At 36.6% G+C, this 47,927-nt stretch carries 40 protein-coding genes; 15 read left to right on the top strand and 25 right to left on the bottom strand.

The window, feature by feature from the left end; genetic code table 11:
* The 6 genes from B3139_RS00005 to B3139_RS00030 all read left to right on the top strand — a co-directional run.
* Positions 1–756: IS4 family transposase (locus B3139_RS00005; RefSeq protein WP_293878981.1), on the top strand; the 756-nt coding region annotated here is incomplete at its 5' end.
* 262 nt (positions 757–1,018) lie between these two features.
* A complete protein-coding gene (locus B3139_RS00010; RefSeq protein ID WP_293878983.1) occupies positions 1,019–2,257 on the top strand; it encodes an exonuclease SbcCD subunit D in 1,239 nt (412 codons plus the stop codon).
* 1 nt (position 2,258) lies between these two features.
* Positions 2,259–5,993: an AAA family ATPase gene (locus B3139_RS00015; protein ID WP_293878985.1), complete on the top strand. Its 3,735-nt coding sequence runs from the start codon at positions 2,259–2,261 to the stop codon at positions 5,991–5,993.
* A gap of 22 nt (positions 5,994–6,015) precedes the next feature.
* A complete protein-coding gene (locus B3139_RS00020) occupies positions 6,016–8,178 on the top strand; it encodes an AAA family ATPase (protein WP_293878987.1) in 2,163 nt (720 codons plus the stop codon).
* Positions 8,179–8,226: 48 nt separating this feature from the next.
* Entirely contained in the window at positions 8,227–10,455 is a 2,229-nt protein-coding gene (locus B3139_RS00025) for an AAA family ATPase (RefSeq protein WP_293878989.1), read from the top strand.
* A gap of 18 nt (positions 10,456–10,473) precedes the next feature.
* Positions 10,474–11,556: a hypothetical protein gene (locus B3139_RS00030; protein ID WP_293878991.1), complete on the top strand. Its 1,083-nt coding sequence runs from the start codon at positions 10,474–10,476 to the stop codon at positions 11,554–11,556.
* A 108-nt stretch (positions 11,557–11,664) separates the two neighbouring features.
* Here the strand turns inward: B3139_RS00030 and B3139_RS00035 are convergent, their stop codons facing one another.
* The 14 genes from B3139_RS00035 to dinB form a co-directional block, all read right to left on the bottom strand.
* Positions 11,665–14,934: an SNF2-related protein gene (locus B3139_RS00035; protein WP_293878993.1), complete on the bottom strand. Its 3,270-nt coding sequence runs from the start codon at positions 14,932–14,934 to the stop codon at positions 11,665–11,667.
* Positions 14,931–16,502, bottom strand: coding sequence for an EH signature domain-containing protein (locus B3139_RS00040; protein WP_293878995.1), 1,572 nt, complete (start codon positions 16,500–16,502; stop codon positions 14,931–14,933). Before B3139_RS00040 ends, B3139_RS00035 begins: the two co-directional genes overlap by 4 nt.
* A 1-nt stretch (position 16,503) precedes the next feature.
* Complete coding sequence (locus B3139_RS00045) at positions 16,504–18,039, bottom strand: methyl-accepting chemotaxis protein (protein ID WP_293878997.1); 1,536 nt, start codon at positions 18,037–18,039, stop codon at positions 16,504–16,506.
* A 3-nt stretch (positions 18,040–18,042) separates the two neighbouring features.
* A complete protein-coding gene (locus tag B3139_RS00050; protein ID WP_293878999.1) occupies positions 18,043–18,759 on the bottom strand; it encodes an OmpA/MotB family protein in 717 nt (238 codons plus the stop codon).
* A 182-nt stretch (positions 18,760–18,941) separates the two neighbouring features.
* Complete coding sequence (locus tag B3139_RS00055; RefSeq protein ID WP_293879001.1) at positions 18,942–20,618, bottom strand: DUF6035 family protein; 1,677 nt, start codon at positions 20,616–20,618, stop codon at positions 18,942–18,944.
* A gap of 50 nt (positions 20,619–20,668) precedes the next feature.
* A complete protein-coding gene (locus B3139_RS00060) occupies positions 20,669–21,721 on the bottom strand; it encodes a YbjQ family protein (RefSeq protein WP_293879003.1) in 1,053 nt (350 codons plus the stop codon).
* Positions 21,722–21,960: 239 nt separating this feature from the next.
* Positions 21,961–23,118: a hypothetical protein gene (locus B3139_RS00065; protein ID WP_293879005.1), complete on the bottom strand. Its 1,158-nt coding sequence runs from the start codon at positions 23,116–23,118 to the stop codon at positions 21,961–21,963.
* A gap of 101 nt (positions 23,119–23,219) precedes the next feature.
* On the bottom strand, positions 23,220–24,371 hold the full coding sequence (locus B3139_RS00070) for a 5-methylcytosine restriction system specificity protein McrC (RefSeq protein WP_293879007.1): 1,152 nt from the start codon (positions 24,369–24,371) through the stop codon (positions 23,220–23,222).
* 211 nt (positions 24,372–24,582) lie between these two features.
* The gene (locus B3139_RS00075; protein ID WP_293879008.1) at positions 24,583–26,208 is read right to left on the bottom strand and encodes an AAA family ATPase; all 1,626 of its coding nucleotides are present in this window, start codon (positions 26,206–26,208) and stop codon (positions 24,583–24,585) included.
* A 240-nt stretch (positions 26,209–26,448) separates the two neighbouring features.
* Entirely contained in the window at positions 26,449–26,571 is a 123-nt protein-coding gene (locus tag B3139_RS00080) for a heavy metal-binding domain-containing protein (RefSeq protein WP_293879010.1), read from the bottom strand.
* A gap of 450 nt (positions 26,572–27,021) precedes the next feature.
* Complete coding sequence (locus B3139_RS00085; RefSeq protein ID WP_293879012.1) at positions 27,022–27,879, bottom strand: SOS response-associated peptidase; 858 nt, start codon at positions 27,877–27,879, stop codon at positions 27,022–27,024.
* 51 nt (positions 27,880–27,930) lie between these two features.
* A complete protein-coding gene (locus B3139_RS00090; RefSeq protein ID WP_293879014.1) occupies positions 27,931–28,404 on the bottom strand; it encodes a hypothetical protein in 474 nt (157 codons plus the stop codon).
* Between the two features lie 121 nt (positions 28,405–28,525).
* Positions 28,526–31,462: a DNA polymerase III subunit alpha gene (locus B3139_RS00095; RefSeq protein WP_293879016.1), complete on the bottom strand. Its 2,937-nt coding sequence runs from the start codon at positions 31,460–31,462 to the stop codon at positions 28,526–28,528.
* A complete protein-coding gene (gene dinB, locus B3139_RS00100; protein ID WP_293879018.1) occupies positions 31,443–32,624 on the bottom strand; it encodes a DNA polymerase IV in 1,182 nt (393 codons plus the stop codon). Before dinB ends, B3139_RS00095 begins: the two co-directional genes overlap by 20 nt.
* A gap of 203 nt (positions 32,625–32,827) precedes the next feature.
* Between dinB and B3139_RS00105 the strand changes: the two genes are divergently transcribed.
* The gene (locus B3139_RS00105) at positions 32,828–33,067 is read left to right on the top strand and encodes a hypothetical protein (RefSeq protein ID WP_293879020.1); all 240 of its coding nucleotides are present in this window, start codon (positions 32,828–32,830) and stop codon (positions 33,065–33,067) included.
* Positions 33,068–33,191: 124 nt separating this feature from the next.
* On the opposite strand, the gene B3139_RS00110 is transcribed toward B3139_RS00105, so the two are convergent.
* The 6 genes from B3139_RS00110 to B3139_RS00135 form a co-directional block, all read right to left on the bottom strand.
* A complete protein-coding gene (locus tag B3139_RS00110; protein ID WP_293879022.1) occupies positions 33,192–33,608 on the bottom strand; it encodes a hypothetical protein in 417 nt (138 codons plus the stop codon).
* Positions 33,609–33,924: 316 nt separating this feature from the next.
* A complete protein-coding gene (locus B3139_RS00115; RefSeq protein ID WP_293879024.1) occupies positions 33,925–34,362 on the bottom strand; it encodes a hypothetical protein in 438 nt (145 codons plus the stop codon).
* A 339-nt stretch (positions 34,363–34,701) separates the two neighbouring features.
* Positions 34,702–35,064, bottom strand: a complete 363-nt coding sequence (locus B3139_RS00120; RefSeq protein WP_209581916.1) for a DUF1493 family protein — start codon at positions 35,062–35,064, stop codon at positions 34,702–34,704.
* Positions 35,065–35,117: 53 nt separating this feature from the next.
* Positions 35,118–35,690, bottom strand: coding sequence for a YbjQ family protein (locus B3139_RS00125; protein ID WP_293879028.1), 573 nt, complete (start codon positions 35,688–35,690; stop codon positions 35,118–35,120).
* Between the two features lie 395 nt (positions 35,691–36,085).
* Entirely contained in the window at positions 36,086–36,949 is an 864-nt protein-coding gene (locus B3139_RS00130) for a restriction endonuclease (protein WP_293879029.1), read from the bottom strand.
* 589 nt (positions 36,950–37,538) lie between these two features.
* Complete coding sequence (locus tag B3139_RS00135) at positions 37,539–38,168, bottom strand: hypothetical protein (protein WP_293879031.1); 630 nt, start codon at positions 38,166–38,168, stop codon at positions 37,539–37,541.
* 161 nt (positions 38,169–38,329) lie between these two features.
* Between B3139_RS00135 and B3139_RS00140 the strand changes: the two genes are divergently transcribed.
* A complete protein-coding gene (locus B3139_RS00140) occupies positions 38,330–38,692 on the top strand; it encodes a hypothetical protein (protein WP_293879033.1) in 363 nt (120 codons plus the stop codon).
* Between the two features lie 708 nt (positions 38,693–39,400).
* Here the strand turns inward: B3139_RS00140 and B3139_RS00145 are convergent.
* From B3139_RS00145 to B3139_RS00165, 5 genes are all read right to left on the bottom strand, one after another.
* Positions 39,401–39,868 carry a hypothetical protein gene (locus B3139_RS00145; protein WP_293879035.1) on the bottom strand — a complete coding sequence of 156 codons (468 nt, stop codon included), beginning with the start codon at positions 39,866–39,868 and terminating at the stop codon, positions 39,401–39,403.
* A 337-nt stretch (positions 39,869–40,205) separates the two neighbouring features.
* Positions 40,206–40,736: a DUF6705 family protein gene (locus B3139_RS00150; protein WP_293879037.1), complete on the bottom strand. Its 531-nt coding sequence runs from the start codon at positions 40,734–40,736 to the stop codon at positions 40,206–40,208.
* Positions 40,737–40,883: 147 nt separating this feature from the next.
* Positions 40,884–41,948 carry an RES family NAD+ phosphorylase gene (locus B3139_RS00155; protein WP_293879039.1) on the bottom strand — a complete coding sequence of 355 codons (1,065 nt, stop codon included), beginning with the start codon at positions 41,946–41,948 and terminating at the stop codon, positions 40,884–40,886.
* Positions 41,949–41,958: 10 nt separating this feature from the next.
* On the bottom strand, positions 41,959–42,897 hold the full coding sequence (locus B3139_RS00160; protein WP_293879041.1) for a sce7725 family protein: 939 nt from the start codon (positions 42,895–42,897) through the stop codon (positions 41,959–41,961).
* Between the two features lie 7 nt (positions 42,898–42,904).
* Complete coding sequence (locus B3139_RS00165; protein WP_293879043.1) at positions 42,905–43,795, bottom strand: sce7726 family protein; 891 nt, start codon at positions 43,793–43,795, stop codon at positions 42,905–42,907.
* Between the two features lie 117 nt (positions 43,796–43,912).
* Between B3139_RS00165 and B3139_RS00170 the strand changes: the two genes are divergently transcribed.
* The 7 genes from B3139_RS00170 to B3139_RS00200 all read left to right on the top strand — a co-directional run bounded on the left by B3139_RS00170 (position 43,913) and on the right by B3139_RS00200 (position 47,789).
* Positions 43,913–45,115 (top strand): hypothetical protein, encoded by a 1,203-nt coding sequence (locus B3139_RS00170; protein WP_293879045.1) that lies wholly within the window; start codon positions 43,913–43,915, stop codon positions 45,113–45,115.
* Between the two features lie 108 nt (positions 45,116–45,223).
* Positions 45,224–45,541, top strand: a complete 318-nt coding sequence (locus B3139_RS00175) for a hypothetical protein (protein WP_293879047.1) — start codon at positions 45,224–45,226, stop codon at positions 45,539–45,541.
* 19 nt (positions 45,542–45,560) lie between these two features.
* Complete coding sequence (locus tag B3139_RS00180) at positions 45,561–45,818, top strand: hypothetical protein (protein WP_293879049.1); 258 nt, start codon at positions 45,561–45,563, stop codon at positions 45,816–45,818.
* 104 nt (positions 45,819–45,922) lie between these two features.
* On the top strand, positions 45,923–46,120 hold the full coding sequence (locus B3139_RS00185) for a hypothetical protein (protein WP_293879051.1): 198 nt from the start codon (positions 45,923–45,925) through the stop codon (positions 46,118–46,120).
* Positions 46,120–46,503 carry a zeta toxin family protein gene (locus B3139_RS00190; RefSeq protein ID WP_293879053.1) on the top strand — a complete coding sequence of 128 codons (384 nt, stop codon included), beginning with the start codon at positions 46,120–46,122 and terminating at the stop codon, positions 46,501–46,503. Before B3139_RS00185 ends, B3139_RS00190 begins: the two co-directional genes overlap by 1 nt.
* Positions 46,493–46,675: a hypothetical protein gene (locus tag B3139_RS00195; RefSeq protein ID WP_028069684.1), complete on the top strand. Its 183-nt coding sequence runs from the start codon at positions 46,493–46,495 to the stop codon at positions 46,673–46,675. The genes B3139_RS00190 and B3139_RS00195 overlap by 11 nt, the downstream gene beginning before the upstream one ends.
* Positions 46,676–47,366: 691 nt before the next feature.
* The gene (locus B3139_RS00200) at positions 47,367–47,789 is read left to right on the top strand and encodes a DUF4372 domain-containing protein (RefSeq protein ID WP_293879060.1); all 423 of its coding nucleotides are present in this window, start codon (positions 47,367–47,369) and stop codon (positions 47,787–47,789) included.
* Positions 47,790–47,927: the final 138 nt, after the last annotated feature.

Here is a 47,927-nt window from a genome sequence, read left to right on the forward strand (position 1 = left end):
TTTGACTGGGCTAAATTCCGGAGCAATAAGCGTGCGGCGAAACTGCATACCGTACTTGACTATGATGGCTGCCTACCGGTTTTCATGGAGATTACCGATGGTAAGGTACATGAGAGTAAAAAAGCGAACAGCTTTTCTTTCCCCAAGGGCAGCGTTGTGGTTATGGACCGGGGTTATGTTGATTTCAAATGGATGAATATGTTGGACAGCACCGGGAGTTTCTTTGTCACACGGAGCAAAGTAAACATGAAATACAGCATGGTAAAGAACTATCAGAGTGATTCGATGCTTGAAAGCGGTATCCTTAAGGATCAGGTCATTACACTCTCCGGGGAGAGCGCAAAACGATATGGGGGGAAGAAACTCAGGCTTGTGCACGTTTTGGACAGCACAACGGGCGATGAATATGAATTTCTGACCAACAACATGCAGTGGAAGCCAGCGATGGTAGCGATGATCTATAAACAACGCTGGCAGATCGAGATCTTTTTCAAACACCTCAAACAGCGTCTTAAGGTCACCAGTTTTGTGGGAACATCGCAAAATGCTGTTCAAATACAGATATGGACTGCCCTTATCGGAATACTTTTACTGAAATATATACAGAAAAAGGTTAGCTACAAGTGGAATCTATCCAATCTTGTAAGCTTTATACGCATGAACATATTTGTGAAGATTGATTTTTGGCAATGGGCGAACGACCCATTTATCAAGAAAAAAGCGCCTGATAAAAACGGGCAGTTTGGCCTCTTTTAAAATAAGGGGGGATAGCTAATGGAGGAAGCTAAAATAATACGCTTCTTGATAAGAAGAATCACCTTTTTTCGTAACCTAATTTTTATTTTGGACGGTAGTGTAATTCTTTTATTAAACGCTGTAAAAATTATGCTTAAAAAATTTATGTTTTAAATTACAATTATTATATTGTACTCACATATTATTAGACCGTCACACCTTTTTTCCGTCGTGATAAAAACGAGTTCAAAAGGACGATTTATGAACTAGCCATTTATTAAAAATGAAAATTCTTCATACAGCAGACTGGCATATTGGCCAATTATTTCACGAATATGATCGTACCTATGAACATCAGCAATTCTTAGATTGGCTGGTCGAAATATTGCATCATGAAGAAATTGACGTACTGCTTATTAGCGGAGACGTGTTTGATATATCAAATCCGTCGGCTCAGTCGATCAGAATGTTTTATTCCTTCTTGAATCAAGCTACTTCTAGAAATCCAGATCTACAAATTATCATCACTGCCGGAAATCATGACTCTGCATCACGCCTGGAGGCGCCAAAGCCTTTACTGCTGTCTTCAAAAATTCATATTGTTGGATTGGTTGAGAAAGATGCGGAAGGAAAAATAGATTATGAAAAGTTGATTGTACCGATATATGATCAGGCTGGAAGAATCAAGATATACTGCCTTGCTGTACCATTCCTGCGTATGGGAGATTACCCAACTATACCTGACTGCTCTAACCCCTATACAGAGGGTGTAACCGCACTTTATAAAGAGTTATTTGACTATGCGCAAGAAAAAATTAAGGACGATCAAATCATTATATCGATGGGGCATCTACATACGCACCATGCTGAAATAACTGAGCTAGATACAACAGAAAGACCAATTATGGGTGGTGTAGAATGTATTCCGGCTACGACATTTCATGATGATATAAAATATGTTGCTCTTGGACATATTCATAAGGCGCAAAAAATAGGCGGCAAAGATCATGTGCGTTATGCTGGCAGTCCCCTGCCTATGTCCTTCTCAGAAATTAACTACAAGCACCAAGTCATCGCATTTGATCTCGACGACGAGATGCGTAACCTACGATCGATCGAGATACCATTGTTTGTACCTCTGCTGAGAGTTCCGCTAAAACATCAACCTTTACATGATGTCATCGCTTTGCTTGAACAACTACCTCCTTCTGATGAAGCTAACAAAGCTACAATACCTTATCTTGAAGTTCGTGTATTTTTAGAAGGTCCTGAGCCGGCATTGCGCCATAAGGTGGAGGTGGCATTGCGGCAGAAGAAAGTGAGACTTGCGAAAATTGATGTGAAGTATCCTGACTCCAAAACGGTGCAACATCAACTCATCGCTCCAGAGCAGTTGCAGGAATTAAAGCCGATTGATGTATTTGGAAGAATATACCATACGAGATATAACAGTGCCATACCCGAAGAGATCCTACATCTTTTTCAACAAGTAGTGGAAGAAGTCAATCAAACAGCCGAGTAGAATGAAGATATTAGCTATAAGAATTAAAAACCTAGCTTCCCTAGAGGGAGTAACAGAAATTGACTTTACTTCAGAGCCATTATCATCCGCTGGCATATTTGCGATTACGGGAGCTACTGGCGCTGGAAAATCTACGATACTAGATGCCTTGTGCCTTGCTCTTTACGGAAAGACACCTCGGTATCTGCAGGCGAAAGAATCTGGTATAGAAATCAGAGATGTCGAAGGTAGTACGCTCAATCAGGGTGATGTGCGGAGCATCTTGCGCGATGGTACCGCGGATGGCTTTGCTGAGGTTGATTTTGTTGGTATTGATGAACAATATCATCGTGCTACTTGGAGTGTTAGGCGTGCAAGAAATAAAGCGGATGGTAGCATGCAATCTGATGCTGTGACGTTGAAAAATATAACTACGAATATCGATTTTCCAGCGAAAAAAGCTGAAACGTTAAGTGAAATTGCGAGGTTGGTAGGTCTAAATTTCGATCAGTTTACCCGGTCTGTGTTACTCGCTCAAGGCGATTTTACAGCTTTTATGAAAGCCGATAAGGGTGAAAAAGCTTCTCTGCTTGAAAAGTTGACGGGCACTCATATTTATTCGGAAATATCGAAAAAGATCTATGAAAAATACAGAGCTGAAGAAGTGCTGTTGCGAGAGCTTAATATTCGGAAAAACGAAATCGTTACGCTCACCGACGATGAACTGAAGGCGCTGTCGGATGAACAGGAAACATTGGAAATCGAGATCAAAAGTCTAGAAAAAGAAATCGAAAAACTTACTACTGAAATCTCTTGGTACGAACAGCTCGCTAATTTGCAATCTAATTTTAATCTAGCGTACACAGCATTAAATGTTGCAACGGAGATCCAAAGCTCTGCCCTGCCACGCAAACAAAAACTGAAAACTGTTGAGCAAGCACAGCAAACAAAAAGTTGGGCGGATGCATTGAAAAATGCTCAACAGCAGCATGCTGAAAAAACAGCTGCCCTCGCACAGATCAAAGCAAACATCGTTGTCCTACAGGAGGAAAAAGAAAAGCTTGAAAATAAGCTGGAGGTAGCCGAAACCAATCTTTCAGAAAAAGACAAAGCGCTAACCGATGCCCTTCCCCTACTGGAGCAAGCTAGAAGACTTGATACGCTGCTGGCGGAGAAAAAACAACAGGTAGAAAAACTTAAAGAAGAAGCTGAAAATTCTGTTGAAGCCAATAATCAACATCAAACCTTACAGAAGGCTAAACAAGAGGAGTTTGCAAACCTTGCTAATCAAATAAAAGATATCACCGACTGGAAAGCAGACAACAAATACCGCAGCCCGATTGCGGAAAATAAAGACCTCATCTTGTCGAAACTAAAGGATGCGCAGCAGTTTTTAGAAATAGCGCAGCAATCGTCCGCTATGTTGACACAAATACAAGATAAATATGATAGAGACGAAGCCAAGAGTTCGATAATAGACTCTGATTGGAAGCAAAAGGTAGATCACCTTGAAATTTTAAAGAAAAGCAATGATTTGCTATCCAAAGAGTTGCAATTAACACCTATCGAAACTTTAGGCTTAGAAAAATCCGAAACAGACAGACAGGTTGAATACACTATAAAAGCACAGGCGCATTGGCAACTGTTTTATGGTGCACTTACTGAATTGGAAGCACTAAACCAGAAACAGGCGAATGATAAGTCTGACCTTCAAACAAAACAGGAATCTTTACAAAACTTAGCCCAGCAGCTGCCGTTGGAAAAGGCACAACGCGATACGGCGCAGCAGCTTTTACAGCAAGCTCGTCTGGCATCGACCGAAAACGTAGAAACATTGCGGGCGGCTTTAGTGGATGACGAGCCTTGCCCTGTTTGTGGAAGCATAAGTCATCCCTATGTGCTTCATAATCCGCAATTGGAAAATGTATTGGTGAAACTGGAAAAATCCTTCGAGGAACAAGAACAGAGCTATCAGGCGAGCAATAACCTCTATATAGCCCTGGAACAGGAAAGTAAGATGCTACAGCAAAACATTGAGCGCCAAGGTGAAGAAATTACAGCAAGGCAAGAAGCATTAGTCTCTAAAAAGCAAATTTGGGAACAATTTGATATTGCCGACGAAAGTAAGGCCATAGCCAGTGCTGAAAAAGCAGCCTGGATTGAAACAAAATTACAGGATCTTAAAATCAAACAGGGTGATCTGCAAGCGCAAATACAAGCTTACACGGAGAAAAAGCAACAAATAGAAGTTGGCAAAACACAAATAGACCAACTGAAAGAAAAGACCGATAGCCTTGCCAATCAACTCAAAGACATCCAAAACCAACTGGCTGTTTACAAAGAACAGCAAAGCAGCCATACGAGAGATCGTGATAAGGCATCACGTGATTTAGACAGTGTTGAACGGCTGCTCTCTCCCTATTTCACCGCTCCAGAATGGATGAAAAATTGGAAAGCTTCACCTCTAGCATTCGTTGAGCGTATTGAAACCTTTGTCCGCGATTGGAAAGAAAAAAGCGAAAGGATGGATCAATATACCCGTCAACATACAGCACTCGAAGCCACGATAAGCCAACTGGAACACCAAGCTAAAAGTCTCGCTTCAGATGTCAGCAAAAAAACGGAAAATCATGTTGCGGAAAATAAACTGTATCTAGCTTTATATCAGGAGCGCAATTCGATATTTGTAGGTCAATCTGCAAGCGAAACGGAGACCAAGCTAAAGCAAGCAATAAAGGATGCTCAGCAGCAACTCGAGCAGCTTAAAATAACCAGGGAAAAACTCAATATCAACAGCACCAAAGCCCAAACCCAATGCGATGAATTGGCCGCTTCAATAACAGCTTTACAAGCCGATGCTCAAAAATCATTGGAAAAAATGCAGGGTTGGCTTGACGATTTCAACTCAAAGAACAGTCAATCGTTAACCTTGGAGGAACTCCATGATTTATTGTCATTGAGCAACGATTGGATGTCTACAGAACGTGAGGAATTGCAAACGATAGACGAGGAAGTAACCAAAGCTACCAGTGTTCTTTCAGAACGAAAACATGCTTTAGACACCCACAAAGAAAAAAGTATATCCGACCGACCGATTGAGGAACTCATAGATCTCAATGCCGTAGCAAAATTGGCTCTAGAAACTAATAAACATAAAAAAGGGGAAAACAGCTTCCGCCTACAACAAGATGCTGTGCATAAACAGAATATTGGTGACTTGCTGGAACGTATTGCGGCGCAGGAAGCTATCAAGGATAACTGGAGCAAACTAAATGAAATCATCGGTTCGGCCGACGGTAAAAAATTCCGTCAGATTGCCCAAGAATACACGCTTGATGTCTTGCTGGGCTATGCTAACATTCATTTGCAAGCACTGACCAACCGGTACAAAATCGAGCGGATACCTCTTTCACTGGCTCTACAGGTGGTAGATCAGGACATGGGCGACGAAGTGCGCACGGTCTATTCGCTTTCCGGCGGCGAATCGTTTTTGGTTTCACTTGCGTTGGCTTTAGGCCTTGCTTCTTTGTCATCTAGCCGTATGAAAGTGGAATCTTTATTTATTGACGAAGGATTTGGTTCATTAGACCCCAATACATTGAATATCGCTATGGATGCTCTTGAACGGCTGCACAATCAGGGACGTAAAGTGGGTGTCATCTCTCACGTGCAAGAAATGACGGAAAGGATCCCTGTACAGATCAAAGTGAGCAAGCAGCAGAGTGGGAAGAGTATGGTGGAGGTGATTAGCTTATAACTTATTTATATAAAACCAGTATATGCATATTTCGAATATAAAAATAAAAAACTATAGAGGTATAAAGTCTGATGAATTGGAAACATCAATTTTTACGTGTGTTATTGGGGAAAATAATGCAGGAAAGTCAACAATTTTATTAGCAACAAGCTTGTTTTTTTCAGGCAGTAGTTTAAGTAAATCTGATTTTTATGATGAAGAAGAACCTATTGAAATTGAACTAACTTTTTCAGAGATACATGACGGAGACATAAATCGACTATCTCCTGATCACAGGCATAGAATTAAGGAAATAATCATTGAAGATAAATTAACATTAACTCGTTTTTATAATACAGAAGGAAAATCTGATCTTCTGTGTAGTCGCCTAGCTCCTAAAGAAGGAAAATACAGTAAAGATGTAATTGGCGCAATAATGAAAGGTAAAAAAGGAAAGGAAATCTCACAATCCGTTATTGAAATACTTCCTCAACACATCGAGAAATTTGAAGGCTTAACGACACAAAAAGATATTTTTGCAAAGCTAGATGAGGTAATAGCTGAATTACCTGCTGAGCAAAAGGAAATGAAACTTGCTCCTTTGCCTACTGGGATTGAAAATAGCGTTAAAATTCTTTTACCCGAGCCAATATACATAGCTGCGGTCAAGGACCTAAAAGACGATATAAAATCAAAGGAATCAGCAACTTTCGGAAAGCTCTTAAGTATATTAATGAGATTTTTAGAAAGTTCTGAACATTTCGAAAAAATAACTGATTCATTTGATGATTTGCACAAGTTACTTAACGTAGTTAGAGAAGCCGAACAGATTACGGACAATAGAATTGAAAAATTACAAGATATAGAAAAACAGATTGGTTCATTCCTCTCAGAAAATTTCCCAAAATCAAAAATAGAAATAGAAATACCCAAACCAGAGTTAAAACAAGTATTTACAAATGCTAGATTACTAATTGATGATGGAGTGAGAGATATTATTGAAACAAAGGGAGATGGTATTAAACGAGCTGTAACTTTCGCATTGCTGAGAACATTTGTTGAACAATATAAAGAACAGCGAAAGGAGACGTTAGCTACGAAAAACGTTGATGTAGAAGAAAATCAAGAAGGTGCAGAAGCTGAAATCGAAATAGGTGAGCAACCTTATCTTTTTCTATTTGAAGAGCCTGAATTATATCTCCATCCAAGTGCACAAAAAATATTATTTGCGGCATTAGAGAAACTAACCGAAGTAAACAATCAGGTTTTCGTTACTACCCATTCCCCTATGTTCTTCTCTCCAAATTCTACGGGTACGTTTGTTAAGGTAATAAAAGAATATCCAGCAGAAGGAAAACCTTATGGAAGGTTCTTAACAATTAATCTTTTGAAAGAGATAGCAGCAAAAGATGCTTTTCAGATTATATGTTATGAAAACAACACTGCTGCTTTTTTTTCTAGTAAAGTACTCCTTGTTGAAGGCGATTCAGATATAATTTATTTAAAAGAAACAGCAAAACTGTTAAATCCAGAATGGGATTTTGATGCCCATAACATTCCAATCATATCAATAAATGGAAAATCGAATGTCAAAAGGTTTACAGACTTCTATGGTTTTTTCCAAATAAAATGCTTCTGTATTGTTGATTCGGATGCTTTGATTGATGGCTTTGAAAAATTTACGGTCCCAGAAGAAATAAAAGAACAGAGAGAACAGCTGTTGAGTTTACTTGATAAAATAGCGGACGAACAAGGAGCACAGGCAGCTTTGCCTGCAAATAAAATAAAAGAATTAGTAAGAAGATATTCATGGAAAGACCGATATAATAAACTAAAAGAACTAGGGCTAAAAATAAAAGCTGGTGAAGCTTTAACTGAAGAAGAAACGTTGGAAATTGATTTTCTCTTCATAGAAGAGGAAAATAATCTCAGACGAAGGGTATTTACAGATAAGGCTATAGAAATTCCAGAAAAATATTCTTTGTTAGCAGCATTAAGATCCATTGATATCTTTATCCTTTCTCATGGAGCTATAGAAAGTTACTATCCCGAAGGAGTTAAAGGTGATGATAAACCAACCAAGGCACTCAATGCTTCCGCTATACTCAAAGGCCATGAAGATTGTAGATTGCATTTGCCAACAATCAAAATTGATGAAGAAGAAGTATGTGAACTAGAAATAATATTTGAGAAAGTATTTTCCTAAACTGAATTAATAAACCTTACAAAAAACAAAACTTTAAAAATCTAAACTATGCTCGACTCAATAACTATTAAGAATATTGCAACGTATGATTCCGCGGGAATAAAAATGGAAAATCTTAAAAAGATTAACTTCATATATGGAGCAAATGGATGTGGAAAAACAACACTATCTAAATTCATACACGACAGTTCAAATCCTATATATGCTACATGCAATCTTGGGTGGAAAGGAGGATTGCCTGTAAACGTACTTGTTTATAATAAAGATTTTCGTGATAGAAATTTTGGAAAAGGAAAAATAGACGGAGTTTTCACTCTTGGGGAAGCTACGAAAGAAGAAATCGAAAAAATTGAGACAATGCAAAAAGATTTGGCAGAACTCAAGACAAAAGGAATTGAAAAGAAAGCTAGCCTAGATAAACAAGAGCTAACAAAGCTACAAGAAGAGAATGAATTCAAAGAAGTGGTATGGTTAGATGTTTACAAAGAAAATGAGATTGATTTCAAAGAGGCATTCAGGGGCTTCCTAAGGAAAGATACTTTTAAAGATAAAATATTATATGAATATGAGAACAATAAAGAATCGTTACTAACATTTGAGCAACTAAAAGAAAAAGCGCAAACAATATTTAATTCGACCCCAACAACTATATCCCCTATAACTTCGATTGTATTTAATAATCTCCTAGAAATAGAAAATGATAAAATATGGAAAAGAAAAATTGTTGGTAAATCAGATGTCGCAATCGCAGGATTGATACAAAAATTAAATCTTAATGACTGGGTTAATGAAGGTAGAGATTACATAACAGAAGATGAAATATGCCCTTTTTGCCAGCAAAAAACGATTAACGAAAATTTTAAAAAACAACTTGAAAACTATTTTGATGAAACATTTACACAAGACATCGAAAGAGTTAAGGATGTATCAATAGAGTACAATAGCAATTCGCAAAATCTTCAAAATCTTTTAGAACAAATAGAAACCCAAGAAAAAGAAAATCCTGACTCCAAGCTTAACATTGAGTCGTTCTCTGCCTCATTAAAAACACTAATAAATCAATTTGCGATTAACAAAGAGCTATTAAGTAATAAAGCCAAAGAACCCAGCAGGAGCATAGAATTAACATCAACAAAAGAGCAATTAGATACCATTCAAAAAGTTATTGATGATGCTAACATTGAGATAAAAACACATAATGCTATTGTTAACGACTACACAAACCAAAGAAACAACTTAGTTAATTCAATTTGGAAATATCTCGTTGAAGGACATCATGGAACGATTGATGCATTTTTAAAAAAGCAACAGGGATTATCGAAGGGAATTGAAGCACTACAAAAGCAGCATAAAGAACTTAGGGGAAAATATTCCGAATTAAATAAAAAAATAAAAGAGGCTAATAAAAATGTTACCAGTGTACAACCTTCTGTTGATGAAATTAATCGAATATTAAAATCTTACGGTTTTCTAAATTTCGAAATAGTGCCATCTCCAACCGAACCTAATCAATATCAAATTCTAAGGCAAGATGGCACTACAGCTGAATCTACACTTAGCGAGGGTGAAGCAACTTTTATCACATTCCTTTACTATTTACAGTTAGCAAAAGGAAGCACTCAAGAAGACAATATTACAGAAGAACGAATTCTAATTGTAGACGATCCTATCTCTAGCCTTGATAGTAATGTACTTTTTGTTGTTAGTTCATTGATAAAAGAAATTATAAAATCAATTAAAAACAGTGTCGGAACCATAAAACAAATGATTTTACTTACTCACAACGTGTATTTTCATAAAGAAGTATCATTTATAGATGGAAGAACATCCAAAAATGGAGATACAAATTTTTGGATTATCCGAAAAAACAATAATATTTCCAGCCTTCAATCTTACGGAATGGATAGTCCTATCCAAAGTTCTTATGAGCTACTGTGGAAGGAATTGAAGAATACCCAACAAAACTCAGGCATCACAATTCAAAATACAATGAGAAGAATTATAGAAAATTACTTCAAAATCTTAGGAAAATATGCCGATGACGACCTCATTAAAAGTTTTGACAATCATCAGGAACAAGAAATATGTCGCTCTTTAGTTTGTTGGATAAATGATGGTTCTCACGGATTACCTGATGATTTGTATATAGAACAACAAGAAGCCATACTCGATAAATATCTTGAGGTATTTAAACAAATTTTTGTCAAAATGGGACATGAAGAACACTATAAAATGATGTATAGAGAATCTGATGATGATTTAGCAATCGTGGCATAATATATACCCTTATTCAATATGAAAGCAGGAAATTTAAAAGGAGCACTTCTCGAATATATCGTTCGTCAGCTATTAAAGAGTTGTGGCTTCACAAATATAAAAGCTGATAACCTTTTCTCATTTGAACGCGGTGGCTTATTTTTTATCAATGGCAGAGGTGCGGCTCATGATGCAGACATCATTATGAACCCACCAATACAGATGCCCTTTGCCTATCCGTCGCAATTATTATTTGAGTGCAAAGCATACGGTACCGTTACGAGCCTTTCAATAGTTCGAAATGCTGCGGGACTGCGAAATGATATAAATGAATTTGAAGTAGTCACAAGAGACTCACTTCTAGAGCGTCAAAATAACAGGCGAGCTGCTTATGCTGTAGATGCCAGAACTCGCTTTTTATATCAGGTAGGTGTAGCATCCGTTAATGATTTTACCAAACCATGTGTTGAATATGCAACCAATAATAAAATTCCCCTACTATCGTTAAGTTGGTTTCTTAGTCAGAGGATAATTAGCGATTTTAACAGTATCGATCAAACATTAGTTAACAGCTTTGATCGATCGGATATTCAAAACCTTTATGATTTTCTTAAAGATCGAGAGGGTGATATGCATTCCGTACAATATAACAGAGTTAATAATTTTCTAAGATCGGGTAATATTTTTGGTAATATAATAACTTTTGCAAACACTACTATCAACTATTCCTACGTAGGGCTTCTAGAAACGGGCGATATGGTATTTTTATTTGGTCGGTCACGATCAGAAGATAATATACTCAATCAACGGGACGGGGTTGTTGCTTTGAAAGCTGAGATCCATTGGATAAGTAATAGAAAAAATGTATGGACACTTACAGTATTTAATGATCACAATAGAAATCAACAAACAGATTTTGATTTCTATGTTCCGAAACGAATTTTCAATCATTGGAAAACATTTAATCTTGATAAAAATTCCGCTCTTGACATTAAACAAAAGTTTTTCTCAAGAATATTTGTATTCAATCAAAAAAACAATCCAGAAGTTCCATTCTCCATAATCAATATAGATAGGGAGTGGTTGGCTCAAATTAGAAATATCGAAAATAGTCTAATCTAATTCAATTAAAGAATTCTATTTCGATTTCGAGGCAAAACTATGCTATTAATCAGCTTATCTCTTAACGAGAGTATCGACAGTGCATATTAAAATGGGGAGGGTGAGAAATTATACTTTTATCATCCGCTGTGATTCAATCTTATTAATATCTTGTATAGTTATACTGTTTTGATTTACTAAGCACTCAAGATGTCTTCGGTTTAATAGCTTAATACCATTAGATTTTGCTAAAATTGAAGCTGATGAACTGTAATCATTGTTAGTTATTGTTAGTAATTTAAATTGCTCCTTAAATTTGTCCTCGTAGTATCGTTTTGCGGTGCAAATTTCTTGTATCGCATCGTTTCCGACTAATGACTTTGTTTGTTTAGCTTGGATAAGATAATTCTCTCCATTTTTTAAAACTACAACATCCACTCCCTTATCGTTAGAATAAGGTGTAAGATAAACGTCAAAACCTTGTTTTTTATACAGCGACGCGATACTAGCTTCGAAAAGGTTTGGGTAAAGTCGGTCAATGTCTGTTAGTGTGAGTGATTTATTTTTACCTTCTGTTTTTGCACCAAAAATGTTTCCAAAAAGTTCATCGGGTGTTATTTCTGCTTGTTCTGTTGGGAACAAAGTATTACTCGCTAATGTTTTTTTGTTATTCAAAAGTATATCAAGAATTTCATCAAAGGATTTTAACCGGTTTCCTTCTTCATCTTTCATGTCATCAGAAAAAATAGCCATTGGATAATACACAAATACATCCTTTTGTTGCCCGATTCTGTATGCTCTGTCGGTCGCCTGTTCTTCTTTTGCCGGATTCCAATGTCTTGTATAATGTATGATGTGATTTGCCTTTGTAACATTTAAACCAACGCCCGCGGCTATTGGAGACATAATAATTACATTGAACCCTTCTTCGTCCTGAAAACGATCAATTGTTTGTTGTCGGCTTAATTTTGATTTTCCCTCCAATCTCTTGGTCGTTGGCGTATCTCCGTTGATAATACTTGCAAATATTCCAAAAATATCATAAACTATTTTCTGCAACATTTTTTGGGTTTCTCGCCTGTCTGCAAATACAATTACCTTCTCATTCTTAGATTGTATGTCTGCTAAAATCCCTACAGTTGTTTCTAGTTTGGACGAGCTTTTAACAAGTTCATCGCTTGTAAATTTTAAAATTTGGCTTTCCAACAAATAAGGATGGTCGGATATATCTCTAATTGCCCAAAGTGATTTTAGTTTTTGATTTCTTTTATCTGTTCCTTCCAATTCAGAATCATTTGCTGTTTCAATTTCTTGTTTGTATCGCTCTAATTGGTTTGGCGGCATTACTCTTTTGATTCTTGAATTAGCATTGTCGTGTTTGTTAGGTAAGTCAACAACATCTTTTTTGTATCTTCTTAAAATAAAGTCACCAATCTTGCTACGAAGTTTTTCAGTGAGTGCTTTAATATCAGTATTTTCATCGCTCAAAGGCTTTTGGTATTCCTTTGCAAACTCTTTGGCATTGCCTAAAAGTCCGGGAACTGCAAAATCCATTAAGCACCAAATATCTACCAATGTATTTTCCACAGGTGTTCCTGTCATTGCAATTTTAAAATCTCCTTTCAAGGCTTTACTTGCATTTGTAATAAGTGTTCCGGGTGTTTTTATTTTTTGCGCTTCATCTAATGCGATAACTGCGAAATCAACTAAACCCAAACTAATTTGGTATGACCTTAGTGTTTCATAATTGGTTAGGATGATTTGCTTGAACTGTAGTCGTTTTGCGTCTTTTTGATTTTGAATAGGACTATTTTCTTTTGTTAAAGAAACACTTCCATACAATTTGTACAATGGTAAGTTCTGTGGATTGAAAAATTTCTGATATTCATTTTCCCAATTTTCAAGTAAGCTGACAGGAGCAACAATCAAATAAGGCTTGTTATCATCGGAATGTTGGCTATGCCATTCTATGAAATAGAGTAGTTGTAAGGTTTTGCCCAAGCCCATGTCATCAGCGAGCAAACCTCCAGGTTGCTTTTCTTTTATTAATGTTTGAAGCCACGCAACACCTGTCATTTGATGCTTTTTTAATTCCAAACCACTTGAAAGATTATTAATAGCTGAGTATGTAAGATTAAATTTATTAATAAGCTCTCCGTTTTGGATAAATTCTGTTGATTCAGCATTTTCTTTGATAATAAGGACTTCAAGATCAGTTTTCTTTTCCTGTTTTATTGGTCTATTGGGGTTTTCAAACTGTCTTTTTGCCGTTTTTATAAATTTTTCCGCTTCTTCAATTGGAATTTCTACATTTTCCCATTCAACGCTTTGCTTCCTTACTTTAACAGCCTTTTCCTTTTGTTCAATGAATTCATTAAGTTTTTCAGGAGAGTTGAAAAAAATTTTCTTTTCTCCGTGAACCTTATCTTTTATTACAATTCCGGGAATCCATTGCGACTTGTAAGGACTTGCAAAAGGATAAAATTTTGGACTATAAACGCCAATTTCTTTTACTCTGTCACTATAAAAGACAGTAAAATCAACTTCATCGTTATTGAAAAATAATTCAGGATGTTCTATGATTTTTTGAATTGTCTCTTTGTCTGAAACTTTTCTATTTATTTTGATTTTTTGAAGTTCAGCTTTCTGGTTTTCAGAAATTACTACTCTTGTTGTTTCTCCATTATTTCCCGATACTGGATAAACGTCACGAATCATTGGTAATTTGTCAAACGCGTTGGTAAAACCAATCGTGTTGTCAATTTCTACGGTTGGGATAATTTCAAAAATTCCGTTGTTGAAATCAATATCTAATTTTATTTTTTCGGGAATGAATAATTCTTGGTTACCTAGGAAATACTCTAAGGTCAATCCACTTTCTTTTGAAAGCGTTTTTAATTCGGATAATTTTTTAATATTGGTTACATTTCCTTTTTCACCATCAGACAGATTGTTGAACTCGTCAATAGCTTGGCAAAGCAAATACTGATTTTCTGAGAGTAAATATTCGTTTTCTTCCAATTTCAATCTTGCGCCGTTTCGTGTTGTACTTAATCTTGTGCCGTTTGGTGCAAAATCATAAAATCCATATTTAAACTTGAATGTATTTTGAGTTAAAACACCATCTGATTCTACAAAAATTTCATACGGATAGTTATTAGGTAGGTCCAATATTTGTTTGTCAATCTCGCTTAACTTTAGAATATCAATACATTCAACTTCACAGGCATTGTCCGTGTAATCTGCTAAACCGTTATCATGCAACTCTGTTAGAATTGCAAGCTGTGATAAAAATTCTGATTGTAGTTTTTCCCAATCTGAAACAGTAATTTTATTTCCCGATTTATTCAGGAAATAAAATGAAAATTTATTCCTCTCTTGTGTGTGTGTTAAAATCATAATTTGTTTTTGTACCACGCATCTTTTTTCTTAGAATACGTGTAGCCAGGTAGTTCTATAGTGCTCCAATAATTAGAAGAAGTCTCCCATTGCTCATTTGAGTTTTCTACAATACTCTCCTTTGCGGAAACCTCCATTGGACTATTTGTTTTCATTACAGTTCCCCCTAACACCTTTTTGTTCATCCAACTATTAAACTTTGTTTCCCAAATCTGATTGCCATCTCGATGTGTTAATCTTCCTTCATCGTTAAAATAATCGTAGTAATTATCACTGTGAATAGCCATAGGCATTGAAGCATTACGCAAATCATCCACGCTATTTAATTTAAAGTCTAAACTTGGTCTATATGGACTGGTGATTTTATAAGCGTAAAAGGCATAGCCTTCGTTGCTGAACTCAATGAGCATATAATCTCCGATGTATAATATAAATGCTGAAACGTCTCTCTTGCTCGTTACAGTTTCAAATCTTGACTCTACTAATTCCGCTATTCTTTCATCCCGTTTTAGGATATTTTGTGTGTGAAGTGGACCATAGACCTTAAATGATGATATTTTTGAAGCAAAACGCAACCAGAACTTTTTTCTTCGATCATCGTTAATGCAAACTTTGAAAAACACATTAATGAATTGCTGGGTTATCCACTCATTCAGAATATTTCTTGCTTGTATGATTTCTTTGCGTTCAATTTCTGTTGCATTATCAAAAGTATTCCAATTCGAGATATTATTTGGGTCACCTATTTGCGCAAAAGCAATTTTTTTTATTTGGTATTGTAATGTAATAAAATCGGGTTTGTTCGCTTGTATAATGATTTTACTAATCAACCTTTTATTGGTAATGTAATTGTTATGCTTTATTATTACTTCATTTAGGTTATCAATTTCTGCTGATATATTGCTCTTGATTCTTTCATAGTAAGTTACTATGACTTTAGAAAAATAATTGTAAGTCCACCACGATTCGGGAACGCTCAAAACTTTTGTAGCTTCTTGAATGGGTTTATTGAGTTTCGCGATAGTATCACCTAAAACCAAATCTCCATTTTTTGTATTGAAATATCGCTTATTCTTTTTTAAAGATATTAATGTACCTCTATTGCCTGAATAATTCTCTAACTTATTTAAAATAAATTGTTCTATTTGCTCTAATGATTTCGTGTATTTAGTTTCCCAATTCCTTAAAAAACAATCAATCAAACCCACTAAAAATGAATCTCGCCAATTTGCATCTAATAACGTCAAAGCATATTTTAGCTCATTCTCATTGTGAAAAATGATTGATAAATTCTGTTCTGAATAGTTTAACGAATAAGAAAGCGTTCTTAATTCTCTACGATCAAAATTCGTATTGATGGAATTTTTAAATTTTCTGAAAACTTGTGGAATAAGATTGTCACCTGAAAATGAAAATGAGGCTGCTCCTACTTCTTCTATTATTTTTTGAAGTTTATCAATTCGGTGGTCGTTCAAAGATGTAAGATTAATCGGAATAATCTTTTGTGCCGACTGCTGAAATGTAGTAGGTGAAAAATGAAATTGTAATATGTCTTGCGTTGTTGGCATATTAGTTCCTTATTCCGTTTAATTTGCTAAGTTGTTCCGTTAGTTCCTCCAAAATGTCTTCTTGTTTTGATGAAGCTCCTGCAAGTGCCTCTGCAGTCTTGGTTAAATGGTCGGTATATTTTCCTAAATAAGTCTCAAGGCTTTCACTAACAGTAACCTGATAATCTTTCAATCCTGTTGTAATTTTATTAAAAATGTCCTGCAATCCTTTTTCAATAATCTCAAATTTCTGTGCATAGTCGGCAGAAACTCCTTTTGCAGTTTCTAATGATTTCTGAATTTCGGTAATTGTATTTGAGTTGTTATGTAAAAACTGATTAGAATATTTTGAAAATTCATTTTGAGACTCCCCAAATCTATTTGATGATGTATTGATTTCTTGCGACACGTTTCTGAATACGGAAATAACTTTATCTAATTCTGTTTGAGCTTGATTAAGTTTGGAAATACTGCCATTTACCTCGGTGGAAAGTCCGTTCATCTTTTCAATACTTGTATTGAAGGAACTTAAGAGGTTCTCGGAAACTAGAAGGTTTTTAGATTGTTCTGTAAGTAAGGTTTGTTGTCCTAATTGTAAATCTCCAACTTTGGTTCGCAATATTTCGCTCATATCCTCAACTTGCCTCTTCATTTGATTAGTTGATTCTTCCGATTGAGAAAGTGTTTGTTTTGATATTTGCTGTACCACATCTTGCAATCCTCTAAAATTTTCATTAAGGTTATCGGTCATATTCTGCAACTTGGTTGGAAAGTCTGTTAGGGAACCGCCTGCTTGCCCAAGTAATCCTGCTAAACGTTCCATTTCATGTTTAGTATCTCCGCTCATTGAAGTTTTAAATTCCTCAATCATTTTGCCCATCGATTCTTGCAATTCTTTTACGATGTTCTGGGTCATATCGGTTGCAGGGTCTTTAAGTTTGCTCCCTAAACTTTCAATCTCGGCTTTTACTAATTTCAGTTCAGCTACTACACCTTCAGTCGGATTATTCAAAATTTGCTCAAAACCTGCAGATATTGTCAGTGCTAAATCAGAAGAAAATGTTTGTAAAGAACTAGATTGCTTTTGAGATTCCTTGTAAAGATCGCGAAACACATTTCCGGGTTTAACTATGTGTCCATTTTCATCAATAGAAACAAAGTCGCTTTTCAGCTCTTTAATCACTTCAATTAAATTATTGATTGCTTTTGTTTCATCACTTAAAGTTCCTTTTTCATTTTTGTTTCGGATATATGAAATACGTTTAGAAAAGATGATGGACAGTGCTATCCCAAAAATTGAAGCAAAAAAAGCGGTTTTTAGACCTTCTAACAATGTAGGAATACTTTTTTCAATCTCTTCAGGATTAAAAAACCATAAACCGTAAGCTATACCTCCAAAGGTCCCTAAAATCCCAATTGTTGTAAACATAGATGGAATTAAATCAAAGTCGTTTTGATTTACTTTTGCATAGTCTTTTTTTGCAACATTTAGAGCATAAATACCATAGGCCAAGTATGAAACCATTCCTATTGCAATAATAATTTCTACTATATTCATATTTTATTCTATATTTTTTAGGGCTTCGTTAATAATTGTTTCACTAGTTGTCACTATTCTAAACTCTACTCGTCTTGATTTATCATTGTTAACAGCCTGTTTGCTCTCAAATGAAAGTTTGTAATCTTTATCAACTGTTCGACCATATGAAAGCCCGTTAGCTGTAAGCCAATATTGTAATCTTTCTTTTTCAGTTGGATTTAAGTTTATAAAACTTTTTTGTGAACGTAAAAACGCTAAAACATTTCTTCCTCTGTCTTGTGAAAGTTTCATATTGTCTATATAAGGATCGTTGGTCAGCCCAATTGGTTTAGTATCTGTGTGTCCCTCAATTCTGATTTCTGCAATTTTGTTTTTGTATTTTTCTTGTAGTACAACAGATAGATACTTTGGAAGAAAATCGGTTAAGATACTTTGAAAATGAGGTGTAATATCAGATTTTCCTGTTGGAAAGAGTACCTGAGGATTAGTGAATTTGATTGATAAATCATTATCAAGTTTCAAATCCCATTTTGCAAAGTCATTCTTGAACGCCTCGTTTAGTTCGTTGTACAATGTGACTTTTGACTCTTCATAGTCTTTAAAAATTTGATTTTGCTCCTTTTGCCGTTTTTCCACCAACGCCATATAAGATATGGACATAAATAGAAAAATCACCATTAAAACCGTCATCAAGTCGGCTAATGGAATCCAGTGGCTATCTTTTTTTGTCCCTGACATTTAAAATAATAAATTAATTTTAGAGGTTATCTAGGTTAATTGAAAACTGCACGATGCAAAATTAATTCAAAAATAACTAAAATAATGAAAAGAAAGTTCTTTTGTTAGATAGATTCCTACTTCTTGGAAGTGCTATAACAAACGAAATTGTTTATATATCCTTAAATGAGTTCGATCACTTATCAAATGAAGATTTCAGGATATGCCTTTACCAGTACATTAAATATTTCATTGTCACTTCGCTCGAAAGTTGTGCTATATTCTTTAACCTTCTTTCGAACAGTTCCTTTTTTATCTACACGATTTAGCACTTTACCCAAGCCAGTATTATTTAAAACATCTTTTATGAAAGACAAATGCTCTTTATAGTTTGATAGAATTAATACAGTGTATTGGATCCAACTTTTAAAATTGGCACCAATAATTTCCATTCTTTGTGCCGATTCTACAAACCAAAGAAAGCGCAACATCTTACAAACAATCTCCCTTTCTTCAAAAGTATAGCAGACTGACAAGTAACTTAGTTCCAAATAATCTTTCAGTCCTTCTTTCCCATCTCTATCGACTAAAAATTTCTCGTCTGAGGGTTGCAGTCTATAATTTCTATCAAAAAGATAATTTTTAACTTTGTAAAATGATCTTTCAAGGTCTGCGTTTCGAAGGAAATATTGAATTATCCCATTACCATCTTTATCCTTAGCATTTATATCGAATTTAAAATTATCACACGACAATAGAAATTCTGCGACAGTCATACCATAGTCGTCATTTAGATTGCGATATTCTTCAATGTAAATTAAAAACAATGGTATACCATCTTTAGTCCTCCGATTTAAATCAACACGTCCATTCAATTCTTCAATACTATCATCTTCAAGACCATTGACCTGTTGTGCAAGGGAATAAAAGTTGTAATCTAGTTTTTTATATCTCGATATCTTATTCAATAAATCAATAATTTCTTCTTTTACCAGAGCTTTCCTAGCTTTTGCCTTTTCTTCTTCGTATTTCCTTTCAGCTTCTTCTTTTATTGTGAATAGCATTTTTGCGAAAGTCCTAAATTCCTCCTCATAATGGAGAAAATAACATGAATAATCTCCATCGTTAAAGTTTAAGTCAGAAAGTCTTGCATCCCGATTTATCCATTTCTCATGGACTTGATTATTATTAAATATGAATGGCTGTTTAAAATGACAGTCGAGCCTTAAATTTAAATCTTGTGATTCATCGAGCATGAATAAATTTTGATGCTTCCATATATATTTAATATCCCTTTGAAATGTATGAAGATCTTTCGGCGAGTTTTTAAAATCTAATATCCAAATAAGATAAATACCATTGGCTTTATAAAAATCATATCTATGCTGTATGTAATGGAGCGGTATATAAGAGATCTGTATTTCAAAAGCGATTTTCTTTCCTTCATATTCACAATACACATCAGGCCTACGCTTATCACCTTTCTTTCCTTTGATAAATGTAGAGTCCACATCGATAGAACTATTATCTACACCTACTTCCAATTTCAAAAATTCTCCGATCTTGTGCTTGAGATCTCTATGTCTGGGACCTTCTCTTGCATAAGCCATATCTCGATAGCAATTAAATAGATCAACATCAAATCTATTTTCTTTAAGTATACAATTATCGGAATTAGGCATATGGCGAAAGTATACATTGTCTTTGCCACTATGGGCAACAACTAATTTTTGCTCGCATTCTACACAAGAAAATCTTGAACGCTCTAAATTATAATCTAGTCGCACACCAAAACCTTCTTTCTGAGTACCTATGACTTCATTAGCATCTACAACTTTAGATTCTTCATTGTCAAAAGCATAAACTATTGCTCTATCCATAACACATGATTGATTCGATTTGCGGATAATTTGTAAAAAGTACTTTGTGATTAGAGATTCAACTTTTCAATAATACGTATTCTTCTATTCAGCACTTCCTGCACCTCTTCCGGTTTCAAGCTTTTCTCCGTAAAACCTCGCTTATCTCGTGTGCATGAGCTACATTCTGAATTGTCAAGCTTATTTGTATGACCACATTCACATCGCCACACTTCTTTTCCACTCGAAAACATTCCCTTAGATTCCTCAATATGCACAATTTCAGGGAAGAACTTTGCTAAAGCATCTCCTTCTAAACTTTTCAGCATAGCTATATCTTCTTTTGAATACCAATCTTTGTCCAAAGAGAATATTTTCAGCGCAATACGTCTAGCATGTGCATTACTATTTAAAAGGTTAATAGCTTTTGAGTAATCTATAAAATCGGATGAAGTAATAATCGCATTAATACGTTTTACTTGTAAGGTTGTCAAATTGCCTTCTAATAAAGCATTATAAAGTATAGCAATCGCATCCTCATCGGGTAAGTAATCAAAATAACTGAATAGCATTTCCAGCTTTTCTTTTGGAGTTTGTTCTATACCGTAATCCTCATTCATCGCTTTGAACACAAGTGGTTCAAATTCCCTTAAACCTGACGTAGCGATAAATTCGACGGTGTCCTTATTGATAGACTCTAGCGACTTATAATTTTCTAAGATAATATCTGCTCGGACCTTTTGCTGAATCAGTTCGCCATCCAATAGATAATCCTGCTTCTCCACTGGCACGCGAGCAACCTCTTTAAGATGTACTGGTGTACCCACTGCAGTAATCATAAACATCTGACTCCCCTTTCCTGAGATTTCGTCTATATCTACACTAAGCCCTATAATAGCATCAGCACGAATTGCCTGTGCACGCTGCTTGAGCGTTTCGGTAACGCGCCTGTACATCTCCTGCATCTTCTTCTCATAGCTGGTAGAGCGACCGCCAAAGAAATCGACATAGCTCGCTCCTATATCGCTAAAGATATTGGTGCCGATGACAACATTGGCTGCTATTGGATCATTATATCGTGAAATCTCCCTCCCTTCGATGGAATTGGTCGTGGTTACTATCATGGCATGCTACTTTTCAATCGGGCAAGGTTAATACCCTTGACTAATATACATTATTTATTTTGAATTAATATGTTTACAGATATTAACTTTCAAGATTATTATAAACTGTAAGGCTAAGGTATGGGTTTGAATGTAGGGTTGGTTACGGGAAACCGTAGCTGATTTATTCAGCAACTTTAATAAGAAAATAAAATAAAAAAAAGGCCTCCCTCGTTAACCGTCGAGGGAGGCAGTTTTGGCTAGATCCTTGCTTGAATCCACCAACGATATTTATGGTCAGCAAACAAGGAACTGATAAATAGGTATCCAATTTCATGAATACTGTCCTCTGTGTGATTCTCACTTCTAAAATTGATATCGCGAGCTTTAAAAAAATATGATAATTTGATATCATGAATTTGTTTATCTCCAATTAGAATTTTTATAATCGAGTTGAGCCCCTTTAAGATTTCTTTAACTATGGCTATTCTTCTATCTTGATCTAAATCTCCATTTTCTTCCAAATTATTTCTTAAACTGTTTAATTCGAAAAATTCTTCATATGACTGTAATCTACTATGAAATATTCGGTTCAGATCTCTCTGAAATGGATTAGCATTAAGATCAAATTTCGAAATAATGAATTTTACATATCTGGCCAAGCAATTAAAGAATTCATTTTTAAGTTCGTCTACCCTGTTAATATGTCTAACAGGAGCTCTAAATGATAAAAAACTATTTACTATATTCAACAATATCAGTTCTTTCAGAATATCACCAGTCACATCCTTTTCCTCAAAAGCGAAAGGTTCACTATGAACTTCGCATTTGTTCCAGTCTTTAACGTTGATTAAAAAGCAATGATCCTGATTAGGATTGATACCAATCTTATCTTTGTTTGCTTGCTCTTGTATCGCACCAATAGTAACAAATTTGGTTTTAGACAATAGGCTACCTCCATTCTCTACCATTTCCTGATGATTTTTAATCATTGGGAAGGCATAAACAACTGCATTTCCCCCTTTTTTTTTAACATTCTCCGACAATTCTTTTAGCAAAAAGAATTGATTATTTGATTCTTTATTTATTTCGAATTTCAAATAGTCCTTAGGACTATTTCGTGTGCCATTTTCTGTACTTAAATGACCTTTTTTATATTGAATAAACAACATATAGCCATTTGAAGGAATTTCTATTTTTACATCATAGCCACCTCCAGCCTCACCAGTCTTATCAGATTTTCCCTCTTTAAATAAACTCAGGGCTCCAGCAACAACTTTTTGTTGAAGACGTTCAGATTTTAAACATTTAATATCCTCATTATTCGATAGTCTTGAAAATTCAAAATTCCATCTTTCGGTTAGAGACAATAGTTCATGAGTTATGTTTAACTCCAAAGATTTTTCAGTTAAATCCATTTCAATAAATAACAAATTTTATTCTCAAATATTCCGTTTTTAATACCTAATGTTCTTATAAACTATAGGCTAAAGAATCCTCATTTTATCAGATATTTCTATCAAATAGTAACCAAATCGATTTCCTGCAAATACATTTTTCGATAGGTACTTGATTCCCTACAAGCGGTATCAAATAGTTTAGTTGGATTCTGCTTTTCGATAAAAATTTCAAAAGACTTTTTGACCGCTGTTTCCGTTAGCATTGAAGGATATATAAAATATGAAGGAATAATGATATCTTCTTTAATACCCAACTCGTTATAAATACTATTCAATCTAGCATATCCGGCCAATTGGCGTGCATCAGTCATAGAGGGGTTGCCACCGGCGTACCTAGGTTTATATTTAGCATCGACAACAGCTTTAATTCCACACACCGTATTCAAGATAAAATCTGGTTCTTGCCTATTGAATTTGTGATGGTATTTGACCTGATGTTCCCCTGGAAATCGCTCCCGAAGTTTTCTGAATACATATAATTCGAATAACTTGCTCATATCAATCCAAAAGGGAGGATGGGTTACTTTATCTTTATTTGAAGTTTTGGAAAGGTTACAATCTCTTAAGACTAAAATCTGATTACCTAACTTAATTGCCAGGTTGTAGTTCTTATAAAAAGGATTGTTTTCTCTGTATCTAAAATTTACAAAACATGTATCATTTACCTGTTGAAAACCTCCTCGGCAATAGTTTAAATATTCTAATAACTCTTTATACACATCCGAAGAACCAAGAAATTCACTGAGATGAATGGCGACTTGAGATAAAACAAATTTCAAAAATTTGTTTTCTTCGGAATCAAAACCAAATTCTTGAAATTCACAGACGGTGGTATTAATACGATGTTTAAGAATATTGGTTTTTATCTGTTGTCCAATCAGAACTTTGCCTTTTACCTTATTATTTAAATTCTCATACTTTTTATAATATGATTTTTTTAACCCCCTTTTTACTAGATCTTTGACAACTGACAAAAACTGTGCAATCAGAAATGGAGTAAGTATGGGCTGAAGCTCACTATCAATCTCTATCCAATTATTTTCAATTTTAGTTTCCATTAAACCATCTAAATGATTGAAATTCTCTGGTTCTTTTAAAACATCCAATAGAATTTTTATATAATTAATCTGCTTCTTTGTAGTATTTAGCTTCGGTGCAACATAAACGGGTAGTTTAAAATTATGCAGGTAATCTAAGCCAATATAATACATCGTATTTATGGTACATGAATATTCCTCATTTTCTTCCTGACCGCTAAATGTAACTGAAACACATTTTTTGTCTCTGTTACCTTTAAAGAATAGTTCATCTTCCAGCTGTGTGACACTACGATAATGTTCCCATTTCTCTAACTTTTTAAAAGTTGCTAGATGGTCTTTTTCGTAATATTCAAAGTGTTCAGATATCCGGAGCATGCACGATTTAAAGTTTATTTATAATATCCCTAGCTGATTCTTTTAATATTCCATCTTTAATATACTCCAATAAGATGGGTTTGATTTCATATTTCACCCGAAGGTGGAAATCAATCGGCTGATCCTTAAGGAGGTTCCCTTGCCACCCCTTTTCATATTGCTGAATAAAATAAGAATGGCCTAGCCATACATCCTTGGGTTCAAAATCACCGGTCATATAATCAGATCTCTCCAAAATTACAGGGCTATTGTCAATCAGGTCTGCGTTAAAGTCATAATTTTTGACAAACAGTTCACTTACAATTTTAAACTGCTCAATTTGGAAATCACTTGATAATTCGTTGGTTAAGTTTTTGGGCAATACATCGATAAAGGCAAAACGTCTTCGAATAGCGTAGTCAATATGACCAACTGAACGATCTGCGGTATTCATAGTTCCAATAATATATAAATTGGGCGCAAGCATTAAGCTCCTGCCGCCTACGTCATACATAGATTCGACAGATTCACCCCGATATTCTAATGCATAGATCAGCTCCCCTAATACTGATGATAAATTAGCCCTATTAATTTCATCAATGACAAGAATATACGGTTTAACATCAGGAGTAGCGGCATCTGCAACGCTTTCCTCGCGACTAATAATCAATTTGTATAAATGAAAATAATAAGTACCGGCGGCTTTTCTCTCCAATAATTCTTCAGTTTTAGTTATATCTGTAGATGTTTTAAATTCTCTACCAAGCTCATTCAGTTTGATAAAATCGGTAAACAATAATGTATAAGCATAAGGATAGTTCATATTATTCTTATGCTTATACTTTATTACTGTCTCAGTTATGTCTACGATTTGTGCTGTGGTGCCAGGAATATCGAGATATTCTCCTTTGGCCAGGCTGTCTATAATATCATTTTTGAAAGCATTTAGCTTTTCATTAAAATTAAGCTCATTTTTTAAAGTAGAGACTGATTTCCCACTATCGCGATAATTTTCTAAAGCTAAATTAGCAAAACTCGCCAAAGTCTTATTTTCAGCATCATATAAGACTCCCCCACCATCGTTATTCGGCTTTGCTACTATTCCTCTGACAAAATCCTCGTAAGTATAACTTGGATGAAATTGCACGAGTTTAAACTGATCATTGTCCTTTAAATCTTTTGTATCGCTCAGGCCCAATAGCTCTGCTGCCATCAATTTTGCAGTGCGTGTCTTCCCTGTTCCTGGAGGACCTTGTAATATTACCTGCTTTTTGTAGTTTAAAATCTTTGTGCAGTCTGAAATCATAAATTTTGATCTTACGTGTTGATAATATGAAGAAATGAATTTCCATGAGTTTGTTTGGTCATCCACGAGTCGCTGTAATGTGCTACGTGATTGCGGGAATCTTTTATCTCCCACATACAAATCTAAGACTTTTACCTTCCTGTAATGGATGTTGTGATATTTACTTTGTAGTAATGCACTTTCAAAACTGTCTGATAAAACTTGGCACAATGCAATGATTTTCGTTCCCTCTCTAACTAAAACGATGTCATTTATAGCCAGACCATCGGATCGCTTTCCTGTAAAATGGTGACATTGAATATTATCCCAATCTCCTGTTCCAATAACTGGCTCTCTTTCCTTTAACATTAGACTTGAATCTATTTGTAGCTTTCCAGTTCCATATGGTTGATACATTTGTATATGCCAATAAATCATTTTTTTTTACTGGTTTTGTTAATAATGTCCTTCATTAAATTATATCGATTTTATTTATTTAAATGGTAGGTAAATTTCTTTGGAGATATTTCATTGTATAATAAAACACGGAAGTCTTCATCATTGCGGCCCTTTTCTTGGACCTCCCTCAGCTGATCCCCATAAAAGCAGCTACATGAAGCCTGCTCCTATATCGCTAAAGATATTGGTGCCGATGACAACATTGGCTGCTATTGGATCATTATATCGTGAAATCTCCTTCCTCTCGATGGAATTGGTCGTGGTTACTATCATGGCATGCTACTTTTCAATTGGGCAAGGTTAATACCCAAGCCTAATATACATTATTTATTTTGAATTAATATGTTTACAGATATTAACTTTCAAGATTATTACAAACTGTAAGGCTAAGGTATGGGTTTGAAAGAAAGGCTGGTTACGGGAAACCGTAGCTGATTTATTCAACTGTTTTAAGAAGACAATAAAATAAAAAAAAGCCCCCCTCGTTAACCGTCAAGGGAGGCAATTTTGGCTAGATGTCCGCTTCGGCTAGATGTTAACCGGCTTTGGGCATTCATCTACTGTAAAGATCGTTAGATTAGTTGAGATATCAGTTGCTCATTTTATTCAATTACTTTCTAAAATTCGAACTTTTATACTTTTTTCATAAAGAAATATCATTTGCTCTACAAATTCTGGCTATTGTTTGATACATATCTTGTAAACTTACTACAAGATGCCAATTTAAAACAACGAGGTCTGAGCGGTATCACTGCCCAAAGGTGGCAGTCCCTCCCAGTCGAAAGCCTCATAGCGATGCTTTCCATCCGGACGAGCTGGATATCCCCGCAACGTATAAACCGGGTAATGTCTCAGCTTTTCATTGGGCATTTCGAACAGGAAAATAGGTGGCATATCGTCCTCCTGAATATCCTCAATCCACTGCCGCTCGAGATCCTCTGGCAGAAACAAAGGCATACGGTGTTTATTCGGACCATCGTTGTGGATATTGGCCATCACTTCATTAGCCGCACGGGTAAGCATACCAAAAGACCCTACACGTTCAACAACGCCATCCTCATCCACCTTCTCGTGCCATTGATACAATCCCGGTAAATAGAAGAGATCTCTTCCCTCTTCGCCAATGAAATAAGGGACTTTCTTTTTCCAGCCCTTCACGGCACGGTGCTCAAAGGTTCCGCTCACCGGAATAAGGCAACGCTGCTTGCGTAGACGGTACCAATAGGACTTTTTATCTTCGAGGATACGCTCGCTGCGCACATTGATCATATTGCGCCGGCGATCGGCCTGCAGCTTTGGATCGTCAATGTAGGTGGGTAATACGCCCCACTCCATCTCGGTCAATGCCAGCTGGCTTGAATCTTTATCTTTATAGAGGATCGGATACTTGGGAAAGGTAATGGCCTGGACATTCTCCAGATAGTCATAGTTGTAGTCTAACTGACGGCGCTCGTCCCGCAATTGCGGAAAAGTCTTTTTGATAATCTCAATATCGGTATGAAGGCTAATATCCCAGCACATAATGGTATCCTTTTTTTGTTTGGCTCTGATACGAATATACGCAATTTGTGCAGTATACAACGACTGTCCTAAGGCAAGAAAAAAGGGTATTTCAGTTTGGCTCCCATCATGCTACCGAAGTATCTCTATGGCAAATACTTTCTTTGTGGTCTGCCCATCGGTAATGGTCGCTACTACACGGCCATATTCCAGTGAAAATAGGATATCAATGGGACTCTTGCGCTGAAAACGGGTCTTGGTACGCAAATAGTTAACAATATTTTTCTCATAAAGCTTGAGCATGCGCTTGTCCCAGTTCTCTTCCTTGATCCGGTTGAGAAAGATCCGGTAACCGGAACCTGTCTCTAGCATATTCTCGATCTTATCGGCATCTTGGGGCAGTTGCAAAGCTCTTCCCTCCTTTGGATCCAGCTGATAGGCATGCTGACCAGCAGTTTCCTTATCATCGTAAGGGCTGAGCAGAAAGCCTGTTTTCTCTCTGACATCTGGCCACTCAAAACGCTGTAGCACAAAGTCAGTATAGCCGGACTCAACGAGCTCGCGAAAACTATTTTTGGTGACTTGTTCAAAGGGATTGTACAGCATAATATTGTATAACTATTTGTAGAATAAAAATACAAACAATGATTTCAATTATTGACAGGGAAAGCATATTAAACTCGTAATTATTTATTGTGCTTTCTTCGCTATATTTTTTTAAGACTTCTTATTCGCTCCTTGGATCGGGTTTTAAGGGCATCTTGGCACAGCGGATCACTTCAATAGATGGGCATCCATATTCCACGACAACCTTTCCCTCGACCAAATAGATACCGGCACCCCGCAATGGATACTTTGCCAGGCTCTGCGGAAAATGCACCGTATCGAAGAAATAGCCATTCGCATCAAGGAAGGTTCCAAATTTCATCAGGTCTCCCCGCTTGGTCTTAACAAATTTCTCGCAGACAAAATCACCCACGACCCGTACGATTTTTCCTTCATGCTGGCCCAGTTCTTTCGACGGTATATCACCGCGATAGTCACTTTTGGTCAGATCAAATAATGAACCTGTGACACAGAACCCTATGAGCTCCATCTCATCATAATAGTCCTCTAAAATATCTTCCTCCAGTGGTGGAAGGATCGGCTTACGGCTTTCCGTTTCAAAAAGGGCCATACTGGTCACTACAGGTTTGTGTTTGCTCATCAACAGATGGGCTTCCCACAGCAGCTGTTTTTTGCCTATACCTATAAACCGCAGCGCACCGACCCGAATAAGGAGGATTACCTGTTCGAGCCCGGCCTGAGTTCTTTTAACAAAGTCTTCCAGACTACGATATTGACCGGCATATTCCCTTTGCTCAATGATCCGGTTTGCTAGTTTTCCTTCCAGATTGAGAATACAGTCAAATCCGAGATAGATATCTTTTCCCTTAATGGAGGTATTGAAGACGGACTGGTTGACGCATGGAAGACAAATGTTTCCGCCTGCAATACGTGCTTCGTTTACATAAACCTTGCGGTTATAAAAACCGCCATAATTGTTGAGCACCGCAACCATAAATTCCAGGGGATAATAGCTTTTTAGGAACAGGCTCTGATAGCTTTCAACTGCAAAAGAAGCCGAGTGTGCTTTGTTAAAGGAATAGCCGGCAAAACTTTCCATCTGGCGCCAGATTTCACGGCTCACCTTTTCGTCATATCCTTTTGCCTTACAGTTTGAAAAGAATTTGTCTTCGATCTCAATCAGATGGTCCTTGCTCCGATATTTGCCCGACATCATACGCCGGAGCACATCAGCATCTGCCATATCCAATCCGCCATAAGCATTAGCAATTTTCATAACATCTTCCTGATAGACCATCACCCCATAAGTTTCCTCCAGCTGTTCTTTAAAAACAGGATGCGGATAGACCACTATGGAGGGATCATGATGGCGACGGATGTATTCGCCCATCATTCCGGAACTTGCAACACCTGGCCGGATAATAGAAGACGCCGCTACTAAAGTGAGGTAATCATCACAGCGTAATTTGGTCAGAAGCTGTCGCATGGCGGGACTTTCAATATAGAAACATCCAATGGTATTGGCCGATTTAAGCTGTGCGGCAATAAGCGGGTCCTGAAAAAAACGTTTTGGATTGTCGGTATCGATGACTACCCCGAGATTTTCGCGTACAATGCTGCGGCAATCTTTGATATGCCCGATACCGCGCTGCGACAGGATATCGAACTTCTCAAAACCGATATCTTCGGCCACATACATATCAAACTGCATGGTCGGCAATCCTTTGGGCGGATTGTCCATCGCTGAATAACAGGTAAGCGGTTCTTCCGAGATGAGCACGCCACTGGCATGGATGGTTCGCTGATTAGGGAAATCGGCCATCCGGTTGTAAACGCTCAGGATCGTATTGGTCACCTCGTTTTTATTGAGCAGGTGTTCAGGTTCATGAACCAACCTATCAATTTCCGCTTTGGGCAGACCGTAGACCTTTCCAAGCTCGCGCAGAATGCTCCTTGAACGGAAAGTGCTCATAGCGCCCATCAGAGCCGTGTGACCGGTCTGATAGCGGTTGAAGATATAGTCGTACATCTCGTCCCGTTCGTTCCAGCTAAAATCAACATCAAAATCCGGCGGACTTTTCCTTTTGGGATTAAGGAAACGCTCAAAGGGAAGATTGAGTGCAATGGGGTCAACATCCGTGATACCAAGACAATACGCTACTGCAGAATTTGCGCCGGATCCTCTGCCCACATAGTGAAAATTACGTCCACGTGCATAGCGGCAGATATCGTCGGTAATCAGAAAATAACTGGAGAAGCGCAGATTTTCGATAATCTCTAGTTCCCGCTGGATACGTTCTGTGGCGATCCGGTCATTCTTGCCATAGCGCCTGGCAAAACCATCCATGCAGTACTTATGCAATAGCTGTTTATCGTTATAACGGTTTCCTGTAAAAGTTGCTTTATTCTTAACGCTTGTAAAATCAAAACCAAAGGAACATTGCCCCAGCATACGGTTGGTATTGGCAAGCAGCTGCGGCAGCTCCGAAAATAGGCGCATCAGTTTTGCCTTGGGAATAAATACCTCATCATTGGTGGCAACCTGCTGGCTTTCGAGCTGCGAAATCAGCAGATTGTTGTCAATGGCCCTTAACTGCCTGTGCAGGGTGTAGTCGGATTTACGAAAGCTAACAGGTGCAAGGATCACACAGCGGTCAAGGATACGCCGTTCCATCAATTGGGCTTTTGTACGTTCGCCAGGTCTTATTCCGATATATTCGAAATCACGCAGTACAAAGCCATCTATTTTATGAAAAGGATAGATTACGAAGACCTGATCAAAACCGGGCGCACGCTCAGGTACCGCACGGTTTTCCATATTGAGCCGGGTGCGGTATTCGTTGATCTCACGGAAACCGTGTTCATTCTTGGCAATGGCAACAAAACATAGTTTGTCTCCATCCCGAAATTCCATGCCTGCAAGTAAATTCAGACCAGCTTCCCTACCCTGTTTGATAAAATCCAGCGAACCGGAACTGTTGTTGATATCGGTCAGCACAGCAGTGTCATACCCTCCCGCCAGCATTCCAGAAATGAGATCCTGTAGACTGAGGGTGCCATATCGAAGGCTAAAGTAGCTATGTAGATTTAAAAGCATCTCCCCCTCCTTTCTCCGGCAGCGGTGCGCAGATCCCTTTCATCAAAAATTCTGACCCATATCGCTTTCTGATCTTATCCATTGCCTGCATCAGGTTTACTTCCTCTGCACTATCATCAAAAAGGTCGGTCTGATAGGATCCGTAAATCAGTCCAGAAAACTTGATTCCGATAAGCCGTATAAGCATCCGCCGGCTATAAAGCTTTTTAAAAAGGGAAAGCACAACATCTGTGAGTTTCCGGTCCGAGTTAGTATAGGAAACGGATAACTGCTGGGTATGGGTATCAAAATTACTGTACCTGATCTTGAGCGTAACACAGCTGGTCAGTTTTTGGTCTTTTCTCAGATCAAAGGCCAGTGTATCGACCATACCGATCAAAGTGCGGCGCAGTATATCCATATCTATCGTGTCCTGTTGAAAGGTGTTTTCTTTGGACATGGATTTCTGTTCACGGAAAGGTACCACGAGAGAATCGTCAAGTCCATTCGCTTTGCGCCAGATATTGATACCATTCTCACCAAGCACTTTCTGCATGGTAAATACTTCCATCTGCTGTAAAGTACCGATTCTGGAGAGACCCATATTGCGGAGTAGTGTAAAGGACTTCTCTCCGACCATCGGTATTTTTCGGATGGACAATGGCGCCAGAAATCCTTTTTCTGTTCCGCTGTTGACATGCTTTTCGCCACAGGGTTTGGCCTGACCGGTAGCGATCTTGGAAACTGTTTTGTTGACCGAGAGTCCAAAACTGATCGGAAGGCCTGTTTCCTTGATAATCCGTTGCCGCAGTTCCTGGGTCCATTTCCAGCAACCAAAAAAACGGTCCATTCCCGTAACGTCGAGATAGTGTTCATCAATGCTGGCTTTTTCGACAATGGGGGTATCCTCCTCGATTATCTGGGTAACAATTCCGGAATAATGGCTGTAAAGATCATGATCTCCCCGGACAACGATGGCCTCAGGGCACATCCGTAAGGCCAGTCGCATGGGCATAGCAGAATGCACACCAAACTTACGGGCTTCATAAGAACAGCTTGCTACTACCCCACGGTCACTGCTTCCTCCAATGAGCACAGGCATGCCCATGAGCTTGCTGTTCTGCAGTCGCTCCACGGATACAAAAAATGTATCAAGATCACAATGTACTATACTCCTTTCCATGTCTTTCAATTGTATAAAAAGCCGTCCGCCGGCTTCTATTAATCTGGTAGTTGCTGTGTTCAAAATTACTAATATTATTAGCAAATAATCAAGAAGGCGTAATGGTTTAATTTTTATTACATTCATTGTCAGCGACATAATTTATAGCAGGGGCTTTGCTTAAACAAGTGGGGTACTGTGCTGTTTATTATAAAACAGGACCTATGAACGAAAAGATACTCAGCTATCTGAAAAGTGAAGGATTCACTTATCTATGGCGGAAATTCGGCGAACATGCCTATAGACCCATGAAGGGAAATCTTGAGCAACTGCTCACCCGAACCTGCACAACCCCACTTTGGGAAGACGATCTACTGTCGATCGACGATGCGCTTTTATTGGTGGGTACGGAGAGCGCGCAAGACGGCTGGATCGTCCTTGTGAAGCAGAAAGGGATATGTTAAAGTTTTCATTTTCTAATGCTTTTGTTCTGGAGATAATATACGTACCCCCATTTTTAACAGTTCCACCACTTGCATTAATTATTTTGTCTTGGTTATTTTTCTTAAAGACAGAACAGAATTCCTATCAACCAGCGTTGGGTTTTATATATCCAGGAAGGAGTGTTTCTATCCATTCCTCTTCCATGTATTCTAAAACTTCACTATAATTGCCCTCTTTCGGGGAGACCACTGTAAAATTTTGGTGCAAGGTCCCTTCCAAATCCATATGCTGATAAATATAAAACACATCCCTATTTGAAAGCTTAACGAAGTAACTTGTTAATTCATCTTCTTTAATTTCTGTAATGTGCAATGAATCTTTTCCAAGCTCTTTATAAATTAGTTTATTCCAATTTCTCCATCCATCAAATTCAGGAGCATCTGTATATATAAAAGTCGTCGAATCAAACAGCAGGTATAACCCGTCCAAATCAAACACAAACTTAAGTCCATAATTTCCTTCTTCAAAATTGTAATAGATATTTTTCAGATTTTTTGTCATATTATTTATTTTCTAATTCTACACCTTTCGTTATAACTTTATCATATACAGTCTCTCCTGCTGTTCTACCACTGAAATATCCAGCTGCCCCACCTATTAATCCTCCGACAAATCCACCTAAAACGACACCTCCGATATAGCATAACTATTACCTAATTTGTAAGACGATCCACCAGTTTGATCCATCCATTTGCACTAATTTAAGTGCCGAACGGATATTACGGCTCATAAGCCGTGAAAAGCTTATATACAATAACAAGAAAAGCCTAATCTTTCATTGGATTGGGCTTTATATTCGCTACTTTGAGTAGTCAATTTAATTATCATATTCAACTCCCTGTATTTTTTCGAAGATATTCCCAATGAAACTATCATCTTTACTACAGACTAGCCAATAGGATGAATCAACCAACTCAATTATGTATTCACAATTTTCATACATCAACTTATCACCCTCATATTTTCTGATATTTTCAATATTACTGTCGCCAATCACTAAAAGTTCAATTGCTTGATCGATTTTAGAAGACAAGTTCAATATGCTATCCAAAGAGATTAATTTGCCACGCTTTGATTTGTTGATTTCTTCTTCAAATTTAACAATATCACAATCCACCTCTTGGACTGTTGTCACGTATACCCATAGCAACCCCCAAAAAACTTCATCCTTTTTTCTTTCAAAACAGTTCAATATATCTTCAAGTCGCACAGACAGAATAGAACTATCGTCTCCATGTATTATAATTTTTCTCATCTTCACTTATTTAGGCCATTTATCCAATCTGTATATGTTAAAGGTGCTGGAGTTTTATCTCTGAATTCTTCTGATTCCCTCATTATTCAGGTAGACTTCTGCTTTTATGCATGGTTTCAGTTTGGCTGGAGATTCCGCTAGCATTAACGAGGTAAATTCGGAAATCGGAGGCCAGTCAATATGGATAACTTGGACCAGCAAAAAAAATCAACCTAAACAAGTTTTAATTCGTTTTTTATATCATTTTGTACATTATCTCTTCCGATAAATTCTCAAAAGAATGCAGTCCGACTTTCAGAAATCTCCACTAAGCCTCCTGCATTTATAGTAAAATATTATTTAAGAATTTATAACATCCTCATCTAAACGACCAGCTATAACCGCTTTTTCCAATTGACCTATGTTTAATGATTTTATACCTTTTTCCTTATTTCTAAAGAGGTCTTTGATCAGGCTGGAAACAAAGTCTTCTTCATTGCCAAAATAGTCTCCTATTTTAAATCGGCTTATATCAACGTTAAATTTTTCAGCAAAGGCAATAAAAAAATCATCTGCATCATCACCTGTTATTTTTAAATCAACTACTAATTTTGTATCCCTATTAATTTCCTTTTTTTTAAACAAAAATGGAAATGGTAAAGTATACCCCCAACCACCATCATACACGAATGTTCTGATTTCGTTTAAAATTTCATCTTCCATATCCATAATTTTAGAATCTAAGAAAGCTCTATTTATAATAGTCAATGGCTTCCTCATCGGGTACGGAATAGCATTTCCAGCTTTTCTTTTGGAGTTTGTTCTATACCGTAATCCTCATTCATTGCTTTGAACACAAGCGGCACAAATTCCCTTAGGCCCGATGTAGCTATAAATTCAGCTGTTTCCTTATTGATAGATTCTACCGACTTATAATTCTCCAAGATAATATCTGCTAGGACCTTCTGCTGAATCAGTTCGCCATCCAATAGATCATCTTGCCTCTCCACCGGAACGTGGGCAACTTCTTTAAGATGTACTGGTGTACCCACTGCAGTAATCATAAATAGCTGACTCCCCTTTCCTGAGATTCCGTCGATATCTACACTAAGCCCAATAATAGCATCAGCACGAATTGCCTGCGCACGCTGCTTGAGCGTTTCGGTAACACGCCTGTACATTTCCTGCATCTTCTTCTCATAGCTGGTAGAGCGACCGCCAAAGAAATCGACATAGCTCGCGCCTATATCGCTAACGATATTGGTGCCGATGACAACATTGGCTGCTATTGGATCATTATATCGTGAAATCTTCCTCCCTTCGATGGAATTGGTCGTGGTTACTATCATGGCATGCTACTTTTCAATCGGGCAAGGTTAATACCCAAGCCTAATATACATTATTTATACTGAATGAATATGTTTACAGATATTAACTTCAAGATTATTACAAAATGTAAGGCTAAGGTATTTGTTTGAAAGTAGGATTGGTTACGGGAAAGCGTAGCTGATTTACTCAACGGTTTTACTAAGACAATAAAGTAAAAAATAGCCCCCCTTACAATTGTTAAGGGAGGCAATTTTGGCTAGATGTCCGCTTGGGCTAGATGTTAACCGGCTTTGGGCGTTCATCTATTGTAAAGATCGCGAGATTAGTTAAGATAATTGTTGTTAATTTCTTAAAAAATATTGTTCAAAAATTATATCTTAATAATAATTTAATCCCAAAATGCTATTTCACCTCATTAAATATTATTAGCAGTTTCGGGAACACTCCAGATCAAACCACTCTTCGATAATGATAACCGTCTTTTATGAAAAAGTTCTTCCATGACCATCCACACCTGATCCGTCAATGTAAAATATTTTTTGGTGCTTAGATCATCTATAGTTAGAAATCCGGTAACAGAGAACTTTTCTACAGACAGTACTTCATTTTTGAAATCTAGGAATAATTTTCTATCCGTTGAATAATCAAGTGTAATATTCTTTAGAACCTCTCTCCTATTGGTAACCGCAGAAGCAAATTTTAGCAGATACGGTTTTAAGCTAACTTCTCTTCCACAAGCATCACGAAGTGTAAATAAATAGGCCTCACCTGTGAACGGATCAAAATGAATAGTTTTATTTCCAAAGGTTATACTGGTTATATTAGCTCGAGTTCGTGTGGTGTTTAGACGGATATCCAGAGTTCCAAACTCTATTTCCTTTTTGTAATCCACATCACTCTCCCCGGCTTCCCAGAGCTTAACTAGCTTTATACCTTTGTGTTCAGCATACAATACGGTATCTTTGGTAAATCCTGATTTGCATACAATTATTCCTTTTTCTATACCCAAGTCAAGCATAGTTTCAGATAGTTTCATTACAATATCCTTATTAGCTTTCTCTTTGCAGTATTTACATTCAATCGCAGTGCTCATGCTTTTCGTACCATCTAATTGCTCAGTCAAGACATCAATCTGATGCATGATACCAGACTTCCCTTTCAACTTACACGCATTACCGTAACCTAAGATCTTGATGCCATATTGCGCACCGAGCGACTCATATACGTATTTAGTAATGGCTTCATAGTCCTTCCAGTTTATTTTGGATGTCTTAGACATAGCTAGTTTTTAAGTTACATTGATTATATAAAATGTGAAATTCATGTAATTGAATTAAATCGACACTGAAACCTATGCAGTTTGTTCAGTCCAATAGCTAAATCATATTTTTATTTCCGATTTCTATTAATCCAACTATTGTATATTGCCAATTCTAACTCAGCTATAGAATCAAATGATTCTTTACTCATCCTAACTTTGGCAAATTCAATAAATCGTTTATAGGTTTCGACATTATCCAATTCCGTCCAGTTAAATAAGAATTCATATTTTAATACCTGTTGAATCATTCGTTAATAAACTTTTTGGGATAAAATAGGTCTTTTAACAATACAAAATATAAACCATTTAGCGTTGCATGGGGGATTAAAATAGCACTGACAAGCCGTTAACCATAATTTTATTCCAGAACTTATTCTTCATAATATATCTAAGGCCCGTCATAAAGTTTCTTTCAAAAAGTTTTAGCACGGCAATTAAGAGTCAGTATTCTGCCAAAATATTCTTATTTTTTACGAATCCCTTTCAAATACCATGATAGCCTACAGGAAAATTTTACAATATGATATTATTTAGAATAATACGTTCCTTATGGAACTAATCTATCCAAATCCAGGAGATGGTATTCCGATAGTTCGACAGAATTTGGCCTGACACTGTCTCGCCAGCTCATACTTCTATGAAAGGACGGTCCGGCCTGATATTGACCGGAGCTACCTATCTCCTCTACAAATGAGAATAAATACATTTTATGTTCCGGAAATATCACTTCCTGTTCGTATATGAGCGGCTGCTCCTTCAAACTGCGGCTTAATTTCTTTATTATGGTAACAGGATCCTCCAGAAAAACCGGAATATTCATAAAAGTTAGCTTTTTACAGTTTTCATCAACGAAGATTTCTGTAAGTCGGCCAGATGTATATTCAAAAGATAAACCGTTTGTCCTGAATTCCACAACCCTGTCATCCATTGCAGGACCAAACTCTACGATTGCTTCTGAAACTGTTTTAAAATCTTCGTCATTAAAAAGATCGGAAAAAACTTTATAAAGATCCTCCAGTCCAGCTTGTTGACTTTCAACTGTATCACTTCGTTCAGCCTGAATTGAGCCAATGTCTGCACTAAATCGATCGACCTGCGAACGCGACATGGAAAATTTGATCGGCCCAAGACCTCTTAAAGTATGTACTTGCCATATAATATCACCATGTTCGGACATAACTCTTAATTTTAATAGTTTACACAAATTTAATTTTTTTTCATCAATATCTTGACGGTTTAGATCATTTAGGTAGTCACAAATTAAAGTAATGTTTAAATGATAAGGTAGACTTACCTGTTTGGTAGATTTACCAAAATGGTAAGTCTTCAAATTCAATATTGATAGGAACACCGCTGAGTCAACTATTAACAAATTATAAATTTGAAAAAGCAGAAAGCATTAACTATGTCGGCTATAAAATAGCCAACTGCGAAACAACATCCACTAAAGCTTTTGGTTTCTCAAACTTCACTGTATTTTTTGATACGGAAGAAGAATTTGTAAAACATATTTGGCTTTCGATCAACGCGACAGCTTCTCGAACGGAAATTTCACGAGAACATTTCAAATTGATTAAAGACGCACTATATAGCTTAGGAGAAGAATACGAAATGGTTTTAGCGGACTGGAATAGCTTGCAATTAATCGATTTAAGCAACAGAAATCAGATTGACAAATACCTTAACGGTTACTGGAAATAGTACGTAAGGTATTTTGTATAGCGAAGAATTAGATCATATAGGGAACTCCTTTGAAGAAAATATGAAATTTCCAACCAGTAATTGCATATTTGACCAAGGGAGTAATGTTGGCATGCTTAACGTAGCTAATTTATTCAACAATTTTAAGAAGGTAAAAATTAAAAAAAAGCCTCCCTTATGACCGAAAAGGGAGGCAGTTTTGGCTAGATGTCCGCTTGAGCTAGATGTTAACCGGCTTTGGGCATTCATCTAGTGTAAAGATCGTAAATTATTTTGAGATGATAGTTTTTCATTTCGCTGAAAATGTTGTTCAAAACTTGCCACTTGATATTAATTTTATTCTGATATGCTATTTTACTTCATCGAATATTATTGTCAGTCTCACGAGTACTCCAGATCAACCCACTCTTGGATAAAGACAACCGTCTTTTGTTAAAAAGTTCTTCCATGATCATCCAAACCTGGTTCGTCAACATAAAATATTTTTTACTGCTTAGATCATCTATAGTTAGGTATCCGGTAATAGAAAACTTTTAGACCGCTGATACTTCATTCTAAACATCTAGAAATATTTATTTTTTAAAACCAAACAGGATTTGATATTGTATTAATAGTACTTTTCAAAAATAGGTAGTAATTTAGGTAGTAATTGGTAAACCTTGAGATCCTCCCAGACTCAAGGTTTTTTTATTCCTTTTATATCCTTTTTCATCTAATATCATCCTTTATCCACTTTAATTCCCCGCGCTGGATCATGGCAATATACTTTTGCACGTGATCATCGGTCAATAAGCAATTGTCATCAAGGTGGTAATTGAACTGCTTAGTGAAGCTGTAATATTGAATACTTCCTACATAAGCATTATTGAGATAAATATGCCAAAGGCTGTATTCCTTGGCCCGAACTTCCACTACCTGGCGTTTTCCATGGTGATAAAACAGCTCAGGCACATCCGTATCAAAGCGAAGTATAAGGGCGTCAATGCACGCTTCCCTGATGTCATCGGCAAGTACACCGTATGCCAATTGCCACACGCCCTGAAATTTCCTGAAAACATAAAAAGCAAGGCCATTTTTGTTATAGACATGATAATCTTTCATGCCCATGCTTTTATCATGCACGGTAATTTGAGCGTGCATTACCCGATTTCGGCAAAAGATTTCTAGTGGTTTCATTTTACAAAATTACTAATAATATTAGTAATATTGTATATGGTAAAGATATTTGGGTTTCTCATTTTTTATATGCATTTGGAATGTTGGAATTGGTATGCTGAATTGATAGGCTTACAGCTATTAACTTCAAGATTATTACACATTGTTAGGATAGGATATGTGTTTGAAAGTAGGACTCGTCACGGGAAACCATACTGATTTAGTTAGCAGTTTTACTGAGACAATAAAGCGAATACTTAAATAAAAAAGCTTCCCTCTAATTCACAGAGAGAAGCTTTTAAGCTAATGTGTTACTCTGAAATTGCGCAAATATCTATCACGCACTGTACATTTTTTTCTATTTCACTCTTTTCAATTCAATATTATTCGGAACGTGAAGTTTATATTGACCACCTTTCCCATCTATACTTATCATTCCCCAACCTTCCGCTAATATAAATTTTAAAACTAGTTTATCAGGATTTCCTTTGACATAAGTTAATGTTCCTCGGGCATTAACACGATTTTTAGTTTCCCTAAATCGAAAAGATAATACATTTTCATTATCTATTTTTTTATCAAAAGATCCGGTAGTTATGGTATTCTTACCACCAACGTCATAACCATCGATCAACGCACCATCCTTTTTATAAGAATGGTAACCAACTGCGAAATCTAACTTATCACCATTTTTTTTGTTAAAATACTCTTCTTTTACTAAAACTATAGTAAACACTTCATCCTGCCCCTCATACTTCCAGGTACCATAAAATTTATTTAATCCAGCTGGCTTAAGGTGTCTACCTGATTCATTTCTATTATCCTTAGATTGATAGAAAATACATCCTGTGATTAAAAACATCATAAATAGAATTGCTGCTTTTTTCATCTTTACCATTTTTATTGAATTTAACATGGATGGGATATTATAGCTATGATTACAAACTGTAAGTCTAAAGTATTGGTTTGAAAGAAGGACTATTTACGGGAAACCGTACACATAAAAATCTAGTTTAAAAAATTGAACATAAGCATGTTACCAATTATATTTCAAGCCTTTCACATGATAATGTTTCACTTCCATACAAACTAAGTCAGTATCATTAAAAACTGCCAAGTTATAGCCTCCGGCCTTCATTGCGCTTCGATATTCTACCGCATGAAACCCTAATGACTTAATATACTCACAAAGATATTGGGTAGGCAAGTAATCAAGGTTTACATCTTGCTTCCGAACGGGTTTTGACAGCTCTTCTTCGAGTTTTAGCAAATAAGATCGGACCAACATAAACTCCTCAATATCAAATCCACGATCCTGAATTTCAAATGGTCCGTAATCTTCAATATTTTTTAAGGAAATGACCTGCAATGGAGCCTTTAACGTAAAACGTCCGATACTAATGGACTCGTGCAAAGAAACCCGTGTTTCATAAAAGGTCGTCTCTTCACTTTCAGAAATATATAGATACGGTATACCAACTGGATTGGCCCTGCCTGGTGTTGTATACAGCTTGGGCGGTTTACCCAGCTCATAGACTTCAAGTGGGCGCTCGCTGATCCGCGCTCTGTAAAAATGCGTTCCAACAGGATAGGTTTTTGCAAATCTGCTAAAGGTAGACTCCAGCAACTCAAAATCTAAGGTATTAGCAATAAAAAAACGGTTCTCCTCTTTTATCTCGGATGCAAATTTCTCCCATTGCATCCGATGGGAATCGTCCGTCGCTTCACCATTAAGATAGATCTGCAACTCTACTGGTTCCTCAAACAATGAATCCTTAAATCCAACCCAACCTCGACCAATCTGATTGAGTAATTGTTTGACATCTTTGGATTTTAATTTGGCGCTATCGAACAACTTTGGCCAATAACATATTAAATGTTCATGCATTGCAACCGACCTGTCATCTTTGAGGGATAATACAGCCGTTGGATGATTGATATAAAGTTCAAATAGTGCATCAAAGACATCAGATAGTTCCTCGCAGGCTATCAAAAAGACATCTTTACTTTCACAAAAATCACAAAGTCCCTTTCCATTTGATTCCGCTTCTATCCTATCCCGCACCCCTTGGTCTGCGAAACAGTTTACACAACAATTCATAGCTTTGAGATTAGGAGATTAGCCCTTGGATTAATTCGATGTGATGCATGATGGAGAGCTTTTTGACAACGCCGAGGCCCGAAAAAGATTGCTGCCGATAATGTCTACGAAACTCTCTTATTGCTATTGTTTCAGGGATTCTCTTTTCATCAACAAATTGTATTAAATCCTCCAAGGCTTCAAAATATTTCCTTGCCGGATCGGATGCATCATCATTTGATTTAGAAACAAAGTGTGCAATACGGATATCCTCGTCTCCATCCAATTTAAAGGTTAGATGTATGGCGACAGCATAAGCAGGACCTCCGCCCTCACTATAAGCGCTTCCAATGGATTGGTAATCTGCAAAAGCAATGCATCCCTCATCCGGATAGTAAAGGTAATCAGTTGAAAATACTTCTTCTCTTATCCCAATGTAATCCGTATTCTTTGTAAGTTTATTGAAATTATCACTCAATAACGCTCTGTTATCATACTTCCGCTTAAGACCAAAAAGATTGTTTATATGAATGGTATTATAAAGGCAGGCTGTATCCTTTGTAAAATCGCTTAAAGATTGAATATCATTTGTTTTATTAAGATGAACCAATGCATAACCACTATCTGAAAAGCCTCTTTGCCTAATGCTTTCTTGCGCAAAAAAGCTATCACGATCAGTCTTAATTAAATAGGTCGGTATAATGGATGTGACACCTAGATCTTTTAGTTCTTCAATTAAATTAAAAATGGATTCACTATCACCTTTTAATTCTCCATGCTCAGTATTTACCACCAACTGTACACGGATATTAGCCCCGCTTAAAGCTTTAAGTGCTGTCCTTAGCGAAGAGGTATTCTTCTTTACAGGTTCAATAATAGGAATGATCTTCTCTGGGTTTAATGGAAGCCCTACAAGTTCACGTAATGCAATTAACTCAAATTGCTTACCTCGGAGATACGGGAAATACATAAGCGCTTTATAATAATAGGTTCTTACTTAGATTATTAATCAAAGTAAGATACGACTTTTTATTGTATTTCGCCTGATAAAAAGAGAAGTTAACGAATGAAGGTACATCGCCAAGAGTCAAGTATAAATTGGTTTGTGGATCAATACGACTTTTTAAGATATGGCAATACATTGCTTGGACTTCTTCTACTGGCAGCTCCGTTAATATTTCCAGACATGCTCGATAATAAAATACTGGTGTTACGTCAGGTAAAAACCCTACAAGTTCTTTTATAAGCCGGCTATATTCAGGTTTTCGCAAGGACGACATCATATAGCTGGCATCAAGACAAGCTGTGTATTTGACAGCAGCACGATATTCAGAAACCTCTCCCTCTTCTGTATAGATCAATACGCCTACGTAAGCAGGAAGTACCCGAAGATATTTGTTTAGCAAGGAAACGTGCGTAAATAGATAAACCTCGGTAAAAGCTCGGTAATAATCGTTCAACTGACTTACTAAGCGTTCGGGGGAATCCAGCTCGGTCTTTATTTCAAAAACCTTATTCGTTCCGTTGACAAGCACCGTATCTGCAATGGACTGACCAACACGAAACTCATTGAGTAGAATTGTGTCATCTAAGGAATAGTTTTTCAAGACATACTCATTGAGCAACTTATTCTTGTAGATATATTCGTGCCTATAATTTTGTTCAAGGATCTGATAAGAATGTGCGATTAAATCGCCTAATTGGTTGGGTTTATTTTCAACCATCTCATTCCAACCTACATACTTTTTCATCTTCCTGATATAAGAAGACTGATTGGTACTGCTTGAAAGCTTCTTGAATGACGCATGAGACACCAAAGAAGCCAATTCTCGCAAGTTCGCTTTGTCGTATGTGAGATCGGATTGCATATAGCAAATTTAAAAACTTATCGCGACTTAACGAAAATGATATGTGCTGATTTATTATTTGAAGAAGCAAAGAGGATTTTTCGCTACCTTTGTTTTTAATATTAACCTTAGAAAAAAATGAATTTCGGAAAAGTATGTTTAAGAAGCATGCTATTGTTAGGGATTAGCTTATCAAGCTATTTTTCTACGAAAGCACAATATAATAAGATAGACTACGACAATAGCAATTATCCCGAATTGATCATCGAACAAATTGATCAATACGATTATAGTACTGTCATTCATTTTTCATACACAAGCATTACATCTCTGGAATTAAATGGATCTGAGGATATACAACTTATTTCCAACGGAAAGGCAAAAAAATTATTGAATAGCTACAATCTCCCGTTGGATGAAAAGAAACATTTATTCAACGATTCTGGTGAAAAATTAAATTTTTCACTTGAATTTGAAAAAATAGATAATGTTAACGATGCCTTTGCTGTCCAAAGCGCAACGATTAAGAAATTCAACCTTCCTCATTTAAAGATCGATAGTTCACAATCAACAGAGTTTTTAGATGTTGATGCATTCATTGGTAAAACACCTTCGAGAGAATTTTACATCTTCTACAATGAAGGCTCCCCCGTACTACGGTATGCATACAAAGGAATGATTATCGCGATTAAATTGGCCATTGAAGAAAACTATGGGAAATTTTTTCAGCCACAGATTTTTGTACAAAATTACAACAAGAAAGATATATTGTTAGATCCATCCAAAATATATGCTCAATATGAAGTGAAATCCAAATTCTTTACTGCTCCAATTTTTGACTATAAAAAATACCTTTCAATGGTCAAGAAAATCCAAAAGAGTGAGATGTTTTGGAATGGGCTATCTGAGGGGCTCGCAGCTGTTGCAGCTGGTTATTCTTTTATATCTTCCAACTCGAACACATATGTAACTGCAAATGGTCGCTCTCTTAATTATGGATTTTTCGGAAATAATATGTACGCTGGAACTAGTTCTACGTCCATGACAGGTTCCATAAATACAAAATCAAATTCGACAGTATTTAATGGTGGCAACGCTTATATAGCCGCTCAATACGCCCGCCAAAACTTAGAAAGTTTGAAAGCAAAACAGGTTGATCGGCTTACGTCTATTCAAAATGGCTATATAAAGATGAACACAATATTCCCAAACACTGAGTATAGTGGTTATTGTAATATTCCGTGTAGATTAGACATTAATTCATTTTTGATGAAAGTTGAAATTAATGGTAGCGATTTCTTCTTTGAGTGGGACAACGATAAATTAAATTCAATGCTTTAGGAACTCGTAGGATTAATATTGTTTTAGATAATTGCTATTTACTATTTTAATCTTATAAGTCCTCATTATAAACCTATTGAAGCATTTAGCTCAGTTTAATATACCAACATGATGAAAAAAATACTATTCGCTATATTATCAATCCTGACGTTATCTCTAAGTGCGCAAAACAAATATGCAACAACGACGGATGGAAAAACGGTATTATTAAAAAGCGACGGAACCTGGGAATATGTAAAAGACAAATCTACATCATCAAATATCAATCAATTTAAAAGTACGAGCTCCTCCCCTTCGCCGCGCAAAACAAATAAATCTAAAAGTAGTTCTTCTTCGAGAAATTACATCCGTGGCCCTCGTGGAGGCTGTTATTATATTAACTCCAATGGCAACAAGACTTATGTTGACAGAAGCATGTGTAATTGATTGGGCAATCTATAAAAGTATGACAAAGATTATTATAGTAACATTAATTGTTTTAAACATTTTAACTCTAATAAGTTGTATTAATGGAGTGGCTGAAAAAAAAGTAATTCCTAATACAGATAATGAAATCACAAAAAATCTCAAAAGTGATTTAGATAATGAAAATTGTGGGCGTTTAGTTGGCGTTTGGCTAGATTCTCATAGCTCAAAAAATTATAAATTACGAATAGGCCAAAAAGTGGTTTTGAAGGATAATAAATGGCACATCATCATCTGAACAGGAAACAACAAACACTAAGGCGAATAACGATAAACAGAACCAATTTTAAATAAGGAATTAAAATTTGGTCAATTTTCCCTATTTTAACAAAAAAACAGCATATGCCAAATATCTACATTATCTCTGGCTGCAACGGAGCAGGAAAAACAACCGCTAGTTACACCGTGTTACCGGAGATTTTAGATTGCAGGGAATTTGTAAATGCCGACAACATAGCAGCAGGTATTTCTCCTTTCAACCCGCAAAGCGTAGCTGTATCAGCTGGACGAATTATGTTGGAGCGTATAGCGCGGAATTGATGAAGAATAAAGCTGATTTTGCATTTGAAACAACGCTCTCCACTCGAAGCTATAAAAATTTAGTACTCGAAGCTCAAAAACTGGGGTATTCAGTCACTGTACTCTATTTTTGGCTCGACTCACCTTCACTAGCCATACAACGCGTAAAGAAGAGAGTAGAAAACGGGGGACACAATATTCCATCTGATGTGATAGAAAGACGATATCGTCGTGGTTTAGAAAACCTGTTTAACATTTATATTCCGATATGTGATCGATGGCTGGTTTTTGATAACATGGATTTAATACCCGAAATAATTGCTCAAGGTGATAAATTTGGAGAATTCGTTTCAAATAGCGAAATTTGGTCAACACTAAAATCGAAATACCATAATGAACGATAAGGTAAATATTGAAAATATCAATCTTGCTGAACGAATTCGTTTAGGAGTGCAAAAGGCTTTACGAAAATTGGCAGAAGAAAGTGCTGCAAAGGGTGAGAGTTTGGTGGTAAAAGTTGATGGTAAAATTCAAGAGGTGCCTGCAAAAGAACTACTTATGAATTTACCAAAATAGTTACTTTTACAGGCTCTGTAAAGCTTGCTAGATTATTTGAGATATCAGTTGTCAATTCTATTCAAAAATTTTCGATACCTCAAAACGTTTTTCCTAACCGAAAACTCGGAAATTTCCAACGCCATTATTTTAGCCATCCAACAACCGTTTATGAATGTCAGCCCCACTATTGCCAATACGTTTAGGGCCTCTGACGCTCTTCTCCTAATAAGTTTCATTTGAACCATTCTTGTCCATTGTCTAATCGTTGTAAAAAGGGACCTCAGAATGCAAACGATGAATCCGCATTTAATTGCTAGCTCTTTGAAACCTGAGTTTATAGTTGAATTGCAGGAGAAATTAAACTGTGACCTGGCGGTTGTAAGATCCCATATTTAGTCATTATGGAAAAGGATAACAATGAAGGAAGGAGTATCATTAAAGGAAGTGGTTTTTATTTCGGGTAGACTGGGGTGATGAAAAAAATGGATCAGTACTATTTTTTCAAGGAGATACGGTCTTATTAGGAATTAGCAATGTCCCCTTTGCATTATATACGACAACGATGCTTGACAGAAATACCTTGCCAAATGAACATGTAAAAAACCTTTATCACTAGCGTCCAAAACGATTACCAAAATCGTATAAAAAAAGTGGCGCATTGCGATTTCAAAAAATGTTATATTGAAAACGCAAATACACCACCTCAGCAATGGTAAATATAAATGTTTTCAGTCAACTACTGTCTTTGATAGACCGAGATATTTTTAAAAAGCTTGTATCTAAATACAATAGCGACAAACATCATAAAGGTCTTAACAGTGGGACACATCTGGTGAGCATGCTTTTTTGCCATCTCTCCTGCAGCGATTCGGTCCGGGATATCAGTAACGGTCTTCGCAGTACCACGGGCAACATGAACCATATGGGTATCTCCCGAGCTCCCAGCAAATCGAGCATCTCCTATATGAATGAACACCGCGACCATAAGCTTTTCAAAGACCTTTATTTCGCCCTTTTGGACAATCTTTGGAATAAGGAGCCCAATCAGCGCAGTCAGCTCAGGGCATTGAAGCGTAAAGTCTATCTGATGGATGCCAGCGTGATCCCCTTATGCCTGTCGATATTTGACTAGGCTAAATTCCGGAGCAATAAGGGTGCAGCGAAACTGCATACTGTACTTGACTATGATGGCTGCCTACCGGTTTTCATGGAGATTACCGATGGTAAGGTACATGAGAGTAAAAAAGCTAACAGCTTTTCTTTCCCCAAG

It is taken from the genome of Sphingobacterium sp. UBA1498 (genome assembly GCF_002325125.1).
Classification (GTDB): Bacteria; Bacteroidota; Bacteroidia; order Sphingobacteriales; family Sphingobacteriaceae; genus Sphingobacterium.

Coding starts and splice junctions, on each gene's coding strand:
- B3139_RS00010 (WP_293878983.1), top strand. CDS start 1,019: ATGAAAATTCTTCATACAGCAGACTGGCATATTGGCCAATTATTTCAC.
- B3139_RS00015 (WP_293878985.1), top strand. CDS start 2,259: ATGAAGATATTAGCTATAAGAATTAAAAACCTAGCTTCCCTAGAGGGA.
- B3139_RS00020 (WP_293878987.1), top strand. CDS start 6,016: ATGCATATTTCGAATATAAAAATAAAAAACTATAGAGGTATAAAGTCT.
- B3139_RS00025 (WP_293878989.1), top strand. CDS start 8,227: ATGCTCGACTCAATAACTATTAAGAATATTGCAACGTATGATTCCGCG.
- B3139_RS00030 (WP_293878991.1), top strand. CDS start 10,474: ATGAAAGCAGGAAATTTAAAAGGAGCACTTCTCGAATATATCGTTCGT.
- B3139_RS00035 (WP_293878993.1), bottom strand. CDS start 14,934: ATGATTTTAACACACACACAAGAGAGGAATAAATTTTCATTTTATTTC.
- B3139_RS00040 (WP_293878995.1), bottom strand. CDS start 16,502: ATGCCAACAACGCAAGACATATTACAATTTCATTTTTCACCTACTACA.
- B3139_RS00045 (WP_293878997.1), bottom strand. CDS start 18,039: ATGAATATAGTAGAAATTATTATTGCAATAGGAATGGTTTCATACTTG.
- B3139_RS00050 (WP_293878999.1), bottom strand. CDS start 18,759: ATGTCAGGGACAAAAAAAGATAGCCACTGGATTCCATTAGCCGACTTG.
- B3139_RS00055 (WP_293879001.1), bottom strand. CDS start 20,618: ATGGATAGAGCAATAGTTTATGCTTTTGACAATGAAGAATCTAAAGTT.
- B3139_RS00060 (WP_293879003.1), bottom strand. CDS start 21,721: ATGATAGTAACCACGACCAATTCCATCGAAGGGAGGGAGATTTCACGA.
- B3139_RS00065 (WP_293879005.1), bottom strand. CDS start 23,118: ATGGATTTAACTGAAAAATCTTTGGAGTTAAACATAACTCATGAACTA.
- B3139_RS00070 (WP_293879007.1), bottom strand. CDS start 24,371: ATGTATTATATTGGCTTAGATTACCTGCATAATTTTAAACTACCCGTT.
- B3139_RS00075 (WP_293879008.1), bottom strand. CDS start 26,208: ATGTTAAAGGAAAGAGAGCCAGTTATTGGAACAGGAGATTGGGATAAT.
- B3139_RS00080 (WP_293879010.1), bottom strand. CDS start 26,571: ATGATAGTAACCACGACCAATTCCATCGAGAGGAAGGAGATTTCACGA.
- B3139_RS00090 (WP_293879014.1), bottom strand. CDS start 28,404: ATGCTGTACAATCCCTTTGAACAAGTCACCAAAAATAGTTTTCGCGAG.
- B3139_RS00095 (WP_293879016.1), bottom strand. CDS start 31,462: ATGCTTTTAAATCTACATAGCTACTTTAGCCTTCGATATGGCACCCTC.
- dinB (WP_293879018.1), bottom strand. CDS start 32,624: ATGGAAAGGAGTATAGTACATTGTGATCTTGATACATTTTTTGTATCC.
- B3139_RS00105 (WP_293879020.1), top strand. CDS start 32,828: ATGAACGAAAAGATACTCAGCTATCTGAAAAGTGAAGGATTCACTTAT.
- B3139_RS00110 (WP_293879022.1), bottom strand. CDS start 33,608: ATGACAAAAAATCTGAAAAATATCTATTACAATTTTGAAGAAGGAAAT.
- B3139_RS00115 (WP_293879024.1), bottom strand. CDS start 34,362: ATGAGAAAAATTATAATACATGGAGACGATAGTTCTATTCTGTCTGTG.
- B3139_RS00120 (WP_209581916.1), bottom strand. CDS start 35,064: ATGGAAGATGAAATTTTAAACGAAATCAGAACATTCGTGTATGATGGT.
- B3139_RS00125 (WP_293879028.1), bottom strand. CDS start 35,690: ATGATAGTAACCACGACCAATTCCATCGAAGGGAGGAAGATTTCACGA.
- B3139_RS00130 (WP_293879029.1), bottom strand. CDS start 36,949: ATGTCTAAGACATCCAAAATAAACTGGAAGGACTATGAAGCCATTACT.
- B3139_RS00135 (WP_293879031.1), bottom strand. CDS start 38,168: ATGTCCGAACATGGTGATATTATATGGCAAGTACATACTTTAAGAGGT.
- B3139_RS00145 (WP_293879035.1), bottom strand. CDS start 39,868: ATGAAACCACTAGAAATCTTTTGCCGAAATCGGGTAATGCACGCTCAA.
- B3139_RS00150 (WP_293879037.1), bottom strand. CDS start 40,736: ATGAAAAAAGCAGCAATTCTATTTATGATGTTTTTAATCACAGGATGT.
- B3139_RS00155 (WP_293879039.1), bottom strand. CDS start 41,948: ATGAATTGTTGTGTAAACTGTTTCGCAGACCAAGGGGTGCGGGATAGG.
- B3139_RS00160 (WP_293879041.1), bottom strand. CDS start 42,897: ATGTATTTCCCGTATCTCCGAGGTAAGCAATTTGAGTTAATTGCATTA.
- B3139_RS00165 (WP_293879043.1), bottom strand. CDS start 43,795: ATGCAATCCGATCTCACATACGACAAAGCGAACTTGCGAGAATTGGCT.
- B3139_RS00170 (WP_293879045.1), top strand. CDS start 43,913: ATGAATTTCGGAAAAGTATGTTTAAGAAGCATGCTATTGTTAGGGATT.
- B3139_RS00175 (WP_293879047.1), top strand. CDS start 45,224: ATGATGAAAAAAATACTATTCGCTATATTATCAATCCTGACGTTATCT.
- B3139_RS00180 (WP_293879049.1), top strand. CDS start 45,561: ATGACAAAGATTATTATAGTAACATTAATTGTTTTAAACATTTTAACT.
- B3139_RS00185 (WP_293879051.1), top strand. CDS start 45,923: ATGCCAAATATCTACATTATCTCTGGCTGCAACGGAGCAGGAAAAACA.
- B3139_RS00190 (WP_293879053.1), top strand. CDS start 46,120: ATGAAGAATAAAGCTGATTTTGCATTTGAAACAACGCTCTCCACTCGA.
- B3139_RS00195 (WP_028069684.1), top strand. CDS start 46,493: ATGAACGATAAGGTAAATATTGAAAATATCAATCTTGCTGAACGAATT.
- B3139_RS00200 (WP_293879060.1), top strand. CDS start 47,367: ATGGTAAATATAAATGTTTTCAGTCAACTACTGTCTTTGATAGACCGA.